Source organism: Streptomyces sp. NPDC043870 (assembly GCF_056435785.1).
In genome coordinates, this window is sequence record NZ_JBWKDT010000001.1 from 1 (window position 1) to 57,671 (window position 57,671).

General features: G+C 72.1%; 44 protein-coding genes and 1 rRNA gene. 19 read left to right on the forward strand and 26 right to left on the reverse strand.

All coding sequences use genetic code 11. The features are described from left to right. Window positions 1-90: ribosomal RNA gene (locus tag AC0699_RS00005) — 16S ribosomal RNA — on the reverse strand; the annotation flags it as partial. A 682-nt stretch (window positions 91-772) separates the two neighbouring features. On the opposite strand from AC0699_RS00005, the gene AC0699_RS00010 reads away from it, so the two are divergent. Together AC0699_RS00010 and ptsP are read left to right on the forward strand one after the other, a co-directional pair. After that, the gene (locus tag AC0699_RS00010; protein ID WP_478653688.1) at window positions 773-1,222 is read left to right on the forward strand and encodes a PTS sugar transporter subunit IIA; all 450 of its coding nucleotides are present in this window, start codon (window positions 773-775) and stop codon (window positions 1,220-1,222) included. A 77-nt stretch (window positions 1,223-1,299) separates the two neighbouring features. After that, entirely contained in the window at window positions 1,300-2,970 is a 1,671-nt protein-coding gene (ptsP, locus tag AC0699_RS00015) for a phosphoenolpyruvate--protein phosphotransferase (protein ID WP_478653691.1), read from the forward strand. 78 nt (window positions 2,971-3,048) lie between these two features. On the opposite strand, the gene AC0699_RS00020 is transcribed toward ptsP, so the two are convergent. Together AC0699_RS00020 and AC0699_RS00025 are read right to left on the reverse strand one after the other, a co-directional pair. After that, a complete protein-coding gene (locus AC0699_RS00020; RefSeq protein ID WP_478654572.1) occupies window positions 3,049-3,891 on the reverse strand; it encodes a hypothetical protein in 843 nt (280 codons plus the stop codon). 191 nt (window positions 3,892-4,082) lie between these two features. After that, window positions 4,083-6,059 (reverse strand): acetoacetate--CoA ligase, encoded by a 1,977-nt coding sequence (locus tag AC0699_RS00025; protein ID WP_478653693.1) that lies wholly within the window; start codon window positions 6,057-6,059, stop codon window positions 4,083-4,085. A 241-nt stretch (window positions 6,060-6,300) separates the two neighbouring features. Between AC0699_RS00025 and AC0699_RS00030 the strand changes: the two genes are divergently transcribed. Next, the gene (locus AC0699_RS00030) at window positions 6,301-8,664 is read left to right on the forward strand and encodes a glycoside hydrolase family 31 protein (protein WP_478653695.1); all 2,364 of its coding nucleotides are present in this window, start codon (window positions 6,301-6,303) and stop codon (window positions 8,662-8,664) included. Window positions 8,665-8,752: 88 nt separating this feature from the next. Here the strand turns inward: AC0699_RS00030 and AC0699_RS00035 are convergent, their stop codons facing one another. Then, window positions 8,753-9,295, reverse strand: coding sequence for an NUDIX domain-containing protein (locus AC0699_RS00035; protein ID WP_478653698.1), 543 nt, complete (start codon window positions 9,293-9,295; stop codon window positions 8,753-8,755). Window positions 9,296-9,371: 76 nt separating this feature from the next. Then, window positions 9,372-10,187 (reverse strand): M15 family metallopeptidase, encoded by an 816-nt coding sequence (locus AC0699_RS00040; protein ID WP_478653701.1) that lies wholly within the window; start codon window positions 10,185-10,187, stop codon window positions 9,372-9,374. Window positions 10,188-10,447: 260 nt separating this feature from the next. Here AC0699_RS00040 and AC0699_RS00045 point away from each other — a divergent pair, with 260 nt between their 5' ends. The 4 genes from AC0699_RS00045 (at window position 10,448) to glpK (ending at window position 14,850) form a co-directional block, all read left to right on the forward strand. Further along, window positions 10,448-10,900 carry a Zn-ribbon domain-containing OB-fold protein gene (locus tag AC0699_RS00045; RefSeq protein WP_478653705.1) on the forward strand — a complete coding sequence of 151 codons (453 nt, stop codon included), beginning with the start codon at window positions 10,448-10,450 and terminating at the stop codon, window positions 10,898-10,900. 180 nt (window positions 10,901-11,080) lie between these two features. Further along, entirely contained in the window at window positions 11,081-12,268 is a 1,188-nt protein-coding gene (locus AC0699_RS00050; protein WP_478653708.1) for a lipid-transfer protein, read from the forward strand. Window positions 12,269-12,523: 255 nt separating this feature from the next. Further along, complete coding sequence (locus tag AC0699_RS00055) at window positions 12,524-13,285, forward strand: MIP/aquaporin family protein (protein WP_478653711.1); 762 nt, start codon at window positions 12,524-12,526, stop codon at window positions 13,283-13,285. Between the two features lie 44 nt (window positions 13,286-13,329). Further along, window positions 13,330-14,850: a glycerol kinase GlpK gene (glpK, locus tag AC0699_RS00060; protein WP_478653713.1), complete on the forward strand. Its 1,521-nt coding sequence runs from the start codon at window positions 13,330-13,332 to the stop codon at window positions 14,848-14,850. Window positions 14,851-14,913: 63 nt separating this feature from the next. Here the strand turns inward: glpK and AC0699_RS00065 are convergent, their stop codons facing one another. The 4 genes from AC0699_RS00065 to AC0699_RS00080 are packed head-to-tail and all read right to left on the reverse strand — an operon-like array spanning window position 14,914 to window position 19,216. Continuing rightward, entirely contained in the window at window positions 14,914-15,519 is a 606-nt protein-coding gene (locus AC0699_RS00065) for a GTP-binding protein (protein ID WP_469771699.1), read from the reverse strand. Beyond that, window positions 15,500-15,904: a DUF742 domain-containing protein gene (locus AC0699_RS00070; protein WP_469771700.1), complete on the reverse strand. Its 405-nt coding sequence runs from the start codon at window positions 15,902-15,904 to the stop codon at window positions 15,500-15,502. The genes AC0699_RS00065 and AC0699_RS00070 overlap by 20 nt, the downstream gene beginning before the upstream one ends. Before the next feature lie 10 nt (window positions 15,905-15,914). Beyond that, on the reverse strand, window positions 15,915-16,349 hold the full coding sequence (locus tag AC0699_RS00075; protein ID WP_469771701.1) for a roadblock/LC7 domain-containing protein: 435 nt from the start codon (window positions 16,347-16,349) through the stop codon (window positions 15,915-15,917). Continuing rightward, window positions 16,346-19,216 carry a sensor histidine kinase gene (locus AC0699_RS00080; RefSeq protein ID WP_478653716.1) on the reverse strand — a complete coding sequence of 957 codons (2,871 nt, stop codon included), beginning with the start codon at window positions 19,214-19,216 and terminating at the stop codon, window positions 16,346-16,348. Before AC0699_RS00080 ends, AC0699_RS00075 begins: the two co-directional genes overlap by 4 nt. 511 nt (window positions 19,217-19,727) lie before the next feature. On the opposite strand from AC0699_RS00080, the gene AC0699_RS00085 reads away from it, so the two are divergent. Continuing rightward, complete coding sequence (locus tag AC0699_RS00085; protein WP_478653719.1) at window positions 19,728-20,144, forward strand: hypothetical protein; 417 nt, start codon at window positions 19,728-19,730, stop codon at window positions 20,142-20,144. Between the two features lie 32 nt (window positions 20,145-20,176). Here the strand turns inward: AC0699_RS00085 and AC0699_RS00090 are convergent, their stop codons facing one another. The 4 genes from AC0699_RS00090 to AC0699_RS00105 form a co-directional block, all read right to left on the reverse strand. Then, complete coding sequence (locus AC0699_RS00090; protein WP_478653721.1) at window positions 20,177-25,330, reverse strand: hypothetical protein; 5,154 nt, start codon at window positions 25,328-25,330, stop codon at window positions 20,177-20,179. An 88-nt stretch (window positions 25,331-25,418) separates the two neighbouring features. Continuing rightward, on the reverse strand, window positions 25,419-26,330 hold the full coding sequence (locus tag AC0699_RS00095) for a hypothetical protein (RefSeq protein WP_478653724.1): 912 nt from the start codon (window positions 26,328-26,330) through the stop codon (window positions 25,419-25,421). 301 nt (window positions 26,331-26,631) lie between these two features. Next, the gene (locus tag AC0699_RS00100) at window positions 26,632-28,176 is read right to left on the reverse strand and encodes a hypothetical protein (RefSeq protein WP_478653727.1); all 1,545 of its coding nucleotides are present in this window, start codon (window positions 28,174-28,176) and stop codon (window positions 26,632-26,634) included. Between the two features lie 304 nt (window positions 28,177-28,480). After that, entirely contained in the window at window positions 28,481-29,230 is a 750-nt protein-coding gene (locus AC0699_RS00105) for a GntR family transcriptional regulator (protein WP_478653729.1), read from the reverse strand. Between the two features lie 176 nt (window positions 29,231-29,406). Between AC0699_RS00105 and AC0699_RS00110 the strand changes: the two genes are divergently transcribed. From AC0699_RS00110 to AC0699_RS00125, 4 genes are read left to right on the forward strand one after another with little or no spacing between them, the layout of a single operon-like run. Then, complete coding sequence (locus AC0699_RS00110) at window positions 29,407-30,687, forward strand: MFS transporter (protein ID WP_478653732.1); 1,281 nt, start codon at window positions 29,407-29,409, stop codon at window positions 30,685-30,687. Between the two features lie 14 nt (window positions 30,688-30,701). Continuing rightward, window positions 30,702-31,466, forward strand: coding sequence for a LamB/YcsF family protein (locus AC0699_RS00115; protein WP_478653735.1), 765 nt, complete (start codon window positions 30,702-30,704; stop codon window positions 31,464-31,466). Beyond that, window positions 31,463-32,089: a 5-oxoprolinase subunit PxpB gene (gene pxpB, locus AC0699_RS00120; RefSeq protein ID WP_478653738.1), complete on the forward strand. Its 627-nt coding sequence runs from the start codon at window positions 31,463-31,465 to the stop codon at window positions 32,087-32,089. The genes AC0699_RS00115 and pxpB overlap by 4 nt, the downstream gene beginning before the upstream one ends. Beyond that, window positions 32,086-32,952 (forward strand): 5-oxoprolinase subunit C family protein, encoded by an 867-nt coding sequence (locus AC0699_RS00125; RefSeq protein WP_478653740.1) that lies wholly within the window; start codon window positions 32,086-32,088, stop codon window positions 32,950-32,952. Before pxpB ends, AC0699_RS00125 begins: the two co-directional genes overlap by 4 nt. A gap of 132 nt (window positions 32,953-33,084) precedes the next feature. On the opposite strand, the gene AC0699_RS00130 is transcribed toward AC0699_RS00125, so the two are convergent. The 6 genes from AC0699_RS00130 to AC0699_RS00155 form a co-directional block, all read right to left on the reverse strand. Next, a complete protein-coding gene (locus tag AC0699_RS00130) occupies window positions 33,085-36,717 on the reverse strand; it encodes a hydantoinase B/oxoprolinase family protein (protein WP_478653742.1) in 3,633 nt (1,210 codons plus the stop codon). Then, window positions 36,714-37,649, reverse strand: coding sequence for an SGNH/GDSL hydrolase family protein (locus tag AC0699_RS00135; protein WP_478654574.1), 936 nt, complete (start codon window positions 37,647-37,649; stop codon window positions 36,714-36,716). Before AC0699_RS00135 ends, AC0699_RS00130 begins: the two co-directional genes overlap by 4 nt. A 347-nt stretch (window positions 37,650-37,996) precedes the next feature. Further along, window positions 37,997-39,151, reverse strand: a complete 1,155-nt coding sequence (locus AC0699_RS00140) for a glycosyltransferase (RefSeq protein ID WP_478653744.1) — start codon at window positions 39,149-39,151, stop codon at window positions 37,997-37,999. Beyond that, the gene (locus AC0699_RS00145) at window positions 39,148-40,263 is read right to left on the reverse strand and encodes a glycosyltransferase family 4 protein (protein ID WP_478653747.1); all 1,116 of its coding nucleotides are present in this window, start codon (window positions 40,261-40,263) and stop codon (window positions 39,148-39,150) included. The genes AC0699_RS00140 and AC0699_RS00145 overlap by 4 nt, the downstream gene beginning before the upstream one ends. Window positions 40,264-40,557: 294 nt before the next feature. Continuing rightward, window positions 40,558-41,976 (reverse strand): HEAT repeat domain-containing protein, encoded by a 1,419-nt coding sequence (locus AC0699_RS00150; protein ID WP_478653749.1) that lies wholly within the window; start codon window positions 41,974-41,976, stop codon window positions 40,558-40,560. A 219-nt stretch (window positions 41,977-42,195) separates the two neighbouring features. Beyond that, window positions 42,196-42,588 carry an ankyrin repeat domain-containing protein gene (locus AC0699_RS00155; protein ID WP_478653752.1) on the reverse strand — a complete coding sequence of 131 codons (393 nt, stop codon included), beginning with the start codon at window positions 42,586-42,588 and terminating at the stop codon, window positions 42,196-42,198. Between the two features lie 290 nt (window positions 42,589-42,878). Here AC0699_RS00155 and AC0699_RS00160 point away from each other — a divergent pair, with 290 nt between their 5' ends. Together AC0699_RS00160 and AC0699_RS00165 are read left to right on the forward strand one after the other, a co-directional pair. Next, window positions 42,879-43,073, forward strand: a complete 195-nt coding sequence (locus AC0699_RS00160) for a hypothetical protein (protein ID WP_351224353.1) — start codon at window positions 42,879-42,881, stop codon at window positions 43,071-43,073. A 46-nt stretch (window positions 43,074-43,119) separates the two neighbouring features. Then, window positions 43,120-44,745 (forward strand): hypothetical protein, encoded by a 1,626-nt coding sequence (locus tag AC0699_RS00165; protein WP_478653755.1) that lies wholly within the window; start codon window positions 43,120-43,122, stop codon window positions 44,743-44,745. A 128-nt stretch (window positions 44,746-44,873) separates the two neighbouring features. On the opposite strand, the gene AC0699_RS00170 is transcribed toward AC0699_RS00165, so the two are convergent. Then, the gene (locus AC0699_RS00170; RefSeq protein WP_478653757.1) at window positions 44,874-46,373 is read right to left on the reverse strand and encodes an SCO1417 family PLP biosynthesis transcription factor; all 1,500 of its coding nucleotides are present in this window, start codon (window positions 46,371-46,373) and stop codon (window positions 44,874-44,876) included. A gap of 101 nt (window positions 46,374-46,474) precedes the next feature. Between AC0699_RS00170 and yczE the strand changes: the two genes are divergently transcribed. From yczE to AC0699_RS00190, 4 genes are all read left to right on the forward strand, one after another. Then, window positions 46,475-47,143 (forward strand): membrane protein YczE, encoded by a 669-nt coding sequence (gene yczE / locus AC0699_RS00175; RefSeq protein WP_478653760.1) that lies wholly within the window; start codon window positions 46,475-46,477, stop codon window positions 47,141-47,143. 5 nt (window positions 47,144-47,148) lie between these two features. After that, a complete protein-coding gene (locus tag AC0699_RS00180) occupies window positions 47,149-47,913 on the forward strand; it encodes a glycerophosphodiester phosphodiesterase family protein (RefSeq protein WP_478654577.1) in 765 nt (254 codons plus the stop codon). 52 nt (window positions 47,914-47,965) lie between these two features. Further along, window positions 47,966-49,333, forward strand: coding sequence for an MFS transporter (locus AC0699_RS00185; RefSeq protein ID WP_478653763.1), 1,368 nt, complete (start codon window positions 47,966-47,968; stop codon window positions 49,331-49,333). 268 nt (window positions 49,334-49,601) lie between these two features. After that, entirely contained in the window at window positions 49,602-49,976 is a 375-nt protein-coding gene (locus tag AC0699_RS00190; protein WP_003959706.1) for an RNA polymerase-binding protein RbpA, read from the forward strand. Between the two features lie 232 nt (window positions 49,977-50,208). On the opposite strand, the gene fxsA is transcribed toward AC0699_RS00190, so the two are convergent. The 4 genes from fxsA to AC0699_RS00210 form a co-directional block, all read right to left on the reverse strand. Continuing rightward, a complete protein-coding gene (fxsA, locus tag AC0699_RS00195; RefSeq protein WP_478653766.1) occupies window positions 50,209-50,790 on the reverse strand; it encodes an FxsA family membrane protein in 582 nt (193 codons plus the stop codon). 78 nt (window positions 50,791-50,868) lie between these two features. Further along, window positions 50,869-51,636, reverse strand: a complete 768-nt coding sequence (locus tag AC0699_RS00200) for a polyprenol monophosphomannose synthase (protein WP_478653769.1) — start codon at window positions 51,634-51,636, stop codon at window positions 50,869-50,871. Window positions 51,637-52,146: 510 nt separating this feature from the next. Then, entirely contained in the window at window positions 52,147-53,769 is a 1,623-nt protein-coding gene (locus tag AC0699_RS00205; protein ID WP_478653771.1) for an amidohydrolase, read from the reverse strand. Between the two features lie 242 nt (window positions 53,770-54,011). Next, the gene (locus AC0699_RS00210) at window positions 54,012-54,452 is read right to left on the reverse strand and encodes an Lrp/AsnC family transcriptional regulator (protein ID WP_453661929.1); all 441 of its coding nucleotides are present in this window, start codon (window positions 54,450-54,452) and stop codon (window positions 54,012-54,014) included. 203 nt (window positions 54,453-54,655) lie between these two features. On the opposite strand from AC0699_RS00210, the gene AC0699_RS00215 reads away from it, so the two are divergent. After that, window positions 54,656-55,069, forward strand: a complete 414-nt coding sequence (locus tag AC0699_RS00215; protein WP_478653773.1) for a hypothetical protein — start codon at window positions 54,656-54,658, stop codon at window positions 55,067-55,069. Between the two features lie 21 nt (window positions 55,070-55,090). Here the strand turns inward: AC0699_RS00215 and AC0699_RS00220 are convergent, their stop codons facing one another. Both AC0699_RS00220 and AC0699_RS00225 read right to left on the reverse strand, forming a co-directional pair. Then, window positions 55,091-56,161 carry a phosphotransferase family protein gene (locus AC0699_RS00220; RefSeq protein WP_478653775.1) on the reverse strand — a complete coding sequence of 357 codons (1,071 nt, stop codon included), beginning with the start codon at window positions 56,159-56,161 and terminating at the stop codon, window positions 55,091-55,093. 42 nt (window positions 56,162-56,203) lie between these two features. Beyond that, the gene (locus AC0699_RS00225) at window positions 56,204-57,322 is read right to left on the reverse strand and encodes an Rv3169 family protein (protein ID WP_478653777.1); all 1,119 of its coding nucleotides are present in this window, start codon (window positions 57,320-57,322) and stop codon (window positions 56,204-56,206) included. Window positions 57,323-57,671 lie beyond the last annotated feature (349 nt).

A 57,671-nucleotide genomic window follows, 5' to 3' on the forward strand; every position in this document is an offset into this window, starting at 1 on the left:
AATCCACCCCGAAGGGCTTCATCGTTCGACTTGCATGTGTTAAGCACGCCGCCAGCGTTCGTCCTGAGCCAGGATCAAACTCTCCGTGAATGTTTTCCCGACTGTGCTTAATTAAAAGCTGCGGGTCAGACACCACGAGAGCGGTGCGACCAGGAGGAATAGTCCCGGTCGCACACAGCGTCCTCGCTGTGTATTGCCACCCCGCGAGCGGGATGGACTTTCAAAGGAACCTCATCTCCGTGATGGAGACGGGGTATCAACATATCTGGCGTTGATTTTTGGCACGCTGTTGAGTTCTCAAGGAACGGACGCTTCCTTCGTACTCACCCTCTCGGGCTTTCCTCCGGGCGCTTCCCTTCGGTGTTTCCAGCTTAGCAGATCCGATTTCCGTTTCCGCCACCCGCTGGAGTGGGCTGCCGGACTGTTTTCTCGCTAATTCGCGATTTCCCTTTCCGGCCTTTCAGACCCTACCAGCCTTTTCCCGGCTTCCTGACCATCCGCCCTGCGGGCATGCAGAGGTTTAGACCAGTTAGGATGGTGGCTTGATAGGTGCTGCCGACCTACGGCTCAGAGTCGCGTCGTGGTCAGGCAGGGGTACGACATTACATGTCGCCGGTAGACGAGGCAAATCGTTTCCGGTGCCCTCCAGGTCCGCCAACTGGCAGCTGTCATGCGGAACCTGGACTTCCTATGACATACGCTCAGAAGAGCGCGCCGTCCGGCGACAGGCAGTGGACGGTGCCACTTGATCTCCGCCCCCTGGGAGGCTCCCATGACAACCGTGACGTCGCCTCTGGCCGGTCGCGCCATCGGGCTCGCGGCAGTGCCCGATCCGGTGTTCTCCGGCGCGATGGTCGGTCCCGGTACCGCCATCGACCCCGAGCGTGAAGCCTCGGAGGCCGTCTCGCCGGTGGACGGCATCGTTGTCTCCCTGCACCCGCACGCGTTTGTCGTCGTCGACGGGCAGGGGCACGGTGTGCTGACCCATCTGGGCATCGACACCGTGCAGCTCAATGGTGAGGGCTTCGAGCTCCTCATCAACAAGGGCGACACCGTCCAGAGCGGCCAGCCGATCGTGCGCTGGGACCCGGCCGCCGTCGAGGCCGCGGGCAAGTCGCCGATCTGCCCCATCGTGGCGCTGGAAGCCACCACCGACTCTCTCGCCGATGTCATCGAGAGCGGCGACGTGAAGGCCGGCGACACGCTGTTCAGCTGGCAGTGACCTCACCGTCCTGTCGACGGGCCAGTTGTACATCCATCGCGGTGGCTCGGACCGCCGCACAATCGGAGACGGGTGAAATGGAGACAACGCTGCAAGGCGTCGGCGTGAGCCACGGTGTGGCGATCGGCGAGGTTCGGCACATGGGGACGGCGGTTCTGGAGCCGCCGGCCAAGCAGATCCCGGCGGAGGAGGCCGAGCGCGAACAGGGGCGCGCTCGCCAGGCCGTCGATGCTGTGGCCGCCGACCTTATTGCGCGCGGCAATCTGGCGGGTGGCGAGGCACAGCACGTGCTCGAGGCGCAGGCCATGATGGCGCAGGACCCGGAGCTCATGGCCGACGTCGAGCGCCGCATCGCTGTCGGCAGCACGGCGGAGCGGGCCGTGTACGACGCGTTCGCCGCGTACCGGGCCCTGCTGGCGGGTGCCGGGGAGTATCTGGCCGGGCGGGTGGCCGACCTCGATGACGTACGGAACCGGATCGTGGCGCGGTTGCTGGGTGTGCCGATGCCGGGTGTTCCGGACAGCGACGAGCCGTATGTACTGATCGCGCGGGATCTGGCTCCGGCGGACACGGCGCTGCTCGACCCGGCGCTCGTTCTCGGCTTCGTGACCGAGGAGGGTGGGCCCACCAGCCACAGTGCGATTCTCGCGCGGGCTCTCGGAGTGCCTGCCGTGGTGGCGCTGCCGGGTGCCGGTGAGCTGGCCGAGGGCACGGTCATCGCGGTCGACGGCAGCACCGGTGAGATCTTCGTCGAGCCGAGCGACGAGCGTCGCGCGCAGATGGAGCAGGCCGCCGCTGAGCGGAAGGCCGCGCTCGCAGCGTCGACCGGGCCCGGTGCGACGTCCGACGGGCACAAGGTGCCGCTGCTGGCGAATGTGGGCGGTCCCGCCGATGTGCCGGCCGCGGTGGAGGCCGGGGCCGAGGGCGTCGGTCTGTTCCGTACCGAGTTCCTCTTCCTGGACGACAGCAAGCAGGCGCCGTCGGAGGCCAAGCAGGTCGAGGCGTACCGCAAGGTCCTGGAGGCGTTCCCGGAGGGCCGGGTGGTGGTGCGGGTGCTGGACGCGGGCGCGGACAAGCCGCTCGACTTCCTGACTCCGGCCGACGAGCCGAACCCGGCGCTGGGCGTGCGGGGCCTGCGGACCCTGCTGGACCACCCCGAGGTGCTGCGCACCCAGCTGACGGCGCTGGCCAAGGCGGCCGAGGGGCTGCCCGTGTACCTCGAGGTCATGGCGCCGATGGTGGCCGACCGTGCCGACGCGAAGGCCTTCGCGGACGCCTGCCGTGAGGCGGGGCTGAGGGCGAAGTTCGGCGCGATGGTCGAGATTCCCTCCGCCGCTCTGCGGGCGCGCTCGGTGCTGCAGGAGGTGGAGTTCCTCTCGCTGGGTACGAACGACCTGGCGCAGTACACCTTCGCGGCCGACCGGCAGGTGGGGGCGGTGTCCCGGCTGCAGGACCCGTGGCAGCCCGCGCTGCTCGACCTGGTCGCGCTGGCGGCGGAGGCGGCCAGGGCCGAGGGCAAGAGTTGTGGTGTGTGCGGCGAGGCCGCCTCGGATCCGCTGCTGGCGTGTGTGCTGACGGGTCTCGGTGTCACCTCTCTCTCGATGGGTGCGGCGTCGATCCCGTATGTGCGGGCGACGCTCTCGAAGTACACGCTCGCCCAGTGCGAGCGTGCGGCCGCGGCGGCGCGTGCCGCGGACAGCGCCGAGGAGGCGCGGGGCGCCGCGCAGGTGGTGCTGTCCGGGGAATGACCTGACGGTTCGCCGGTAAGTCCGGTGTGAGGGGGCTTCCCGCCGGTCCGGCGGGGAGCCCCCTTCTGCTCGTGCACGTCAGTCGCCCAGATCGAACCCCGCGCAGTACTCGACACCCGGCTCGGGGGAGATCGGCTCTCCGGTGTCCGCGTCCGTGCAGTAGGCGCTGAAGACCTCGGCCTCGGTGAGCGGGACGAGGCGGCCGTGGTGGAGGCGCCAGCCGTGGAGCCGGTCGGGTGCGTCGGGTGCGGAGGTGCGGAGCACTACTCCCCCGGGGCTTTCGAGGGCGAGGCCGACGGCGAGGACGGTGGCGAATTCCGCGCCTTCGGACGAGTCGAGCCCGGCCGGTGAGGCGGCGGTGCGCGTCGCGTGGAGGACCGCCAGCAGTTGTTCGTCCCCGGTGGGGACGCTGCAGACGAGGTGGTGCGTGCCCGGGCCGGCGGTGTCGAGGAGTCGTAGCAGCAGCTGTGAGGCGCGGTCGAATGCCGAGCGTCCGAGGTCCTCGCCGCAGTCCGCGCACGTGCCGAAGTCGCTCAGCAGTGATGTCGCGTACTCCCATGTGGCCTGGCGGACCGAGCGGTTGATGAGCAGGGGGACGAGATCGTCGATCGGCTGGCCCGTGTAGGCGACGGTGGCGCCTGCGGCCGCGATCTCCGCGGTGTAGCGGCTGCGGCTCGGGGAGGTGTCCGGGTCCAGTCCGGTCTCGGCGCAGAAGCGGGCGTAGTCCTCCGGGTCGAACAGGGCCACGGTGGTGTGCCCGCCCTGTGCGGACAGTGATCTGAGCAGGCCTTCGACCTGGTGGAGATAGCCGGGATGGTCGTCGAACGTGAAGGTCCGGTACCGGCACATGGCCGCGAAGTCCTGCTCGTCCACCAGCAGGCCGACGGTGGCCGGTACGTCGCGGCGCAGTGCTCGCCGCATGGATCGCTGCCGGTTCTTGGCACGCGTCCGGTTCTTGGTGCGCGCCTGGTCGCTGATGCGTGCCTGGTCGCTGGTGTGCGTGTGGTCGTTGGTGTGCGTCATGAATCCCCCTGGGTCCCCGTGAGCCCTGTTGATCAGTGCTCACTCACCGTAACCGTGAGCACTGACAACGTGACCTCGTGACCCGGGGGTCAGGCGCGCTTGCGCGCCAGCTCTTCGTAGAAGCGCAGCAGATCGAGGTTGTCGACCGAGCCCGGGTTGACCGCCTTCGCCAGTGCCGTGCCCTGGAGGAGACGCTTGACCGGGACCTCGATCCGCTTGCCGGTGAGGGTGTGCGGGATGCCCGGGACCTCGATGATGTCGTCCGGGACATGGCGTGGTGAGAGCTGTTCGCGGATGGTCTGCTTGATGCGGGCGCACAGGGCGTCGTCGAGGGCGGCCCCGGGCGCGAGGTGGACGAAGAGCGGCATCCAGTAGCCGCCGTCCGGTTCTTCGAGGCCGATGACGAGGGACTCGCGGATCTCCGGGAGCCGTTCGACGGCTTCGTAGATGTCGGCCGAGCCCATGCGCACGCCCTGGCGGTTCAGGGTGGAGTCGGAGCGGCCGTGGATGACGACGGAACCGTGGTCGGTGATGGTGATCCAGTCGCCGTGGCGCCAGACGCCCGGGAACATCTCGAAGTAGCTGTCGCGGTAGCGGCTGCCGTCGGGGTCGTTCCAGAAGTGGATCGGCATGGACGGCATGGGGTTGGTGACGACGAGTTCGCCGACCTCGCCGATGACGGGCTTGCCGTGCGGGTCCCAGGCCTGGAGGTCGGTGCCGAGACAGGCCGCCTGCAGTTCGCCGATGTGGACGGGGAGGGTGGGTACGGCGCCGGCGAAGCAGCTGCAGACGTCGGTGCCGCCGCTGACGGAGGCGATCCACAGGTCTTCGCGGACCTCGTCGTGCAGCCAGCGGAAGCCGTCGGGCGGGAGGGGGGAGCCGGTGGTGGCGACGCACTGGATGCGCGAGAGGTCGTAGTCACGGCCGGGGTGCACCTCGGCCTTGCTGCAGGCCATGACGTATGCGGCGGAGGTGCCGAAGAGGGTGGCCTCGGTGCGTTCGGCGATGGCCCACTGGGCGCCGGTCTCCGGGAAGCCGGGGCTGCCGTCGTACAGGATGACCGTGGTGCCGGTGAGCAGGCCGGAGACGAGGAAGTTCCACATCATCCAGCCGGTGGAGGTGTACCAGAAGAAGCGGTCGCCGGGGCCGAGGTCACAGTGCAGGCCGAGCTGCTTGAAGTGTTCGAGGAGGATGCCGCCCTGGGACTGGACGATGGCCTTGGGGAGGCCGGTCGTGCCGGAGGAGTAGAGGACCCAGAGCGGGTGGTCGAAGGGGACCTGCTCGAAGACGGGCTCCGTGCCGGACGAGGTGAGGTCGGACCAGGAGAGGGCGCCTTCGGGGGCGGGTGTGCCGAGCAGGGGGATGTGGACGACGGCGCGCAGGGTGGGCAGTTCGCCACGGAGTTCGGCGACCACGTCGCGGCGGTCGTGTTCCTTGCCGCCGTAGCGGTAGCCGTCGACGGTGAACAGGACGACGGGTTCGACCTGCTGGAACCGGTCTAGCACGCTGCGGGCGCCGAAGTCGGGGGCGCAGGAGGTCCAGACGGCGCCGACGGCGGCGGTGGCGAGAAGCGCGGTCACGGCCTGCGGGATGTTGGGCAGGTAGCCGCTGACGCGGTCGCCGGGGCGTACGCCGAGGGCGCGCAGTTCCGCCGCGAGCGACCCGACCTGGCGGCGCAGCTCGGCCCAGCTGAGGAGCGTGGGGTCATGTGTCTCGTCCACATGGATGAGGGCCGGCTCATGGGCGCGTGCGGGGTCCTCTGCGGTGCGCAGGGCGTGCTCGGCGTAGTTGAGGGTGGCGCCGGGGAACCACTGGGCGCCGGGCATGGTGCGCTCGCCCAGGACGCGCTCGTACGGTGCGGAGAACCGCACGTCGAACCAGTCGGCGATCGCCCGCCAGAAGGTCTCCAGCTCGTCGACCGACCAGCGGTGCAGTGCCGGGTAGCCGCCCTCGGCCGGGGCGCCGTACCGCTCCGCCGCCCAGGCCTGGAAGCGGGTGATCCGGGCGGCGTCGATGCGGTCGGCGTCCGGCTGCCAGAGGGGGGCAGGGTTCGCTGCTGAGGTCATGGGTCGGCTCCCGGGCAACTGTGTGGCTCTGCGCGTGGTCGGCACGTGATCTACGTGCGTGGGTCCCGCGCAGGGGCATGGGTGTGCCTTTAGCGCGGCTGACAGGGACGATGCCATGTGATCCTCTTCCGCACCAGGGCTCGCCACCCATGATGGGGTGGCTGATTGTGTGCTCCCGCCACGGGTGAACGGGAGTTGAACGGACCCCGCCAAGACCCTGCTGGATGGCAGGGTGAGCAGCATGGACGGTCGTGAGCTGGTGCGTTCGGTGAGGGTCTTCGGGACGGTGCAGGGGCTGCGCGCGGCGCGGTCGGCGTGGCGCCGGCGGCGTACGGACGCATGGGGGCTGCAGCCGCGGGGAGCGGAGCGTGCACGGGTGCCGGGCGCGGTGACGGGGGCGGAGCCACTGCCGGGCGGCGGAATCGTCCGGTTCGCCCGTTCTGAGCTGCGGGTGCGGGTCACGGCCGCCGGCACCGTCTTCTGGGGCTGGGACGGCGCCGGGCCCGAGCCGTCGTTCGCGCTGGCCGGGGCGCCGCCGGAGCCCGATCCGCGCGCCGAACTGGAGCCGGACAAGGACGGCGGCTGGCGGATCGTGTCGGAGCGGGTCACGGTCGCGGTGTCGCGGTACGGCGCGGTCGAGATCCGGACACCCGGCGGGGTCGTCCTGCGCAGGGATCTGCCGCCGCGCTGGTGGGAGCCGACGGGCGGCGGCCCCGCGCGCTGGTTGCAGCGCACCGAAGTCGCTGCCGACGCGCGGTTCTTCGGGCTCGGCGGCCGGTCGTCGGGGCCGCGGCTGCGGGACGGGACGTACCGGCTGTGGAACACCGATCCGCGCGGCAGCTTCGGTCCGGGCGACGATCCGCTGTACATCACGATGCCGGTGCAGCTGGTGGTCGCCGACGCCGGTACACATCTCGCGTTCCTCGACAGCTCGTGGGAGGGGCAGGTCATTCTGCGCGAGGGCGAGGAGGGCGCGGGTTCCGGGCATGACCGGCCGGGCACCAGCGAGGTGCGGATGGGGGGCGGGCCACTGCGCTGCTGGGTCGTCGTGGGCACTCCGGCGCGCGTCCTGCGCGGCTGGACGGCGCTCACGGGCGCGCCCGCGCTCCCCCCGTCGTGGGCGCTGGGCCCGCAGCACGCGCGCTGGGGTTTCGGCAGCGAGCGGGAGGTGCGGCGGGTGGTGGCCGGCTACCGGGAGAGGGGGCTTCCGCTGTCGGCGCTGCATCTCGACATCGACCACTACGACGGGTACCGGGTCTTCACCGTCGACCGTGAACGCTTCCCGGATCTGCCGGGGCTGGCGAAGGAGCTGCGTGCGGACGGGGTACGGCTGGTGTCGATCGTCGATCCCGCGGTGAAGGCGGAGCCCGGGAACGCAGTGTACGACAGCGGTTCGGCGGCCGGGGCGTTCGTCCGGGACGCGCGCGGACGCCAGGTGCGCGGGGTGGTGTGGCCGGGTGAGTGCGTGTATCCGGACTTCACCGATCCGCGGGTGCGTGAGTGGTGGGGCGGCCTGTACGAGGAGCGGCTCGCGCAGGGTTTCTCCGGGGTGTGGCACGACATGAACGAGCCGGTGTCGTTCGCGCCGTTCGGCGATATGACGCTGCCGCGTTCTGCCCGGCACGAGCTGGACGGGCGGGGCGGTGACCACCGCGAGGCCCACAACGTCTATGCGCTGGCGATGGCGCGGGCCGGTTACGAGGGGCTGTGCCGGCTGCGGCCCGACGAGCGTCCCTTCCTGTTCTCGCGGTCCGGGTGGGCGGGGATGCAGCGGTACGGAGGGACCTGGTCCGGCGATGTGTCGACGGGCTGGCCGGGGCTGCGGGCGTCGCTCTCGCTGGTGCTGGGTCTCGGTCTGTGCGGAGTGCCGTACTCGGGCCCTGATGTGGGCGGTTTCGACGGCAGTCCGTCGCCCGAGCTGTTTCTGCGCTGGTTCCAGCTGGGTGCGTACCTGCCGTTGTTCCGTACGCATGCGGCGATCGACGCGGGACGCAGGGAGCCGTGGGAGTTCGGTCCGCAGGTCCTCGGTCACGCGAAGGCGGCGCTGCTCGAACGGGAGCGGTTGCGCCCGTACTTCGTGACGCTGGCGCAGCTGGCCCGGCTCACCGGCGCGCCGTATGTGCGGCCCGTGTGGTGGGGTGCGCCGGGCGACCGGGCTCTGCGCGACTGCGAGGACGCCTTTCTGCTGGGCGACGCGCTGCTGGTGGCGCCGGTGCTGGAGCGGGGAACGGACCGGCGGGCGGTGCGGCTGCCGCGCGGGCGGTGGTACGACACGGTGTCCGGGGAGGCGTACGAGGGGCCGGGCCAGGTGCTGCTGGACGCGCCCATGTCGCGGATTCCGGTACTGGCGCGGGCCGGTGCGGTGATTCCGGTGCGCGGTGAGGACGGCGGGACCGAGCTGGAGGTGTGGGCGCCTGTGGCGGGGCGTACCGGGAGCGGTCTGGTGGTCGAGGACTCCGGCGGCGTATCTGCGCGCCCGGAGGTGGAGCGGTACACGTCGCGGCTGGTGGACGGCCGCGTGGTGGTGGAGCGGGTCGCGGCCGACGGGGCGGTGGCAGCGGGGCGTCCGGTACGGGTACGGGGGATGGCACCCGCCAGGGCCTGATCCACCGGGCAGACGCTGGGGAGTGTCTTCGAGGTGGCGTCGTCCGCCCGTAGGGCGGGCCGGGCAGACCCGGCTTCGAAGACACGACCTAGCGGTACCGGCCCGCGAACCAGTTCCGTACGGCCGTGGTGTGCAGCGGGAACGCGAGCTCGGCGGGCTCGTACAGGACGTGCCAGCCCTCGGTCTCCTCGGTCGGGGCGGACGGCGGCAGGGCGGTCGCGGCGCGCTCCGGGAGCAGGCCGAAGAGGAGCAGGTGACCGCCGGGCGAGCTGAGCGCGTCGGCGAGCGTGACGTCCTCGGCGGCGGCCTCGATTCCGGTTTCCTCGAGGAGTTCCCGTACGACCGCCTGCTGCCAGTCCTCGGAGTGGTCGATGAACCCGCCGGGCAGCGCGATCCCGCCGCGCTGCGGTTCGATGGTGCGGGTGATGACGAGGAGTCCGGTGCCGTGTTCGCCGGTGACGGGGAGCAGGGCGACGGCGACGGGCAGCGGATTGCGGTACGTAATGTCGCCGCAGGTGGCACAGGTGCGGGGCCAGCCTGCGGCGATCGGGTAGCGGGCCCCGCAGCTGGAGCAGTGGGAGTCCTTGATGTGCTTCCCGGGAAGGGCCGTGGGTTCACTGGGCTCGGTCACACGCGGACTGTACGCGACGCCGGACCCGCTACGGCGGCCGGTGTCAGGTCCGTGTGCGATCGGTGTGGGGCCGGCGTCAGGTCAGTGACCTCCGCGATACGGGGAAGTCGAAGTAGGTGTCGGGGAACAGTTCCGGCTTGTGGGTGAAGTGCCACCACTCCTCGGGCAGGTTGACGAAGCCGGCGTCGCCGAGTGTGTTCTTGAGGAGTTGGCGGGCGGCACGCTGGCTGCCCTGGATACGCGGGTCGTCGGTGTGCGACAGGGTGTCGAAGCAGTCGAATCCCGTGCCCATGTCGACGGAGTTGTCGGGGAAGCGCTCGGACTGCGGTGCGTAGCAGGGGATGAGCCGCTCGCCGGGCACGTACGGACGGGTCCTCGCGGCCGGGAGCTCGACGAGGGTCAGGTCGACGGTGCTGCCACGGCTGTGGCCGGATTTCTCCGCGATATAGCCGTCCGCGAAGAGCCGGTCCTTCTCGACCTGCGGATAGAACTCCCCTTTCATGCGCTCGTCGTCCAGGTCCTTGGCCCAGCGCACGAAGTGGTCGACGGCGCGCTGCGGCCGGTAGCAGTCATAGACCTTGAGCGAGTAGCCCTGGCGCAGCAGTTTCCGCTGGGCCCGGTGGAGTGCCTGGGCGGCCGGGCGGGTGAGAATACAGACCGGCTGCTGGTAGCCGTCGATCGGCTCGCCCACGAAGTTGTGCGCGGTGGTGTAGCGCATTTCCTGGATGATCGTCGGGTCCACGGAGCGCAGCGCGACGAATTCGTCGGGGGCTTTCGGCTCGGGGGCCGAGCGGGCCGCGGCCGGGGAGACGGCGGTGGCGGCGGTGGCGAGCAGCGCCGCGGTGATGAGGGTCAGAGCGCGGGCGCGGATTGCGGAAGCGAGTCCTCTCATGCGCACCGTCTATCAGGTACGGGTGGCCGGGACCACCCCCGTGGGTTCCGGCCACCCGTTCATTCGTACCGGACGCCGTTCGGGCTTATCCGGTTCTCACTTTCGGCGGATCCGGAGAAAAGGTCCGCCCGGCCGGAGACACAGACGATCGGCGGCGGGCGCACAGGGGGTCGTCGCGCGCGCCGAGGCGTGGCACACTACAGCTGTTCTGACGACCCGTCAGCTATCTTCGGTCATCGGTGGGCTTCCGGGGAGGGACCGTGGCGCGCACGCGCACACCTGTGGTGGACGGATGGTTCACCGAGGGCGACGACCAGCGGGAGTTCCGGCTGCTGGGCACCCGCTGTACCGCCTGTTCCGCGGTCTTCTTCCCGCGCGAGGACGTGCACTGCCGCAACCCCGGCTGTACCGGCGGCGAGCTGGCGGAGGTTCCCCTGTCGAAACGCGGGCGCGTGTGGTCGTACACGGACGGCCGCTACCGGCCGCCGGCGCCGTACGTCAGCGACCCGGACGCCGAGTGGGAGCCGTACACGCTCGTCGCCGTCGAGCTCGCTGCCGAGCGCATGGTGGTCCTCGGGCAGGCGGCACCCGGCGTGACCGTCGCGGACCTGAGCGTCGGTATGGAGGTCGAGGTGGTGCCGGGGATTCTCAACGAGGAGGCGGAGACGGCCTGGACGACCTGGCACTGGCGTCCGGTGGAGGTGGACCGGTGAGCGACGGGCACGCGGCCGCCGGGCCGCACAAGACATCGATGGCCGCACCTCTGCGCCGCGTGGCCGGAGAAGCGAACGGACGGACACAGTGAGCGACGGGCACGCGGCCGCCGGGCCGCACAAGACATCGATCGCCGCACCTCTGCGCCGCGTGGCCGGAGAAGCGAACGGGAAGACACAGTGAGCGACATCGCCGTGCTCGGCGCGGGCATGCACCCGTGGGGCAAATGGGGACGGAGCTTCGTCGAGTACGGGACCGCCGCGGCCCGGGCGGCGCTCGCCGACGCCGGAATCAGCTGGCAGGACGTGCAGTCGGTGGTCGGCGCGGACACGGTCCGCTGCGGCTACCCCGGCTATGTCGCGGGCGCGACCTTCGCGCAGGCGCTGGGCTGGCAGGGCGCACGCGTCGCCAGCGTGTACGCCGCGTGCGCGTCCGGGGCGCAGGCCGTCAACACCGCCAGGGCGCAGATCCTGGCCGGCATGGCCGATGTGGTGCTGGTCGTCGGTGCCGACTCCGCCCCCAAGGGGTTCTTCGCCCCCGCGGGCGGGGACCGGCCGGACGATCCCGACTGGCTGCGCTTCCGGGTGCTGGGTGCCACGAACCCGGCGTACTTCGCCCTGTACGCGCGCCGCCGCATGGCGCTGTACGGCGACACCCTGGAGGACTTCGCGCAGGTCAAGGTGAAGAACGCGGCGGCCGGCGCGCTCAATCCGTATGCCCGCTACCGCGGGACCGTGACCGCCGGACAGGTCGCGGCGTCGGCCGTCGTCGCCGACCCGCTGCGGCTGCTCGACATCTGCGCCACCTCGGACGGCGGGGCGGCGCTCGTCCTGTCGAGCGTGGAGTACGCGCGCCGGCACGGCGTGGCCGACCCGGTCCGCATCCGTGCCGTGTCGACCGTCACCCCGGCCTACCCGAGGACCGTCCTCGATCTGCCGGACATCGCCACGGACTCGGCTGCCGCCGTGCAGCCGTCCCCCCTGGGCTTCCGGGCGTCCATCGCGCGGGCCGCGTACGAGGAGGCCGGGCTCGGACCGGAGGACCTGTCGCTCGCCGAGGTGTACGACCTGTCCACGGCGCTGGAGCTGGAGTGGTACGAGGACATCGGCCTGTGCGGCGCCGGGGAGGGCGCGAAACTGGTGCGGGAAGGCGCGACGGCGCTCGGCGGCCGGGTACCGGTCAATGCGAGCGGCGGGCTCGCGTCGTACGGCGAGGCGGTCCCCGCGCAGGCCATCGCCCAGGTGTGTGAGCTGACCTGGCAGCTGCGCGGCACCGCGGGCGGGCGCCAGGTGGCGGGCGCGCGCGCCGGAATCACCGCGAACCAGGGTCTGTTCGGCCATGGCTCGGCGGTCGTCGCGGTCCGCTGAAGCCGCCGGGCCGGGTCGGCCCTCCCCGCGGACGAGTCGAGCACATGCTGTGAACTGCGGTTGCTGTCGGCGACCTTGACGGTGCAGTAACACCGGGGGAAAACTGCCTCTTCGTCGGCGCCGGTCCCGCTACCGCCGCAGTTCGACACGCTCACCACGCTCGTCACGGACGCCGGGCGGGGCATGGGACACCCCCTGCACTCCCCCGCCTTCGGCTCCGTAGCCATGGGAACCACACCCAGCCCTGGAGCCGCAATGAGCAACGCAGACATCTTCCTCGGTGAGGTCATCGGCACCGCGATACTGATCCTCTTCGGCGCGGGCGTGTGCGCCGCGGTCACCCTCCACCATTCCAAGGCGAGAGCCTCCGGCTGGATCGTCATCACCTTCGGCTGGGGGTTCGGCGTGCTGGCCGGCGCGTACACCTCGGCGCCGCTGTCCGGTGGCCATCTCAACCCGGCCGTGACGGTGGGCGTCGCCGTCGACACCGGCGAGTGGAGCAAGGTGCCGCTGTACATCCTGGCGCAGATGACCGGCGCGATCATCGGTGCCGTACTGGCCTGGCTGGTCTATTACGCGCAGTTCCAGGGGAACGCCGACATCAAGAACGCCCAGCCGACGCTCGGGATCTTCTCGACCGCTCCGGAGATCCGCAATCCGGTCGCCAACCTCGTCACCGAGACCATCGCGACGGTCGGGCTGGTCCTGCCGATCCTGGCCTTCGGGCGGAACGCCGGTATCGGCATCGGCCAGATTCCCGGCCAGCCGGCCGGAATCTACGGCTCCGGAATCTCGGTCCTGCTGGTGTCGCTGCTCGTCGTCGGCATCGGTCTGTCGCTCGGCGGCCCCACCGGCTACGCCATCAATCCGGCGCGCGACCTGGGGCCGCGGATCACCCACGCGCTGCTGCCCATCCCCAACAAGGGGACGTCCGACTGGGGCTACGCCTGGATACCGGTGGCCGGCCCGCTCCTCGGCGGTCTCCTCGCGGGTCTGATCTTCAACGCAGCGTTCTGACCATCAAACCGGGGGCTCGGCCCCCAGACCCACAAGGGGACGTCATGACGGACACCTCCCAGAAGTACGTCGCCGCCATCGACCAGGGCACCACGTCCAGCCGCTGCATCATCTTCGACCAGGACGGCGCGATCGTCGCCGTCGACCAGCGGGAACACCGTCAGATCTTCCCCAAGCCCGGCTGGGTGGAGCACGACGCCACCGAGATCTGGTCCAAGGTCCAGGCGGTGGTGGCGGGGGCGCTCGCCAAGGCAGGGCTGCGCGCCGGACAGCTGAGCGCGCTCGGCATCACCAACCAGCGCGAGACGACGGTCCTGTGGGACCGGGCGACCGGCAAGCCCGTGCACAACGCGATCGTCTGGCAGGACACCCGTACCTCTGCCCTCTGCACCGAACTCGGCGGCCCGGACGGGCAGGACCGTTTCCGTGACGCGACCGGACTGCCGCTCGCCAGTTACTTCTCCGGACCCAAGGCGGGCTGGCTGCTGGACAATGTGCCGGGGCTGCGCGGCCGGGCCGAGCGTGGCCAGATCGCGTTCGGCACCATCGACTCCTGGCTGATCTGGAACCTGACGGGCGGCACGGACGGCGGGGTCCACGTCACGGACGTCACCAACGCCTCCCGCACGATGCTGATGAATCTGGAGACCCTCCAGTGGGACTCCTCGATCCTCGCGGCGATGAATGTGCCGGAAGCGGTCCTTCCGGAGATCAGGTCCTCGGCCGAGGTGTACGGGACGGCCGTCGGCCAGCTCCAGGGCGTGCCGGTCGCCTCGGCCCTCGGCGACCAGCAGGCGGCCGTGTTCGGCCAGGCCTGCTACGACACGGGCACCGCGAAGAACACGTACGGGACGGGAAGTTTCCTCCTGCTCAACACGGGAAACCGGCCGGTTCCGTCGAAGAGCGGGCTGATCACGACCCTCGGCTACAAGATCGGTGACGCCGCCCCCGTCTACTGCCTGGAGGGGTCGATCGCGATCACCGGCGCCCTGGTGCAGTGGTTCCGGGACCAGCTCGGGATCATCCGCAGCGCCGACGAGATCGAGACCCTGGCGGCGAGCGTCGACGACAACGGCGGGGCGTACATCGTGCCTGCCTTCTCCGGTCTGTACGCGCCGTACTGGCGGTCCGACGCCCGCGGTGTCATCACGGGTCTGACCAGGTACGTCACCAAGGCACACCTGGCGCGGGCGGTGCTGGAGGCCACGAGCTGGCAGACGCGTGAGGTCGTCGACGCGATGTACCAGGACTCGGGAGTGCCGATCACCACGCTGAAGGTCGACGGCGGAATGACCGCGAACCAACTGCTGATGCAGCATCAGGCGGATGTGCTGGGCGTACCGGTGATCCGGCCCAAGGTGTCCGAGACGACCTGCCTGGGCGCGGCGTACGCGGCCGGTCTCGCGACCGGGGTCTGGGGCGGTCTGGACGAACTGAAGGCGCACTGGCGGCGCGATGTCGAGTGGTCGCCCCGGATGGCCGCGGAGACCCGCGAGCGGGAGTACGACAACTGGCGCAGGGCGGTGGAGCGCAGCTTCGGCTGGCACAAGGAGGACGGCGCATAGGCCTGCTGTCCCGTATGAGCCACGGCCCGTACCCCTGTCGGTGGGGGTACGGGCCGTGTCAGCTCAGGTGGTCGCGGGCTCACGCTCCCGGGTGGAGCGCACCAGCGCGTGTTCCACGACCGCGACCAGCACCGACTTGACCGACTCACGGTCGCGGGCGTCGCACATCATCAGCGGCACCTCGGGGTCGAGGTCGAGTGCGGCCCGCACGGAGTCGGACGGGAAGCGGTCCGCGCCCTCGAAGCAGTTGACCCCGACGGTGAACGGGATACCCCGGCGTTCGAAGTAGTCGATGGCCGCGAAGGAGTCCTCCAGGCGGCGGGTGTCGGCGAGGACGACCGCGCCGAGGGCGCCCTGGGCCAGCTCGTCCCAGAGGAACCAGAAACGGTCCTGACCCGGTGTACCAAAAAGGTAGAGCACCAGGTCCTCGCGGAGGGTGATCCGGCCGAAGTCCATGGCGACGGTGGTGGTGCTCTTGGACTCGACGCCGTCGAGATCGTCCACGGGCCGGCCGGCCTCGCTCAGGGTCTCCTCGGTCCGCAGCGGTTTGATCTCGCTGACCGCGCCCACCAGGGTCGTCTTTCCGACCCCGAAGCCACCCGCGACCAGGATCTTCAGCGTCACCGGTTCCACCGGCGGCTCCTTGCGGCTAGAGCGCCCGAAGACCATTGATCACCTCGCGGAGAATACTCACGTCCGGCAGCTCGGCCGGCGGAACGGGACGGGTTACGTGGACCAGTGCGTCCTCGACGAGATCGCCCACGAGGACCCGGACCACCCCGACGGGGAGGTCCAGGCCCGCTGCGAGCTCGGCGATCGACTGGGGGATGGTGCTGCAGCGTTCGACGATCTCGACATGTTCGGGCGAGAGCGTCTGGTCGCGGCCGGGGTCGTCGGCGGCCGGCTCCGGGACGACGAGCGCGATGAGATCGAGCTGCTGCCGGGTCGTACTGCTGGTACGGCCGCGTGTCATCGCGTACGGACGGACCACCGGTCCCGCGTCGTCGTCGAACCAGTGGTGCGGCTGCTGGACCTGCTGTCTGACGTCAGTCATGCCGGTCCACTCACCCTCCGGCGGCCAGTCCGGTCCGTGGTGCCGTCGCGAGGTGGACGCCGACGCGCTTGACCATCAGCGTCATCTCGTACGCGACCTGGCCGACGTCGGAGTCGGCGTCGGACAGCACGGCGAGACAGCTGCCGTCGCCCGCCGCGGTGACGAAGAGGAAGGCGTCGTCGAGCTCGACGACGGTCTGCCGTACCCGTCCCGCGTCGAAGTGGCGGCCGACGCCCTTGGCGAGGCTGTGGAACCCGGAGGCGACGGCGGCCAGATGCTCACCGTCCTCCTGGGTGAGGTCCATGGACTTACCCGTCGCGAGGCCGTCGCCGGAGAGCACGAGGGCCTTACGGATGGAGCCGACCCGCTGGACCAGCTCGTCGAGGAGCCAGTTGAGCTCGCCGCTCCTGGTCGTGTCGGGTGCTGCGGCGTTCGGTGCGGTCATCGACCGTTCCCCTCCGGTGTCGTTCCTGGTGCTGTCTCGCCGGGGCCGGTGGCGTCCTCGGCGTTCTGCCGGCGCCCGCGCTGCCAGCCGCGTTGCAGCGAGGCCATGCGGACGCGTACTTCATCCGCGTCACGTTCGATGTCCTGTGCCTCGGCGCCGGCCGCGGCGGGCGTGCCGCTGGTGCGTCCGCCCGATGTGTCACGCAGCTGCGGGGCGAGGCTGGCCTGGCGGACGCGGCGGGGCAGGCCATTCAGCGTCTGCCCGGACGGTGTGCTTCCGGAGGTGGCGGCGGGGCCGGGACCCGAGGGCCAGGCAGGCGCGTCCCCGGGCCGCGCGGGGGCGTCGGCCGCGGGCGCCGGCGTGCTCCTGAGGGGCACGGGGCCGCCGGCCGAGCCGGTCGCCTGAGCGGTCGCACGGCCGGTGGGTGCCTCCCGCCCCGGGCCGGTGGGCACGTCCCCTCCCTGGCCGATGGACGGGTGGGAGCGGCCGGCTTCGTCCACCCTGCGCCCACGGTCGGCGACGAGCGTCGGCGGCTTGCGGCGAGGCAGCGGGATCGGCCCCGCTCCCACCGGGCGCGAGGCGCTCCGCGGCCGCTCCGGCACCTGGTCGGAGGCCTGCTGATGCTGCTCGTCCGCGGGCGTGCGCAGGAAGTCGCGGGCGCGGAACAGCCCGCCCCGCTCGCTCTCGGTGTCCTCGATGTCCGCGACGGTGTTGATCGGTTCGGCCGTGTCGATCGCGTCGGCCGGGCCCGTCGGATCGATGGCGTCGAGAGCGGGACGGTCCCCCGGGCCCAGCGTGCCGACGGGCGCTTCGAGTTCGACCGGGCCGTCGAGCACCGAAGGACCGGTCAGTCCCGTGGGCACCTGGGAGAGCGCCGCGAGCCTGCCGCCGCCCTCGGGGCGGAGCCTTGCGGCGTCCCGGTCGCCCCTGGTGGTCTTGCGGTCGAGGCGGAAGCCGGTGCCCTCGGTCTCGGGGGCGTCGGTGAGCAGCGACGCCGGGATGAAGACGACCGCGGTGGTCCCTCCGTACGGCGAAGGCTGCAGCGAGACACGGACGTTCTGCCGCTGCGCGAGCCGGCTGACCACGAACAGGCCGAGCCGGTCGGTGTCGGAGAGCTCGAACTCGGGGGTCTCGGCGAGCCGGAGGTTCGCGTCGAGCAGCGCATCGGGGGTCATCCCGAGCCCCCGGTCGTGGATCTCCAGCGTGAAGCCGTTCGCGACCCGCTCGCCGTGCACCTGGACGGCGGTGTGCGGGGGCGAGAACACCGTGGCGTTCTCCAGCAGTTCGGCGATGAGGTGGGTGAGGTCGGCGACGGCGGGGCCGCTCACACCGATGCGGGCCAGCCGCCGCACCTCGATGCGTTCGTAGTCCTCGACCTCGGCGACGGCGGCGCGTACGACGTCCATCAGCTGGATCGGCTTGCGCCACTGGCGGGAGGGGGCGGCGCCGGAGAGGATCACCAGACCTTCGGCGTGGCGGCGCATGCGCGTCGTGAGGTGGTCCAGGCGGAACAGGTCCGCGAGTTCCTCGGTGTCCTCCGTCCGGCGCTCCATCGTGTCGAGGAGGGTGAGCTGCCGGTGGAGCAGCACCTGGTTGCGGCGGGCGAGGTTGACGAAGACCTCGGAGACGCCGCGGCGCATGTCGGCCTGCTTGACGGCGGCTTCGACAGCGGCCCGCTGGAGGGTGTTGAGTGCCTGACCGACCTGGCCGATCTCGTCCTTCTCGTACTCGAGGTGCGGCGCCTCGGTGTGGATGTCGACATGCTCGCCCGCTGCGAGCCTGCGCATGACGCTGGGCAGACGGACCCCGGAGACCTCGTGGGCCTCCTTGCGCAGCCGGGAGAGCGCACGGGCCAGATCGCGGCCTATGCGTACGGACACGACGATGGAGACCAGGAGGGCGAGGAAGCCGAGAACACCGGCGATTCCTGCCTTGACGAGGACGCCGTACGCGGCGGGCTCGACGCGGTCCTGGTAGCGGTCGCCCGCCTCGATGGACTGCTTGGCGAGATTCTCCAGAACCGGAGTGGCCAGTTGCTGCCAGCGCTCGACATCGACGACGCGCGGCTTCTTGGTGGCGCCGGCCCCGATCAGCTTCTCCTCGGCCTCGCGCAGCGGCTGGGTGTCGGGGCTGCGCCAGTACTGTTCGAGGATCTCTCGCTCGGACGAGGGCAGTACCTCGAGGTTGATCTCGTACAGGAGCTTGCGGTTGGCGGCGAGATCGGAGATCGCGCGTATCTCCTCGGCGGTGACGTGGCGCGTGATCAGCGCCGAGGTCACGACCGCGTCCTCGCGGGAGAGCAGCTCACGGGCGCGTACCACACCGACGAGGGCGCGGCCCTGCTTCTCCAGCTCCACGCTCTCCAGGGCATGAAGGGAGGTGAGGAAGCTGTAGCAGGGGTCGACGAGCCGGTTGTAGAACTCGAGTGCCTGGGCGCGGGTGATGGCGCTCTGCTCGACGTTGCGGCGCAGCGAGCCGAGTCCGTCGAGCGCGTCGACGAGCAGGTCGAGCCGGCGTGCGACATCAGGATGTACGGAGTCACGGACGCCTGAGTCCTGCGCGTTCGCGCGGATTTCGGCCACGGCCCTGTCGGTGAGAGCCCGTTGGCGGCGCAGCGTGGGCAGGGCGTCGGAGGCGCGTGGGTCGGCCAGATAGACGAGGGTCTGGCGGCGTTCCTTCTGGATGACACGGACGGTGTCCTCGAGGGGATAACCGACCTTCTCGACGATGTACCCGACGTCCAGCAGCTGCTTGGCCTCGCGGCCGGTGAGCGCCGTCGCGAAGCCCCACATCGCGGTGAGGGACACGAGCGGCACAAGCAACAACGCCACGATCTTCCTGCGGATGGACTTCCCGCGAAAGCGCATGGCCTCCCCCAGCTCGACCCGCGTCGGGCGCGGGTGGTGATGTCCGACGGCTTGTGTGTGTCGTACGTGTCTTCGTGGTGCGGTGTTTCCGTGGGCCGTGCTTCGTGGTGCGGTGCTTCGTGATGCGGTGCTTCCGTGGTGCCTGCGTGTCGCTTCTTGCATCCTGCGTCAACAAACGGCGCGAGCCTACTACTGACGCAGTGACAACTCGAAGGCACGTCCGGGACGATTTTCAGCCGCAGCCAGTTAGGTTGATCATGAGTTGTCCTGGTATTCGGGGAGATGGAACTCCGCACTGTGGCTCAGGACACCTGCCAGGACGTCACATTCAGTTCGTGAACGTATGGCTGGAATTCTTCGTTCCGCGGGAATCTTCCTTGCAGGCCGTTCGTCCTTCTGTGCGGGGAGCAGGAGTTGCGGGGGCAGGGTGAGACCCGGCCCGTCGGCGTGAACGGGCCAAAGCCGGGCAGCCACCCTGCAGTCGGACAGCGGTGGGGAGTGAACGCAGACCATGGGGACGGCGGACGAGACGGGTGTGCCGCGGCAAATCTGGGTGGAGGACCCGGTGGCACGGCGGCGGATGCCGGATCCGGTGCGCACGGCGGCCGTGCGCGCCGTGATCGTGACGGCGGTGACGCTGATTCAGGCGATGGTGGCCTTCTTCTGCTCGGTGACGGGGTCCTGGCTTGCGTTCCCGATGGTGCTGAGCAGCGTGGGCAGCACAGTGCTGGCGACCTGGGCGGTGCTGGACGTGTGGGTGACCCGCCAGGTGTGGAACCAGCGGCACGGGGTGGTGTCGGTGCCGAGCAGCACGGCGCGGCAGCTCCGGCGTGAGCGGCGGCGTGCCCGGCGGACGGCCCGCGCCGCGGCCCGCGAGGCCGCGCGGATACGGAGGCGGGGCACGGGCAGCAGGCTGTCCGAAGCCTGAAGTCCCGTGCCCCGGGGCGGACCTGGGGACTCCTAGGGGGCGGTGACGTCGTCCGAGCGCGGTGCGCTCTGCGCCGGAAGTGCCGGCTGCCCGGCCGGGGCCGGCCCGGCCGCGGGTGCCGACTGGTCCTGGGACGTGTGTACGGAGGCGGGTGCCTGCTGGTCCGCGGACGTGGGTGCGGCGGCCGTTGCCGACTGGTCCGCGCCTCGCTTGAACATCCGGGTCGCGGTGATCTCTCCGTGCACGGTCTCGCCGTCGGTGCGCTGCTGAGGCAGGCCGGGACGCAGATGCTCCTCGACGCTGATGTACTTCAGTCCCGCCCGCAGGTCCGCGTCGTTGCGCAGCCTGATGACCAGGGGGAACTCGGCGAGGGCGGTCGTGTCGAACAGCCCTGTGGTGTACAGCAACTGGACCCCGAGAGCGTCCGAGACCGCGCGCTGCAGCTCCAGCAGATACGTCGCGTTGGCGCGGCCGATGGGGTTGTCGAGGAACAGCGTGCCGGCGTGCCGGTGCTTGTCCCGGCCGCGGTCGTTGCTGCGCAGGGCCGCCATGGTGCAGTACAGCGCGATGGCGGCGGTGAGCAGCTGGCCGCCGGAGAAGACGTCGCCCATCTGCCCGACCGGGACGCGCTCGGCCCGCAGCACCGCGTCCGGCTTCAGGATCTCGACGGCGACGCCCTTCGGCTGGAGCGCCGCCTGGACGCCGCGCAGCAGCAGTGACATGCCGTCGCGGCGCAGATCGGAGTTCTTCTTCACGGCGGCGCGGGTCGCCTCGTCGATGACTTCGCCGAGCCGTTCGGCGAGGCTCGCCTGGTCCGGCTCCTCGAAGCGGATGCGGAGGAACTCCTGGCCGGACCATTCGCCGAGCCCCTCGGGCAGTCGGGAGAGCCGCTGTGCCGAGCGGAGCGTGGCGAGCGCGGACTCCACGAGTCCGCGGAGCCGGTCCACGATGGAGTCACGGTTGCGCTCCAGCTGGGCGAGCTCGTCGGTGAGGACACGCAGCCTGGGCGCGAAGGCCTCGGCCCACTTCGCCGCGTGCTCGGGCAGCGCGGCCGAGGGGAGCTCCCGGATCTGCTGGCGGGCGGGGGTGCGTACCGCCTCGTAGCGGGTGGAGTTGGCATGGCGTACGAGCACGTCGCTCGCCTCACGCACGGCCGATTCGGCGGCGGACAGGTCGGCCGCGCAGCCGCGCAGCGAGCGGCGGGTCTCGGCCGCGGAGTGCCGGGCCTCCTCCAGCGTGCCCGGGTACGGCTCGGGTGTCTCCTGCTCGTCCTCCGCGTGGTCCCGGAGCAGGTCGCGCAGGAGCGCAGCGGTCTCGTCGAAGCCGCCCGCGGCGTCCTCCGCGCCGCGGTGGGCGCGCAGCAGCTCGGCGTGGGTGGCGCGGGCGGTGTCCAGCGCCTCGGAGCGGGCGGCGAGTTCGGCGGTTGCCGTACGCAGCAGGGTCTGGGCCTGCTCGGCGTCCACGGGGACGAGCTCGTCGGGAAGTTCGGTGTGCGCCTCACCGTCCACGGGTGCCAGGCGCTCCGCCTCGCCGCGCAGCCGGCCGAGCTTCTCGCTCGCCTCGGAGGCGCGGGACTCCAGCATCTGGACGAGTGACTCGGCGCGGGCGGCCGCGGCCTGCCGGGACGGGCCGTCGGCGCCGTCGGTGCCCTCCAGCAACTGGGCGGCGCGGGTGCGGACCTTGTTGGTGAGCCGGTCGAGCTCGCCCAGCGCGGCGCTCTCGTCGCTCTCGGCGCGGGCCTGTTCGGCACGCAGATCGGCGCCGACGCCGACCTTCTCGTACAGCTGGGAGGCTGCCCGGTACGCCTCGCGCAGCGCAGGCAGTGCGGCGCGCGGTACGTCGGGGTGTCCGGCGTCCGGCTCCGGCAGTTGTTCCGGGGCTCCGGCGATCTCGGCGCGCTCGGCCCGGAGCGCGCGTGCGGTGCGACGGGCGTCGTCGGCGGCGCGCTGGGCGGCGCGGCGGTCCTCGTCGGCGGCCCGCGCCCGCTCCAGACAGGTCGTCGCCCGGGCCTCCGACTCGGCCGCGTCGTCGGCGAGTTCACGGAGCTTCGCCTGCCAGCCGGCGCGCTCCCGGAGCCGGAACGCGAGCCCGGCGAGCGCGTCCGCCGCGCGGCGGGCGCGCTGGGCGGTGTCCTGCCGCTCGTCGCGTACGCGGGCGGCATCGCCGGCGGCCTCGTCCGCCTCCGTGCGTACGGTGCGGGCCTCGGCGAGTGCCTCCTCCGCGGCTTCGACGGCCTCCTTGGCGGTGCGCGCGGCCTCGGCGAGCTCGGCGAGCATGCCGGGCGGGCAGTCGGCGCGCCACGACCCGATGCGGGCGGCGAGCGCACGGTCACCCGCCAGCCGGGCCGCCAGGGTCCTGATCTCCTCGTCCCGCGCAGCCGCCCTGGCGCGGAGCGCCTGCCGTTCCTCGTCGGCGGCGTGCTCGTCGTGCATGGCCGGGTTCGGCGGAACGAGGAACACCTCGGACGAGCTGCCCTCGCCCCCGGCACCCGGGCCGGGTACCGGCGCGAGGAGCGCGGCGGCGGTGCCGACGGCCACCGCGGAACGCGGCAGCAGCGCGGCCCCGGCCAGTGCCTCGCGTGCCCTCGCGTACGAGACGGGGTCGGTGATCACGACGCCGTCGACCAGCTCCGGCCGCGCGGCCAGAACCGCGGCGTGATCGGCGGGATCGACGGCCTGCGCGAGGTAACGCCACCCGGGCAGCGCGGGAATGCCGTGCTCGCCGAGGAACTCGACGGTGGCCAGCACATCGGGCCCCGGCGGCAGCAGTCCGCCGTCACCGAGCGCTCCAAGAATGCGGGCGTCGTCGGCAGCGGCGGTCCGCAGATCGAACAGCTGCCGCTCCGCGGCAGCGACTCCCTGGTCGAGCAGCTCGCGGAGTTCGTCGGCGTAGCGGTCCAACTCGTCGGCGGTGAGGGGGCCTTCGGTGCTCCGCACGGGACCGTGCCGGCCGTCACCGGCGCCGGACGCGGTGTGTCCGGTCGCCGTGGTGCTCCCAACGGCCGCGTTCCCGGCGGCGGGAGCGGAGCCCGTCGCAGCGGGGGCGTTGCCTTCGCGTTGCTGCCCGGCTCCGCGGGGAGCGGGCCCGGACGTGTCGCCCGGGGCGGAGTCGCCGCCCGCGGAGGGTCCGGCGTCCGCCCGTGCCGGTACGGAACCGGCGGCCGGGGCGGAGTGCCCCGGCGCCGCCTGCGCGTGGGCGCCCGGGGTCCCGGCGGCGCCGTCGCCGGACGTGGCCGGGGCGGCCGACGCAGGGCCGTCGGCCGGGCCGGCAACCGCTGTGCCGTCGGCAGGCTTGGCGCCGGCCGTCGCGCCCGGCAGCCGGGGTGCGCCGGGCGCGGGGACCGCGGGCAGGCTCAGCAGTTCCGCGAGGCGCTCCGATCCGGCGATCGAGGCGGCGGCACGGAGCTCCGCCTCGTACGCGTGCTCCGCGGCCTGGGCCGCGTCCGACGCGCGGGCCGCGGTCAGTTCGGCACGGGTCTCCGCGGCGGCGGCCTCGCGGGCGCGGTCCGCGGCCGTGCGGGCGGCGTCACGGGCGGCGTCCCACGCGGCGACCGCGGTCTTCTCGGCGTCGCTCGCGGCGAGGGCGGCCCGGGCCGGGTCGGCGTCGGGGGCGGTGTCGTCGAGCCAGCCGGCACGGACCGCTTCGGCGGTCTCCTGCTCGACCTCGGCGAGGCGCTGGCGCAGATGACCGGCCTCGCTGCGGGCGCGCTGGGCATCGGTCGCGGCGGCGGTGGCGTCACGGTGGGCGGACTCGCCGGCCTCCTGGAGCGCGGCGGAGCGCTCCTCCTCCTCGTTGGCGACGCGCTCGCCGTCCTCGGCGGCGGAGTGCAGCGCGCGCACGAGATCGGCGGCGGCCCTGGCACGGGCGGCCAGTGCCGGCGCGGCGTCCCGCTCGGCCTCGCGAATGGCCGCGGCGACCCGCGCCGCGCGGTCGGCGGCGGCGCGGTGCCTGAGGACCGCTTCGGCCGCCTGCCAGGCGGAGTGCAGTGTGCGTGCGTCGATCAGCTCGCGGCGCTGCGCCGCGGCCCCCTTCTCGGCGACGGTGAGTGCCAGCGACGCGTGCCGGTAGGCCAGTTCGGCCGCGATCAGCGAGCTGCGGCTGCGGGACTGTTCGGCCTCGGTCACGGTATGGGCGGCTGCGGTGACCTGCTGGGCGAGGTCGGCGGCGCGACCGCGCTCCTCGCCTGCGCGGACGGAGAGCCTGCGGGCGAGCGTGCGGGTGCGTCGCTCGGCGCCCGCGTGGATGTCGCGGGCCCGGGTGCGCGCCCCGGCCGCCTCCACGATGCGGCCGAGCAGATCGACGGAGCCCGCCGTGAAGTCGCGCTCGGCGGTGAGCTCGGCCCGGCGGCCCAGCTTGTTCCCGAAGCCGCTGACGAGGTCGGCGAGTCCGTCGGTGTCACGGGTGTCGGTGACGGCACGGAGCAGCAGGTCGGTGAAGTCGGAGTCCTTCTTCACCGCGAAGAGGCCCGCGGCCTCACCCTCGTCCGCGTTCATCTCCCGCTGGTAGCGGAAGAGTTCGGGGTCGAGGCCGACGTCGCCGAGGTGCTCGTTCCAGCGGTCGTGGATCTCCTCCCAGTACACCTCGAGATGCGGGTAGGCCTTGCCCGCCTCGGTGATCGCGTCCCGGAAGCCCTTCATCGTGCGGCGCCGCCCCTGCGCGCCGGACGCGCCTTCGACGGGCGGGCGGACGGCGGTGGACTCGGCGACCGGCAGGGAGTCGAGGCTGAGCCCGGGCCCGGGCCGGAAGGAGTACCAGGCCTCGGCGAACTTCCGGGGGTCGTTGGAGACCTGCCGGCCCCGCCACTCGCTGACCTTGCCGACGACGACCAGTTCCCCGGTGAGGGTGTGCTGCCACTCCAGGGCGACGTGGCCGCAGTCGTCGGCGAGCAGGAACTTGCGCAGTACGCCGGAGCTGGCGCCGCCCAGCGTGTTGCGGTGGCCGGGAAGCATCACCGAGAAGATCAGCTTGAGCAGGACGGACTTGCCGCCGCCGTTCTCCAGGAAGAGCACGCCCGCGGGAGCCGGGCGGCGCGGCGGGCCGACGGGCTCCTCCTCGAAGAACTCGGCCTGCATCGGGGCCGGGTTGGGCACGGGCTCGCCGACTCCGCGCAGGTCCAGCACGGTGTCGGCGTAGCGCGCACCGGCAGGTCCGATGGAGTAGAGGCGGACCCGGGACAGCTCGTACATGGCGGCGGACTCTCGTCGTTCTCAGCAGGGTTCGGCAGGGTTCAGCAGGGTCAGCAGGGTCAGCAGGGTCGGCAGGAATTCAGCAGGATCAGGCGTGGAAGGGGAGACCGGCGTCGGCCGCCAGCTCCAGATCGTCAGCATCGGGCGGCGGCACGAGCGTGGCGGTGCCGTCGGTGACCGGCACGACGCCGAGCTCCAGCAGTTCGGCCATGGCGGCGCTGCCCGCCATGTCGCGGACCTGCAGCTGGTAGCGGGCGGTGGTGCGGTACGCGCCGCCTGCGTCGTCGCCGGTGCGCTGCAGGAAACCGGAGTCGGTGAGGAAGGCGACGGCCTTGCCGACGATGCCGGTGGTGGAGCCGGCGAGGCGCCGGGCGTCCTTGGTGGCGCCGGTCGCGCTGCGGCGGGCGTAGACCCGCCAGGCCGCTTCCAGCCCGGGGGCGTCGGAGGCCGGGTCGGTGTTCTCCCCCTGCTCCTCGGCACGCTCCTCCAGGCGGCGGCAGGCCTGGCGTACGAACGCGTCGACTCCGTTGACCGTGATCCGGCCGATGTAGCCGTCGTCGGCGAGGTCTTCGGGACGCGGGAACGCCATGGCGGCGACGGCGAGATGGGCGAGACCGTGCAGGAAGCGGTCGGCGGAGTCGGTGGACGCACGACGCGCGTAGTCACCCATGCGAACGGCGAAGACCGAGTCCTCGCCGGCGGTCACGGCCATGCCGGCGCGCGGCGACACTTCGAGGACGACGAGGCCGAGTCCGGTGGCGACGGCATCGGCGAGCCGCGCGAACGCGGGCTCTTCCCGGTAGCGCCGCAGCAGGTCGGCGTACTCGGCGTCACGCGCGGGCAGCAGCTTGGGCTGGAGCCCGAAGGAGACGAGCCGCGCGGCGTCGGCGGCGTCCGCGGGCGTGACGCCGGCGGACGCGGACATCGGGCCCGACGGGGGCCCGAGCGGCACGTCCGCCTCACGCCGGGGCCCGGCGTGCTCTGCGTGCTGGTCGCTCACGGCTGCTGCTCCTCTGTGGGGTGGTGCGGTGTTACGCGGTGGTGCGGTGGCACGGGGTGGTGCGGGGGCACGGGTCGGGCGGGGGCGACTGCGGCGGGCCCACGCGGCGGAGCCGCATATCGACGCTGCCCCGCCCCGCCCCTCCCCGCGGTGTCGCCATGAGGCTCGGCCGCGTGGGGGCCCCGACCCGGACCCCACGCCGCGAACGCCGGCGGGGCTGGAATCTCCAGCCCGTCCGGCGTTCGAGGACGCGCCCGTAGGGCGTGCGGGGGCTTGGGGGCGCCGGCCCCCAAGAAGAAGCTCACGCCGCCTCCGTACGGTCGGCCGCCATGCCCGCCGCGTCCAGCAGGGCCGTGCCGACGATCAGGTCGGCTCCGCCGAACTCGGGGTCGTCCAGTTCCGTGCCGTCGTCGACGGCGAACAGCAGGCGCTGTTCGCCCTGGCGGTACGCCGTGCCGACCGGGGGGCTCGCCGCGTGGATCGCGAGGAGGGCGACCAGGTAGGGGAGATCCGGGTCGCGGCGGCGGGCCTCGGCGAGGAGGCCGGAGAGGCGGCGCGGGGCGTCGTGCTCGAGGTCGAGCAGCTCCATCGCGCTCGCGAGCTGCTCCTCGCTGAAGCGGCTGTCGTCCGGAGTCGCGATCAGGTCGGGCTCGGGCATCTCCGCGCCCAGGTGCTCGCGCTCGACGGGCGGCGTCAGCAGCATGTCCACGAGGTCACCGACACGGACCGAGGCAGGCGTGCGCAGTCCGGTGCCACGGGCGAAGAAGGCGTCGGTGACGCGTATGGCCCGCTCTACCGGGAGCGGCAGCAGCGGGGCGACGAGCTGCCCGTACAGATCCAGCCCGGAGCGGACGGCAGGTGCGGCGAAGGCCTGGCGGTCCTGCTCGGCGCGGAAGAGCGGGCCGGCCTCCAGCAGCCGGGACTGGAGCTGGGTGTGGCGGCGGATGCAGTCCTTGACTATGTCGACGAGCTCGGCGGCGCGACGCTTGTGCTCGCCCGTCTTCGGATCGGAACCGGTCTCGGCCTCGTCGCGTACCTTGCGGATGTTGGTCAGGATCGCGTTCTCGTGGCGATAGCGGTCGGCGACATGGTCGAGCGCCTCGGCGATCATGTCGGGCACGGCATTGAGCCAGTCGACGGCGCGCACGTTGCGGCGGGTCGCTTCGAGCGTCCGGCGGAGGGTCTCCGCGTACTGCACGGTCCGGTAGCGGGCCTGCTCGGCGGCGAGCTGCGCGTCGGCGAGCCGGCCGCGGGCGATCAGGACCTCGAGCTTCACCTCGGCGGCGATCTGCGCGCTGGTGACGTCCGTGTCGAGGGCGCCGACGAGGACGTTGACCGCTTCGTCGGTCGTCCGGAGATACACGCTGCCGCCGTATCCGGGGACTTCCTCGATGAGTTTGAAGTCGTAGTCCCGACGGACATACACCCCATCAGCCCCGAAAGTGCCGTAGACCGCGCGGAAACCCCGGTCGACACTGCCGACGTTGATCAGGTTCTCCAGCACCCAGCGGGCCACCCGCTCATGCTCCGCGGCAGGGCGCTGCGGGGCCTGCGCCGCGACGCGAGGGAGGAGTCTCGCCACTATCTGCTCATGGTCGGCGCCGGTGTCGAAGTCCATGTTGAGCGTGACGAGATCGATGGCGGCGAGGGCGACTTCGGCCATCGCGTAGATCGAGTACTCCCCGGCCAGATTCGCCTTGCGGGTGTCCAGGTCGTGCAGTGGCGCGGTGCACGCGAGCGCGCGGAGCCGCCGCGCGAGCCCTTCGTCGGCGGCCGGGCCCTGCGCGGGGCGCGGCCCCGCGCTGAGCTGGGGCGGAACGAATTCCGTCGAGGCAGGCGAAGTCACGGTGCACAGACTAGGTCCTCGCACTGACAACGGTCGAAACGGCGCAGAAACCCCGCGCCCGGCACACGAGCGGCCTCCGCCCGAGCACGCCAGGCCCTCCGACGCACGACCGGCGCCGGCACACGACCGGCATCCGCCGGACACCCGCCTGGTGTCCGTCCGGCGCCTGCCCGGCCGCCGAGGCACGAACGGCGGCGCACGTCCGAGGCACGCCCGGCGGCGCATGTCCGACGCACGCCCGGCGACGCGTGTCCGACGCACACCCGGCGGTGCATGTCCGACGCACGCCCGGCATCTGCGCGTCTCAGCGCTCCGCCGCGTCCCCGTCCGGCACCAGCCCCGCGTACACCCGCACCAGCTGGGTGCGGGAGTCGTCGAGGTAGTCGGCGAGCAGCTGCTCCGCGCCGTCCCGCTCCCCCGCCTTGAGAGCGTCCAGAATCTGCCGGTTCCGTACGAGATAGGGCTCGTGCAGCCCCCGGGGGTCGTCCACGACGTGGAAGGCGAGGCGGAGTTCGGCGAGGACGCCCCGCATCAGTTCGTCGGTGCGCACGCTGTGCGCGAGCGCGACGAGCTCCCGGTGGAAATGGATGTTGGCGGTGGAGACGCCTTTCCAGTTCTCCTCGCGTGCCGCTTGTTCGCCGCCGATGACCGCGTCGCGCAGACCGTCCAGCGTGAACGGCGGCTCGCCGAGCCCGCGGACGACGGCGCACTCGACCAGCCGGCGGGTGCGGTAGATGTCCTCGACGTCCTCGACGGCGAGAACCCGGACGAACACGCCGCGGTTGAGCTGATGGACCAGCAACCGCTCGTGGGTCAGCAGCCGGAACGCCTCGCGCAGCGTGTTGCGCGAAACGCCCAGCGCGCCACCGATGCTGTCCTCCGAGAGCCGCGCCCCGGGAAGGAAGAAGCCCTCCGCGATCCGGGTGCGCAGGATGTCCGCGACCCGCTCCGCCGTGCTCGTACGGCCCAGCAACTGGCGGTCGTCAGCCAGCTCGCCGAGCCCGGCCCCCGTCATCCCCGCAGCCCCCACAGCGTCCTCTATTCCGCTCACCATGACCGCCGGCCCCGCCGGCGCCGTCCGATTCCATCGTAGAAGCAAGAACGAGACAACGTGACTCTTGTCGGATCGTTCAACAATCCTCTACGGTGTGGTGAGCGTCACTCAGCAGAACCACCGCATCACTCAGCAGCACCACTCAGCCGCGCCCTCTCCCCCTCTGCGAGGTGCAGATGAGCACGACCCAGCAGACCCAGCCGAAGCAGGGCGAGCGCCCCGAGGACACGGGTGCGTTCGCCTGGCTCCGGGCGCTCGGCCCACGCGGCCGCCGGGCTTTCGGTGGCGCGTTCGGCGGCTACGCCCTGGACTCCTACGACTTCTTCACGCTGCCGCTGAGCATGGTGGCGATCGCCGCGTTCTTCAGTCTCGACAGCGGCCAGACCGGACTGCTCACCACCGTCACCCTGGTCGTCTCGGCCGTCGGCGGTGCGCTCGCCGGGATACTCGCCGACCGCATCGGCCGGGTCCGGGCACTGATGATCACGGTGATCACCTATGCGCTGTTCACCGTTCTCTGCGGCTTCGCGCCCAACTACGAGACGCTGCTGGTGTTCCGGGCCCTCCAGGGCCTCGGTTTCGGCGGCGAATGGGCGGTCGGTGCGATCCTCGTCGCCGAGTACGCCACGGCCAGGCACCGCGGCCGCACGCTCGGCGCGGTCCAGAGCGCCTGGGCCGCCGGCTGGGCCCTCGCCGTCATCGTCTACACCCTGGTGTTCCAGTTCGTCGACACCGACACAGCATGGCGCGCCATGTTCTGGACCGGTGCGCTGCCCGCCCTGCTCGTCGTCTACGTCCGGCGCAATGTGACGGACGCGCCGGAGGCGGCGGAGCGGCGCCGCGCGAGCAGCGAACGGGGTTCGTTCTCCGTCATATTCCGGAAGGATCTGGCGCGCACGACGCTCTTCGCGGTCCTGCTCTCCACGGGTGTCCAGGGCGGCTATTACACCCTCGCCACCTGGGTGCCGACCTTCCTCAAGTCCGAGCGGGGACTCACGGTCGTCGGTACCGGCGGCTATCTGACGCTCCTCATATCCGGGGCCTTCATCGGCTATCTCACGGGCGGTTATCTCACCGATGTGCTGGGCCGCAAGCGGAACATCGCGCTGTTCGCCGTGCTCTCGGCCGCCTGCATCCTGGCGTACACGAACATTCCGTCAGGGGCGGACGGGCTGCTGCTCGTGCTCGGATTCCCGCTCGGCTTCTGCATGTCGGCCATCTTCAGCGGCTTCGGCTCGTTCCTCGCCGAGCTGTATCCGACGGCGGTGCGCGGTACGGGGCAGGGCTTCACGTACAACACCGGCCGCGCGGTGGGGGCCTTCTTCCCCACCCTCGTCGGATTCCTGGCCGACAGCTGGGGCGTCGGCGGCGCTCTCGTCTTCGGCGCCGTCGGCTACGGTCTCGCCGTCGTGGCACTGCTCGGGCTGCCGGAGACACGCGGCCGCGAGCTCGCGTGAAAGGAACCTCCACCATGACCTGGGCTTCGATCGACCTCAACGCCGACCTCGGCGAGGGCTTCGGCCGCTGGCGGCTGACCGACGACGAGCAACTGCTCTCCGTCGTCACCAGCGCCAATGTGGCCTGCGGCTTCCACGCCGGGGACGCGGCCACCATGCGGCGGGTCTGCGCTCTGGCGGCCGAGCGCAAGGTACGGATCGGCGCCCAGGTCTCCTACCGCGATCTGGCCGGTTTCGGCCGCCGCTCGATGGACGTCCCGCCCGCCGAGCTGGCCGCCGAAGTCGCTTACCAGATCGGTGCGCTGGAAGTCTTCGCCCGTGCGGCCGGTACGCGCGTCTCGTACGTCAAGCCGCACGGAGCGCTGTACAACCGCGTCGTCCACGACGAGGAGCAGGCGGAAGCCGTCGCCGAGGGCGTCATGCTCACGGGCGAGCGGCTGCCGCTGCTCTGCCTCCCCGGCTCCGAACTGCACACCAGGGCGGAAAAGGCCGGACTCCCCGTCGTCACCGAGGCGTTCGCGGACCGGGCCTACACGGCGGACGGCACCCTCGTGCCACGGGGGCAGGAGGGTGCCGTCGTCACCGACCCGGACGCAGTGGTCGAGCGCTCGGTCTCCATGGCCAGGTTCGGCGTCGTCACCTCGCTCTGCGGCCGGTCGGTCGGCGTCCGCGCCCGCTCGCTCTGTCTGCACGGTGACACGCCCGGAGCCGTCGAGCTGGCCCGCCGGGTGCGGTCGCGTCTGGAGGAGGCGGGTGTCCGCGTGGAGGGCTTCGTATGAGGCTGCTGCCCGTCGGTGACCGGGCTCTGCTGGTGGAGCTGGGCAGTGGCGAGGAGGCCGAGTCGCTCCATGCCGAGCTGCTGCGCCGCCGAGCCGCCGGCACTCTCCCCCCGGTTCGGGAGATCGTGCCGGCGGCTCGGACGGTGCTGCTCGACGGCGTCGACGAGCCCGGGCGACTGGCGTCCGAGCTGCCCGGATGGGACATACCGCCGCTCGCGGCGGACGCCCGGGACGTGATCGGGATTCCGGTGCGCTACGACGGGCCCGATCTGGCGGAGGTCGCGGCACTGTGGGGAGTCGCGCGGGAGGACGTGCCGGCGATCCACTCGGCGGCCGAATTCCACGTCGCCTTCTGCGGCTTCGCGCCCGGCTTCGGCTATCTCACCGGGCTCGGCGAGCGGTTCGCGGTACCCCGCAGGGCCACGCCCCGGACGGCCGTTCCCGCGGGCTCGGTCGCGCTGGCCGGACCGTACACGGGCGTGTACCCCCGCTCGTCCCCCGGCGGCTGGCAGCTGATCGGGACGACGGACCTGACGCTGTGGGACCCGGCGCGCGAGCCCGCCGCGCTGCTGTCCCCGGGAGCCAGGGTCCGCTTCGTACCGGCGACGCGGGAGAGCCGATGACCGACCGTGCTCTCGCGGTCGTGCGGGCCGGGGCGCTGACCACCGTGCAGGACCTGGGCAGGCCCGGGCACGCGCACCTCGGCGTACCCCGCTCGGGCGCCCTGGATCCGTACGCTCTGCGCCTGGTCAACCGGCTCGTCGGCAATCCGGAGCCGGCCGCGGTGCTGGAGACCACGGTCACCGGGTGTGCGGTGCGGCCGCGCTGTGCCGTGACCGTGGCGGTCGGCGGGGCCCCCTGCCCGGTGCATGTGGACGGCCGGGCCGTTGCCTGGGGCGCACCGGTACGGGTGGCGGCGGGGGCGCTGCTGGAGGTGGGCGCGGCGCAGCGCGGCGTACGGAGCTATGTGGCGATCGGCGGGGGAATCGCGGCCGATGCGGTGCTGGGCAGCCGGTCGACGGACCTGCTCTCCGGTCTCGGGCCGTCGCCGCTCGCCGACGGAACGGTGCTTCCGCTGGGCCCGCCCGCCGGTCCGGCCGGGCGGGTGGACGGCTCGCCATGGCCCGGTCCGCCGTCCGAGCTGGTGCTGCGGGTACGGCTGGGTCCGCGAGACGACTGGTTCACGGAAGCAGCGCTGCGGGCGCTGGCCACTGGCGCCTACCGGGTGTCGGTGGCGAGCAACCGCATAGGACTGCGCACCGAGGGCCCGCCGCTGGAGCGGGCCGTGCGAACCGAACTGCCCAGCGAGGGCATGGTCCTGGGCGCGGTGCAGGTGCCGCCCGACGGGCTGCCCGTCGTGTTCCTCGCCGATCACCCGACGACCGGCGGCTATCCGGTGATCGCGGTCGTCCGGGAGGCGGACCTCGCGGGGGCGGCGCAGGCGGTGCCGGGGACGCCGGTGCGGTTTGTTGTGGTGCGGCGGTAGCGCGCCGCGGCCGTCACGGTGGACCGTGTGTCCGTCCTCGAACGCCGGACGGGCTCGGTGTGCGCGACCGCCCTCGACCAGGCGCCCGGTGTGGCCGTCCTCGAACGCCGGACGGGCCTGGCAGCTCAGCCGTCAGGTCTCGGACCGCCCGTACCCGCCTCCGCCGGGCGTCCGGACCACCAGGACGTCGCCGGGGCCGACCTCGACCGAGTCCACGCCCTGCAGTTCCTCGACCGTGCCGTCCGCCCGCTCCACCGAGTTCGCGCCGAGCGCGCCCGCCTCGCCGCCGGCCATCCCGTACGGCTCCACCCGCCGGTGACCGGTGAGCAGGGCCACCGTCATCGGCTCCAGGAAGCGGATCCGCCGCACGACACCGCGCCCGCCCTGCCACTTACCCGCTCCCCCGCTGCCGTCGCGCACCGAGAAGGCGTCCACCCGCACCGGGTAGCGCCACTCCAGCACCTCCGGGTCGGTCAGCCGCGAGTTGGTCATATGGGTCTGTACGGCATCCGCGCCGTCGAAGCCGTCGCCGGCGCCGGAACCGCTCGCCACCGTCTCGTAGTACTGCACCCGGTCGTTGCCGAAGGTGACGTTGTTCATCGTGCCGGAGCCCTCCGCCTGCACCCCGAGTGCCGCGTACAGCGCCCCGGTGACGGCCTGCGAGGTCTCGACATTGCCCGCGACCGTCGCGGCGGGGTAGGCGGGGGCCAGCATCGAACCGTCCGGCACGCGCACCTCCAGCGGCTTCAGGCAGCCGCTGTTGAGCGGGATGTCGTCGGCGACCAGCGTCCGGAAGACGTACAGCACGGCCGCCATCACCACCGACTTCGGCGCGTTGAAGTTGCCGGGCTGCTGCGGCGACGTACCGGTGAAGTCGAGGACGGCGCTGCGGGCCTGCCTGTCCACACTGATCGCGACCTCGATGACCGCGCCGCCGTCGGTCTCGTAGCGGTACGAGCCGTCGCTCAGCTCGGCGACGATGCGGCGCACGGACTCCTCGGCGTTGTTCCGTACGTGCTGCATATAAGCCTGAACGACATCGAGTCCGAACTCCTCCACCATGCGGCCGAGTTCGGAGATGCCTTTCTCGTTGGCGGCGATCTGCGCACGCAGGTCGGCGAGATTGGTGTCGGGGTCCCGGGACGGGTGCGCGGCTCCGGTGAGCAGGTCACGCGTCTCGGCCTCGCGCAGCCGCCCGTCCCGTACGAGGAGCCAGTTGTCGAAGAGGACGCCCTCCTCGTCGATCGTGCGGCTGAAAGCGGGCATCGAGCCCGGCGTGATGCCGCCGATCTCGGCGTGATGACCGCGCGAGGCCACCAGGAAGCGCAGCTCACCGCCGTCGCTGTCGCCGCCGCCCCCGCTGTCGCCGTCGTCGTCGAAGACCGGCGTCACCACGGTCACATCGGGCAGATGGGTGCCACCGTGGTACGGGTCGTTGATGGCGTACACATCGCCAGGGCGCAGCTTTCCCTCGTTGCGGCGCAGCACCTCCTTGATGGACTCGCCCATCGAACCGAGATGGACGGGGATGTGGGGGGCGTTGGCGATGAGATTGCCTTCGGCGTCGAAGAGGGCGCAGGAGAAGTCGAGCCGCTCCTTGATGTTGACGGAGTGGGCGGTGTTCTCCAGGCGCACGCCCATCTGCTCGGCGATCGCCATGAAGAGGTTGTTGAAGACCTCCAACAGCACGGGGTCGACATCGGTGCCGACGGCGGAACGGCCGGGCCTGGGCCGTACGCGTGTGAGCAGCAGATGCCCGCCGTCCCCCACGGCCGCCTGCCAGCCCGGGTCGACGACGGTCGTCGCGTCCGCCTCGGCGATGATCGCGGGGCCTTCGACGGTGTCGCCCGGGGACAGATCCTCGCGACGGTAGAGCGGTGTGTCCGTGCGGCTGCCGTCGACGAACATCCCCACGGTCGCCCGCACCCGGGCCCCACCGCCCTCAGTGGCCTCTTCGACGACAACCGATCCGTGGGGTCCCGCCGTCCCCACCGCCTCGATCGAGACCGCCTCCACGACGAGCGGCTTGTCCATGGTGAACGCGTATCGCGTCCGGTGCGCCGATTCGAACGCCTCCCGCATCGCGTCGAGTGTGCCGAGGGGTACGGGCACGCCCGCGTCCGTACCGGCGTAGCGGATGATCACGCGTGCGTGGGTGGTGATGGCGTCGTCGGGGACGGCGTCGTCACGGAGCTCCGCGCGGGTGCGTTCGGCCAGTTCGCCGCACAGGTCCTCCACGCGGCGCACGGTGGCGTCGTTCAGCTCGGCCTCGACCGACTGCTCACGCATGGCGGTCGCGTCGGCAAGGCCGATGCCGTACGCGGAGAGCACGCCGGCGAGCGGCGGCACGATGACGGTGTTGACGCCGAGTGCGTCGGCGACGGCGCAGGCGTGCTGGCCGCCGGCGCCGCCGAAGCTGGTCAGGGCGTAGCGGGTGACGTCGTGGCCGCGCTGCACGGAGATCTTCTTGACGGCGTTCGCCATGTTGAGGACGGCGATCTCCAGGAAGCCGGCCGCGACTTCCTCCGGGCTGCGGGCGGTGCCGGTGGCGTCCCGTACCTCCCCCGCGAGCCGCTCGAACCGCTCCCGTACGACGTCGGCGTCGAGCGGCTGGTCGCCGTCCGGCCCGAAGACGGCGGGGAAGTGCGCGGGCTGGACCCGGCCGAGCATGACATTGGCGTCGGTGACGGTGAGCGGGCCGCCACGCCGGTAGCAGGCCGGGCCCGGTACGGCGCCCGCCGAGTCCGGTCCGACGCGGTAGCGCTGGCCGTCGAAGTGGAGGATCGAGCCGCCCCCGGCGGCGACGGTGTGGATGTTCATCATCGGCGCGCGCATCCGTACGCCGGCGACCTGGGTGCCGAGCTCCCGCTCGAACTCCCCCGCGTAGTGCGACACATCGGTGGAGGTGCCGCCCATGTCGAAGCCGATGATCCGGCCGAAGCCGGCCTGCTCCGAGGTGCGGGCCATGCCGACGACCCCGCCGGCCGGGCCGGAGAGCACGGCGTCCTTGCCCCGGAAGTGGGCGGCTTCGCGCAGTCCGCCGTTGGACTGCATGAACATGAGCCGGATGGAGCGGAGTTCCCCGGCGACCTCGTCGACGTACCGGCGCAGAATCGGTGAGAGGTACGCGTCCACGACGGTGGTGTCGCCGCGCGGCACCAGCTTGATCAGCGGGCTGACCTCGTGCGAGCAGCTCACCTGGGTGAAGCCGAGGGAGCGGGCGGCGTCGGCGACGGCGGACTCGTGGGCGGGGTGGCGGTAGCCGTGCATGAGGACGACGGCGACGCTGTGGAAGCCGTCTTCGCGGGCCGCCTTCAACTGTTCCGTGACCGGCGCCAGTTCCAGCGGCCTGACGATCTCGCCGTGGGCGTCGGTCCGCTCGGGGACCTCGATGACCCGGTCGTACACGGCCTCGGGGAGGACGATGCGGCGGTCGAAGAGACGGGGGCGGTTCTGGTACGCGATGCGCAGCGCGTCCCGGAAGCCTTCGGTGATGACGAGGACGGTCGGCTCGCCGTGGCGCTCGAGCAGAGCGTTGGTGGCGACGGTCGTGCCCATTTTGACGACGTCGATCCGGTCCGCCGGCACGGTGTCCTCGAGTCCGAGCCCGAGCAGCAGCCGGATGCCGGCGACGGCCGCGTCGCGGTAGTGCTCGGGATTGTGGGAGAGCAGCTTTCGGGTGACGAGATGTCCGTCGGGGCGTCTGCCGACGACGTCGGTGAACGTCCCGCCACGGTCGATCCAGAACTCCCAGCGCCCGCTCATTCCCCCATTCTGGCAAGGGGCGGGTCGAGAGAGAGCGAGGCGAGCGCGGAGGAGAGGGCGTTTTCGGCGACGAGGTCGAGGCAGGCGCCGGTACCGCGGGCCCAGTGGCGCACCTCCGCACCGGCGAGGCACACGAGCTGGGGCAGGAGGTCCGTGCATCGGCGGGCCACCCAGCCGGTGCCGGCCGTGGCCAGCCAGAGCGCCTTCGCGATACGGCTGGGCGCGGGCTGCGTCGGTTCGACCCCGGGCGCCGGGCCGAGGGCGAGCCCGTCGGCGGTGAGCAGCTCGTGGAAGCGTGCGGCGATCATGCGGTGGCCGCGCTCACCGGGGTGGAGCCGGTCCGCGCTCCACATGGTCCGGTCCTCGACCCAGGTGGCGTCGGCGATGTGCAGGTGGAGGGCTCCGTACCGCTCGGACAGGGCGTGTACGACGGCGTTGACGCCCCGCTGCCGACGGGCGAGCGGCCGGGCGAGCGGTGCGGGCAGCCCGAGCATCGCGCCCGGGTCGGGCAGGCATGCCGTGAGCAGCCGGGTGCCGCGTTCGCTGAGGGCGGCGCAGACCTTGTTGAGCCGGACGGCGAGGTCGTGGATGTCGAAGGTGTGCCGGAGCGTGTCGTTCACCCCGACGACGACCGCGGCGATGTCGGGACCGTACGCGACAGCATCGGGGGTCTGCTTCTCGTCGACGTCGCGGGTGAGCGCGCCGCTGACGGCGAAGTTCCGGAACTCCGCGGGTCTGCCGGCCTCGCCGACACCCAGGGCGAGCAGCGCGGCCCAGCCCCGCCAGGCGCCGTCGACCCGGTCGCCGACACCTTCCGTGAGGGAGTCACCGAGCGCGGCGAACCGCAACGGCCGTGCGGGGGCGACGCCACGCGCCGCCGGCCTCGCCGGTGCACAGGCCCTGGCGGACCGCGGCTCCGGCACACCCGCCATGGTCGGCTCGACCGGCGTCGCGGCACTCACGGCCCCGGCCCCTGCTCTCGCGCAGGGCAGCATCGCCACGGCCGCGCCGTGCCCAGCCGCCGCGGGCGCCTTTGCCGGTACGCCGACGAGCTCGGCCACGGGCCGGACCGGCGCCGAATCGTTCACCGACCCGCCACCGGCCGGGATCGCGGCACCGGCGGGCACGGAACCGAGCGCGGCACCGGCGGGCACGGAGCCGAGCGCGGCCGGCGACCGGGGCGGCGCGGAGTCGTTCCGCGACCCGCCGCCGGCCGGGAACGCGGGAGCGAGCGCGGCAATGGAGTCGGGCGCGGGGCCCGGGGGGCTCAGAGGCGTGCTCATGCCGCTACCTCCGGGTGGCCCGGAACGCGGATGGGGGCGTCGTGGGCGGAGAGGAAGGCCGCTACCGCGCGGTCCCAGCTGAAGAGCTCCGCGCGGGCGCGGGCCGCGGCGCGGCGGGCCGCTTCGGGGCGGGCGACGAGTTCCCGCACCGCGTCGGCGAACGCCTCCGGGGTGTCGAGCGCCGCGATGCCCGCGTCGCCGATGACCTCCGGGAGCGCCGAGGAGGCACTGGCCACGACCGGGGTGCCGCAGGCGAGGGCCTCCAGGGCGGACAGCCCGAAGGTCTCCGCGGGCCCGGGCGCCAGGCAGATGTCCGCGGCCGCCTGCAGGTCCGCGAGGGCTTCGCGGTCGGCGACATGACCGAGGAAGTGGACCGGCAGCCTCGCGTCCTGCGCCCGCCGGGTCAGCCCGCTCCGCATCGGGCCCTCTCCTGCGACGACCAGCGTCGCCCGCACCCCGCTCTCGCGCAGCGTGGCGAGCGCGTCGAGCGCCATGCCCGGACGCTTCTCCACGGACAGCCGGGAGCAGAGCAGCAGCAGGACCTCGGCGCCTTCGGCGTAGCGGGCGCGCAGCACCTTGCTGCGCCGGCCGGGGCGGCAGCGTTCGAGCTCGACGCCGAGCGGCGCCCGGAGCACATTGCTCGCGCCGATGCGTATGAACTCCCGTTCCGCCCACTCCGTCGTGCACACGATCCGCGAGTACGACCAGGCGCTCCGCCGGTTGAGCCGGTCCGCGGTGCGCTCGGCGAGTGCGCCCGGTACGCCCCAGGTGCGCAGCACGCCGTCCGCCGTCTCGTGGGACACCATCACCGAGGGGATCCGGCGGCGGCGCGCCCACTCTCCGGTCCACCGCAGCGTGGTGCGGTCGGAGACCTCCAAGCGGTCGGGTGCGATCTCCTCGAGGAGCTCCTGCAGCCGGGTGCGGCCGGCCAGGACGCGGTAGCCGCCGGTGCCCGGCAGGACCGGCCCGGGGATGGTGACGACCCGCCCCTGGGAGGTCATCTCGTCGCTTTCCACGTCACCGGGCACGATGAGTACCGGCTCGTGCCCGGCCGCCAGATAGCCGCGGCCCAGCTCTCTCAGGGCCGTGCGCAGGCCCCCGGACGCGGGCGTCACGAAGTTCGCCAGCCGGACGATCCGCAGCCCGCTCATGCCGCCACCGCCGTACGGTCCCGGAGCACCTCGGCGTAGTGGCCGAGCAGCTGATCGCCGACGGCCGCCCAGGTCCGGCCCTCCACCGTGGCCCGCCCGGCCTGCCCGTACGCCTCCCGGCGCGCCGGGTCCGCCACGAGCGCCGCCACCGCGTCCCGCACCTCGCGCACGTCGTGCGGCGGGACGAGCAGCCCGGTGCGGCCGTGGTCGACGAGGTCCAGGGGCCCGCCGGCCGCGGGCGCGATGACCGGCAGACCGCTGGCCATGGCCTCCTGCACGGTCTGGCAGAACGTCTCGTACGGCCCGGTGTGCGCGAAGACGTCGAGCGAGGCGAAGATCCGGGCGAGGTCGTCGCCGGTGCGGCGGCCGAGGAACACGGCGCCGGGGAGTGCGCCCCGCAGCGACGTGCCGCTCGGACCGTCGCCGACGACCACGACCCGTACGCCCGGGAGCTCGCACGCCCCGGCGAGCAGCTCGACGCACTTCTCGGGCGCCAGCCGGCCGACGTATCCGACGATCGTCTCGCCGTTCGGGGCGAGCTCGCGGCGGAGCGCCTCGTCCCTCAGCTCGGGCCGGAACCGTTCGGTGTCGACCCCACGCGGCCACAGCCGCACCCGGGGCACCCCGTGCTCCTCGAGATCCCGCACGGCGGCGCTGGACGGCGCGAGGGTCCGATCGGCGGCGGTGTGCACGGTACGGATGCGTCGCCACGCCGTGCCCTCGCCCGCGCCCATGTACGTACGGGCGTAACCGGCGAGGTCGGTCTGGTAGACGGCGACGGCGGGGAGTCCGAGCTTCGCCGCGGCTCCCATCCCGCGCACCCCGAGCACGAACGGGCTGGCGAGGTGGACGACATCGGCCCGGTGGGCGGTGAGCGCCGCGGCCAGCCGCCGGCTGGGCAGGGCCACGCGGACCTGTGGATAGCCGGGCAGCGGCAGGGACGGCACGCGTACGACGGGGCACGGTGCTTCGATGTCGGGCCCGGCCACGGTCGGGGCGATGACGAGCGGATCATGACCGCGCGCGGCGAGGTGCCGGGCGGTCTGCAGGGCGCAGTGCGCCACACCATTGACGTCTGGCGGGAAGGATTCGGTGACGATGACGACACGCATATGGGTGTTCTCGTCGCGCCGGGGGTGGTCCGGCCAACGTGGATCTTTCCGCCCGTGAAACGTCCCATGAGCGTTTGGACCACGCCCCGCCGACAGCCGTACGGACCTGCCCCGCGATGCCCCGACGTGCCCCTTTCGGCCACTCGGCGACGACGATTCGGGCCACGTGTGCGGGGCGGCCCCGGTGCTCGGTCGTCACAGCGCGCGCCGGGGCCGTGCGCGCGTCGGGGCAGGGCGCATGCGTCAGTGCGGCAGCACATGCCGGAGCGGGGGCGGGTCAGGGCAGGGGATGCGTCAGACCGGAGGCCCGTCCGGCACTATGCGGCTGCGGACCGCCGTCTGGACCTCGGCCTCCTCGGCCGGGTCGGCGGCGAGGCGGCGCAGTCGTTCCGCCACACGCGCGTCGCCGGTCTCGGCGTGCAGAGCGGCGACTTCTCTCGTGGTCTCCTCGCAGTCCCAGAGACATTCGACGGCGAAGCCGGTGGCGAAGGAGGGGTCGGTCGTGGCGAGCGCGCGGGCCGTGCGGCCGCGCAGTTGCGAGGACGTAGTCTCGCGGTAGACGTGGCGCAGAACGGGGGCCGCGCAGGCGATGCCGAGCCGGCCGGTGCCGTCGACGAGCGTCCACAGCAACGGTGCGTCGGGCCCTTCGGCGCGGACGGTCTCGCGCAGGGCGCCGAGGACCAGCTCGGCGTCCTCGGCGCCGCCGCGGCAGGCGAGGACGCCGGCCGCGGAGGCACCGAGCGCGTCGGGGCGGTGGACCCAGCCGCGCGCCCGGTCGACGGCGGCGTCGCCGCACATCCGCTCGAACGCGCAGACGGCGGCCTCGGCGACCGCACGGGACGGGTCGAGCGCCGCGGCCTCGATGAGGTCGAGCACGACGGGATCCCGCGCTTCGGCCAGATAGTGCAGAGCGGCGCAGCGCGCGCCGTCGGGACCGCTGCGCGCCGCCTCGATGATCGTCTGACGGTCGCCTGGTCCGGCAACCGCGCCGAGGCAGCGCGCGGCCGGCACATGCAGTGCGTTGCCGCGCTCCAGTCCGTGCTGGGCCCACTCGAGGACGGCCTGGACGCTCCAGCCGGGACGGGGCCCGCTCGGGCTCAGCTGTCGCTGCCAGCGGTCGAAGGAGCCGCGCTCCTGGGCGGCGCGCACGCGGGCTCCGACCGCGTCCCGCCGGTCCTCGGCCCACAGCCGCCAGGGCCTGGGCTCGAACGCGTCCCGTACGGCGGCGGCCAGCTCGGCATCGCCCTCCGGGGTGGCCGGGAAGCGGCCGAGGACGGGTCCCGCGAGCGAGCGCAGCCCTGAGTCGTCGTCGCGCAGCGCGAGCTCGTCGAGGGCCCAGGCCCAGTTCGAGCCCGCCGCGGCGTACCGGCGCAGCAGATTGAGGGCGTCGTCGCGTCCGTACGAGGCGAGGTGGCCGAGCACGGAGAGCGCGAGCCCGGTCCGTGCGTCGTCGGAGTCGAAGTGGTCCTCGGCGCTGAAGAGGTGGGCCTCGATCTCTTCAAGGCCGCCGCCCAGATCCAGGTAGAGGCGTGCGTAGTAGAGGGAGCGGTTCTCGACCTGCCAGTCGTGGCGGGGGTCGCTCAGCACGCAGTGGTTGAGGGCCGCGAGGGCTTCGGCGCGGGGTGCGGCGAGCGCGTGCAGCGTGCCGTCGCCGCGTCCCCTCTGCAGCAGGCCGAGCAGGGTGCCGCTCGGCGCTATGAGTGGTTCGAACATGGAAAGTGCCTCACATCAAGCTGTCGACGCAACCGGGGGTGTGTTCGCCTAGGCCGCGCAGCAACATGATCGGCTGCCCGTCGTCTTCCGCCTGATGAAGTCCATCTTCCTCTGCCTCTCGTCGGTGGCCCCTTGCGGGCCCGACGTCATGATGACCCAGCCATTTCGTCACCGCGACCACATTTACGGCGCCGCTCTCACCTGGTGTTCAACACCCGTTCACTGGGCGCCGAACAGCTCCAGGAGGTCTGCCTTCCCAAACATCCGCGCAGTATCCACGGCGGACGGAGTTCCTGCTTCCGGATCGGCTCCGCCGTCCAGCAGGGCGCGGATCACCGCACCCTCGCCCTTGAAGACGGCCCCGGCGAGCGGGGTCTGGCCGCGGTCGTTGGCGCGGTCCGCGTCGGCTCCGCGGGCGAGGAGGGCCGTCACGGCCGGGGCGTGGCCGTGGTAGGCGGCGAGCATCACGAGGGAGTCGCCCTTGTCATTGGTGAGGTTTGCCGGAACCCCGCCGTCCACGTAGGCGGCGAGGGTCTCGGCGTCTCCCTGACGCGCCAGATCGAAGATCTTGGACGCCAGCTCGACCACCTCAGGATCCGGGGTTTCACTCATGGGGCGGACCGCCTTTCACTGCGTTGACCTGGTGCTGAGTACGGGTGGAGCGGCCCCGTACGAGTGAACCGACAGGGTACTGCCCGGTCGCGGACATGACCCCGCCCGGCCGTGGCAAAGATCGTGGACGAAGCACGGCCAAGATCAACGCGCCCGGGGCAACGATCCGGCATCCGCCAGTCAAGTGAAAAGACCAATTTTTCACCTGAATGCACCTTTTATCGCATAGATACCTCCTGTGAGCATGGAAGAACTCATGGTGACTGTCCCCTCAACCAGGAGAACTCCTCATGATCCTGTCCATGTCAGGCGTCGTGCTGCTCGGAATCATCGTCTTTCTGTTCTTCAAGAAGGACGGGCTGAAGGCGTCGCACGCGCTGGTCTCCGCACTCTTCGGCTTCTATCTCGCGGGCACAGCCATCGCCCCGAGCATCACAGCGGGAGGCGCGAGCCTCGCCAGCCTCTTGGGCGGGATCAAGTTCTGACCTCCCCGCGCGCCCCCTTCAACAACTCCAGGAGCAGGAGAACCACGTGGCCCGGCGACCACTCCCCCGCATTCCGAGCAGCGGCACCGACCGGATCGCACGCAGCCGAGAGCTCGCGCGGACAGCCGCCGACAGCGCCACCGACGTCCTCCATCCGCTCATCACGATCAGCCGCGGTCTGCGGCGGCTGACCGCCGCAGGACGGCGCAAATGGGCCGACACACCCAAGGAACGGCGTGGCCCCACGCTGTTCCTGGCGGCAGCCGGTGTGCTGCTGGTCACCCTCGTCCCGTACGGGCCACTGCTCGGCCTGATCACGGTGATGGGGCTGGCGGCGTGGACGGGGCGCGAACGTACGCCGGTGCGGACCGGGCCCGACGAGGCGGAGCTGAAGCGGCTGCGGGCGCTCTACGAGGCGCTCGTCCCGTACTTCTCCGTCCCGGAGGACCCGAGTCCGCTGTTCACCCACGGCGGGGAGTGGGCCAAGGCGTTCAGTGACCACGAGTTCGACGGCGACGGCCGGCTGACCCGGCTGCGGGTGAGCTACCCGGCCTACTTCACCGACAGCGAGGCGGAGGCGCGCGCCCGCATCGAGCAGCTGCTGCACACCAAGTCCGGCCGGGGGCGCGAGTACCACTTCGAGTGGGACGAGGAGGGCAACCAGCTCCTGATGAGCGTGCTCCCCGCCCTGCCCACCACCATCGCCGCCCAGCGCTTCGTCACCACTCCCGGTGAGGTGGTGCTGGGCTTCACCGATCCGGGCGCCGTCCAGCGCACCGTGCCGGTCGTCGACGGCGGCCGTGTGCAGGACGCGCCGCCCGTGATGTGGCGCACCGGACCCCGCTCGACGGAGCCGCATCTGCTGGCCGTCGGCCACCCGGGCAGCGGGACGACGACGCTGCTGCGCTCGATCGCCCTGCAGGCGCTTCCGTACGGGGATGTGCTGATCGTGGAGGGCAGCGGGACGGGTGAGTACGCCTGTCTGACGGGGCGGGCCGGCGTGCTCGCCGTGGAATGCGGGCTGGCCGGAGCGCTGGCGAGCCTGGAGTGGGCGGCGCACGAGACGGAGCGGCGGCTCATCGCCGCGAACCGGGCCCGGCAGGCCGGTCACCCCGCCCCCGACGACACCAAGCGCCCGCTGTGGATCCTGCTCGACCGGCCCAGCGTGTTCAGCCATCTCGCGGCCGCCGACGGGCGGACCGACCCTCAGCAGCTGCTCCAGGTGCCGTTGCGGCACGGAAGGGCGGCGCAGGTCACGGTGATCGTGGCCGATCAGTTCGACTGCATGGACTTCCTGAGCGAGACGGTACGGACCCACACCCGCGCCCGCGTCGTGCTGGGCCCGGCCACGCCCGACCAGGTGGAGACGGTGCTCGGCGCTCCGCCGCACACCACGCCCGCGCCCCACGTCCCGGCCGGGCGGGGCTACGCACGGCTGGGGACGGGCGGGGTCCTCCGGCTCCAGGTGCCGGCGACGCCCGACCCGTACGACGACGCGACGAGCGAGGCCCACCGGCAGGCGGTGACGGAGCTGCTCCCGGAGCGCCAGACCACGCCCGACGAGCGCGCGGCCGCGGACGCACTGCCGGAGCCCGTCCCCGAGCCGATCCCGGAGCCGGCCTCTGGCCCCCACCCGCGACCGGCCACGGCACCGGTACCGGCCGAGGGCTGACGCACCCTCGGCCGGTACCGGCCCCGGCGTGAGCACGCCGCCGCCCCGCCCCACCGAGCCGGGCCGCGGAACGCGGCGCCCGGCCCAAGCAGGCCGCAGAGGGTGCCCGGCAGGAGTGGGTGCGGCCGTCAGGCCACGAACGTCCGGGGGGCCTCCGTGCCCGTGGTCACTCCCGTCTCCACCAGCCGGGCCGCCGCCGCCAGGCGGGACGCCGCCTCCTCCGCGACCGGTCCGCCGACGGTGAACGGCAGGCGTACGTATCCCTCGAACGCCCCGTCCACGCCGAACCGAGGGCCCGAGGGGACGCGCACACCGACACGTTCGCCGACCTCCGCGAGGCGCGAACCGGAGAGGCCGCCCGCGCGAACCCAGAGGGTCAGACCGCCTCCCGGTACCTCGAACTCCCAGGTGGGCAGTTCCTTGCGCAGCGCCGCGACGAGTTCGTCACGGTTCTGGCGCGCCTGGGTGCGGCGCAGCGCCACCGCCTCGTCCCAGCCGCCGGTCCGCATCAGCCAGTTGACGCCGAGCTGCTCCAGGACGGGGGTGCCCAGGTCTGCGTAGGCCCGGGCGGCGACGAGGGAGCGGATCACGTCCGGTGCCGCCCGGACCCAGCCGATGCGCATACCCGCCCAGAAGGCCTTGCTGGCCGAGCCGACCGTGAGGACCGTGGAACCGGCCGGGTCGAAGGCACAGACGGGCCGCGGCATCTCCACGTCGTCGTCGAGACAGAGCTCGGACATCGTCTCGTCCACGACGAGGACCGTGCCGGCGGACCGGGCGGCATCGACGAGCTGCCGCCGCTGGTCCTCGTCGGCCAGCGCCCCGGTGGGGTTGTGGAAGTCGGCGACGACATAGGCGAGCCGGGGCGCGGCGTCGCGCAGCACCTGCCGCCAGCGGGCCATGTCCCAGCCCTTCAGCCCGTGCGCCATCGCCACGGGCACGAGCCGCGCCCCGGCCTCCCGCATCAGCTGCAGGATGTTGGCGTACGAGGGCGACTCGACGGCGATGCGCTCACCGCGGCCGGCGAACAGATGGCAGATCGCGTCGATGGCACCCATCGCACCCGTGGTCACCATGATCTGCTCGGGCATCGTGGGGATGCCCCGCTCGGTGTACCGGTCGGCGAGCATCTGACGCAGCGCGGGCAGGCCCGCCGGGTAGTCGCCATGGGTGTGTGCGTACGGTGTCAGCTCCTCCAGGGCTCCATGGAAACCCCGGCTGAGCCAGGGCTCGGGGGCAGGGAGTGCGGCGCAGCCGAGGTCGATCATCGAGCCGAGGGACTCCGGCGGGAGGGGCTCGAGACCGCGCGCGGGCAGCGGGTTCCCGGCGGGCACGGCGGTCCAGCTGCCGGCGCCCCGGCGGGACTCGAGGAACCCCTCGGAGCGCAGGGCTTCGTACGCCGCGGCGACGGTCGTGCGGCTGACGGCGAGGGAGAGCGCGAGCTCTCGCTCGGCGGGGAGCCGCGCGGCGACGGGCACACGGCCTTCGAGGACGAGCAGCCGGACACCGTCGGCCAGCGCGCGGTAGGCGGGCGGCTTGCGCGTGCCGGGGCCGGCCGGGCGGGGCTGCTGAGCGTTGAGCTGCCGGGCGAGCTGAGCCGCTCCGACCGCTGAAGTCCACTCGGCCATAGAAGTCAGTCCACCTTCCTCGAATTGGCCATGGTTGGCAACGGATTCCCCGCCACAGAGTGTCATGAGTCAGTCCACTCTCACCACTGGGGGGCAGAATTTTGTCCATCGCCACCGGCGCCTCCGGCCGCCGTCTCGTCCGCCGGCTGCTGCAGCTCTACGTCGGACTGACGCTGTACGGAGTGAGTTCCGCGGTGCTCGTGCGCGGCGGACTGGGACTCGAGCCCTGGGGTGTGCTGCACCAGGGCATCGCCGAGCGGACCGGGCTGACCATCGGCGTGGTCTCGATCATCGTCGGCGCCGTCGTCCTGCTGTTGTGGATCCCTGTCCGGCAGAAGCCGGGGCTCGGCACCGTCTCCAACGTCTTCGTCGTCGGTGTCGCGATGGACGGCACGCTCGCCGTCGTGCCGGACGTGCACGGGCCCGCCGCACAGATCCCGGTGATGATCACCGGGATCGTCCTCAACGGTGTCGCGACCGGCCTCTACATCTCGGCCCGCTTCGGCCCGGGGCCGCGCGACGGGCTCATGACGGGTCTGCACCGGCTCACGGGCCGCTCGATCCGGCTGGTCCGTACGGCGATCGAGGTGGCGGTCGTGGCCACCGGGTTCGTGCTCGGCGGCGCGGTCGGCGTGGGCACCATCGCCTACGCCCTCGCCATCGGCCCGCTGGCACAGCTGTTCCTGCGCGTGTTCGCCATCCCGGCTGCGGACGAAGGAAGCACGGTGGTCGCCGGGGCGACACCGAAGCAGGCGATACTGCGTCCGTGACTCGTGTGACGCGCCCCCGGCACCCCTATCTCGACCACCCCACCCCGATACCGTTCGCCCATCGCGGCGGCACGGCCGACGGGCTGGAGAACACCGCGGCCGCCTTCCGGCGGGCGGCCGCGACCGGCTACCGCTACTTCGAGACCGATGTGCACACCACCGCCGACGGGAAGCTCGTCGCGTTCCACGACTCCACGCTGGACCGGGTGACGGACGCCGGCGGCCGGATCGCGGAGCTGCCCTGGAGCGAGGTGAGCCAGGCCCGGGTGGCGGGCAAGGAGCCGCTCCCCCTCTTCGAGGACCTGCTGGAGGAGTTCCCCGAGGTCCGCTGGAACGTGGACATCAAGGCCGAGGGTGCGCTGGAGCCGCTGGTGGATCTGGTGCGGCGGACGGCCGCCTGGGACCGGGTGTGCATCGGCTCGTTCTCGGAGAGCCGGGTCGCCCGGGCGCACCGGCTGGCCGGCCCGCGGCTGGCGACCTCGTACGGCGTGCGCGGGGTGCTGGCGCTGCGGCTGCGCTCCCTCGGCATCCCCGCGGCGTTGCGCGCGGGTGCGGTGTGTGTGCAGGTCCCGGAGTCCCAGAGCGGGATCAGGGTGGTGGACCGGCGCTTCGTCCGTGCGGCGCACGCACGCGGGCTTCAGGTGCACGTGTGGACCGTGAACGACGCGGATCGCATGGCCGCTCTCCTGGACCTCGGGGTGGATGGCATCATGACCGATCATCTGGAGATGCTGCGCACGGTGATGACCGACCGGGGAGTCTGGGTCTGAGCGGTCTGAGCGTCGCGCGTCTCTCCACGGGGACGAACAAGGGGGGCGCGGCGTGACCGCTGAAACCGCGGACCGGGCCACCGGGACGGACGACGCCGATCGCCGGCGCGAGCAACGCGGCTGGTATTTCTACGATTTCGCCTGCTCGGTCTATTCGACGAGCGTGCTGACGGTCTTCCTGGGCCCCTATCTCACCGCGGTGGCGAAGGCCGCGGCGGACGCGGACGGCTTCGTCCATCCGCTCGGCATTCCGGTCCGTGCCGGGTCGGTGTTCCCGTACGCGGTCTCCGTCTCGGTGGTGCTGGCGGTGCTGGTGATGCCGCTCGCCGGCGCCGTGGCGGACCGCACGGGCCGCAAGAAGCCGCTCCTCGCCGTCTCGGCGTATCTGGGGGCGGGCGCCACGGCGGCGATGTTCCTCCTCGACGGCGACCGCTATCTGCTCGGGGCGTTCCTGCTGATCGTCGCCAATGCGTCGCTGTCGGTGTCGATGGTCCTCTACAACGCGTATCTGCCGCAGATCGCCGAGCCCGAGGAACGGGACGCGGTGTCCTCGCGCGGCTGGGCCTTCGGCTACACGTCGGGCGCGCTCGTCCTCGTGCTCGATCTGGTGCTCTACACCGGCCACGACTCCTTCGGGCTCTCCGAGTCGGAGGCGGTCCGCATCTGCCTGGCCTCGGCCGGACTGTGGTGGGGCGCCTTCACGCTCGTGCCCCTGCGCCGGCTGCGCGACCGGCGGGTGCCTGCGAGCCAGGGCACGCAGCCGGCCGAGGGCGGGGTCGGTGCGGGCTGGCGGCAGTTGGTGGCGACCCTGCGGGACATGCGCCGGCATCCGTTGACGCTGTCGTTCCTGCTGGCTTATCTCGTCTACAACGACGGCGTCCAGACGGTGATCTCGCAGGCGTCGGTGTACGGCTCGGAGGAGCTGGATCTGGATCAGACCACGCTGATCACGGCGGTGCTGCTGGTGCAGGTGCTGGCTGTGGCGGGGGCGCTGGGGATGGGGCGGCTGGCCAGGTCGCACGGGGCGAAGCGGACGATCCTCGGTTCGCTCGCCGTGTGGACGCTGATCCTCATGGCCGGTTTCCTGCTGCCGGCCGGGGAGCCGGTCTGGTTCTACGCGCTGGCCGCCGCGATCGGGCTGGTGCTGGGCGGCAGCCAGGCCCTGTCGCGGTCGCTGTTCTCGCATCTGGTGCCGCGCGGCAAGGAGGCGGAGTACTTCTCGGCGTACGAGATGAGCGACCGCGGGCTGAGCTGGCTGGGACCGCTGGTGTTCGGTCTGGCGTTCCAGCTGACGGGCAGCTACCGGGATGCGATCATCTCGTTGGTGATCTTCTTCGGGCTAGGGTTCGTGCTGCTCGCGAGGGTTCCGGTGCGGCGTGCGGTGGCCGCTGCGGGGAACCCCGTCCCGGAACGGATTTAGACGTTGAAGTGAAAGGCCGGTAGTGTACGCCTTTGGCCTGCCAGGCGGACCGTTACTGCGCGCTGAGGAACTCAGAACGCTGGGTGACACTTTCTGCCAGATGTGACAAACCGGGCACTGGTGGGTACCCAAACCCTGGAAAAGCAGCGGCACGACGGGCGACGACGCATGACCGGCAACGGGAATCTTTACCGCCGACCGGACGTTGACCGGATGACGACGACAGCGACACCTGTCCTGTGGGCGACAAGCCCGGGAGGCACGATTCATGAGTGAGCGAGCTCTTCGCGGCACGCGCCTCGTGGTGACCAGCTACGAGACCGACCGCGGCATCGATCTGGCCCCGCGCCAGGCGGTGGAGTACGCATGCCAGAACGGACATCGTTTCGAGATGCCGTTCTCGGTAGAGGCGGAGATTCCGCCGGAGTGGGAGTGCAAGGCGTGCGGCGCCCAGGCACTCCTGGTGGACGGGGATGGCCCCGAGGAGAAGAAGGGCAAGCCTGCGCGTACGCACTGGGACATGCTCATGGAGAGGCGCACTCGCGAGGAGCTCGAGGAGGTGCTGGCCGAGCGGCTGGCGGTCCTGCGCTCCGGAGCCATGAACATCGCGGTGCACCCGCGCGACAGCCGGAAGTCCGCGTAACGACGCACCACCACATCGCATAGAGCGCAGAAGCCGCGGGCTGCCGCACACCTCATGTGTGCCGCAGCCCGCGGCTCTTTGTCTGCTGCGGGGTCTGCCGCGGGCAGGCGCCCGACCACCGGCCCGCAGTCCGCTCACGCGGCTACGCGGACGACGGGGACCCGGACGACGCGGACCCGGAATACGCGGACGACCGGAACCCCGACGACGGCGACTACCCCGACAACGGGGACTACGAGGTCAGCGGAGGGCGCGGGCTCTCATCCGCACGGGGCGGTGCCGGCACGTCCTCGCGGATGACCTCACCCTGCACGACCTTTCCGTCCGGCCGGTGAATGCGGGCCTGCCGAAATGCGTCGCCGAGGGAACCGGGAGCGGCCTGCCGCATCCGCCGGTCCAGGGACTTCTCCGTGTACCGGCCGGCCGCCGTGCGGACCGGCGGGAGGAGCAGCAGGAGGCCCGCCGCGTCGGAGATCAGGCCCGGCAGCATGAGCAGCAGCCCGGCGAGCATGAGGAAGCCGTTGCCGGTGCTGGAACGGTCGGCGGCGGCAGCCGTGGACGCGAAGCCCGACTGCTGCTGCTGGAGGGTCTCGCTGAGGCTGCGGAACGCCCGGCGGCCGGCCCGCTTGATGACCACGGCGCCGAGCACGCCACCGCCGACGAGCAGGGCGAGGACGGTGAGTCCGCCGGCCGCACCGGCCACAACGGTCAGCAGCCAGATCTCCAGCACCAGCCAGGCGGCGACGCCAAGGGGAAGGAAGGTGCGGGCGCGTGAGCGCCTCGGGGCGGTCGGTGTCGTTGCGCCGGTCGTCATGCCCCCAGTGTGCCTGGGCGTCCGCCGGAGTGTCGTAAAGGCGGGATCAGTAAGAACGCGGGACCGGGAGAAGGCCGGTCAGGAGCGCTTGCGCCCGAGGATCTTGCCGGCCCGGCCGGCGATGCCCCAGGCGGTGACCCGCCACAGTGCCTCGACGAGGATGTCCCGGCTCATCTTGGAGTCGCCCCGCACGCGCTCGACGAAGGTGATCGGGACCTCCACGACATGGAAGCCGGCACCGACGGCGCGGCGGGCCAGGTCGACCTGGAAGCAGTAGCCGGCGGAAGCCACGTCGTCCAGGCCGAGTCCTTCCAGGGTCTCCTTGCGGAAGGCCCGGAAGCCGCCGGTGACGTCGCGGATCGGGACGTCGAGCAGCACGCGCGAGTAGAGGCTGCCACCGCGGGAGATGAACTCCCGGGACTTGGGCCAGTTCACGATCCGGCCGCCGGGGACCCACCGGGAGCCGAGCACGAGGTCCGCGCCCTTGAGCGCGGTGAGCAGCCGGGGCAGTTCCTCGGGCTGGTGGGAGCCGTCGGCGTCCATCTCGACGAGGACTCCGTAGCCGTTCTCGATCCCCCAGCGGAAGCCCGCGAGATAGGCCGCGCCGAGGCCCTCCTTGCCCTTGCGGTGCAGGACGTGGACCTGACTGTCCTCGGAGGCGAGCTCGTCGGCGATCTTGCCGGTGCCGTCGGGGCTGTTGTCGTCGGCGACCAGAATGTCCGCCTCCGGTACGGCGGAGCGCACCCGGGAGACGATCGGCTTGATGTTCTCCGCCTCGTTGTAGGTCGGGATGATCACCAAGGCTCTGCCGAGCGGGCCGTATCGCCTCTGACCGCCGTCGTTCACTGCTGCCCCTTAACGTCCGTACGCAGAGACCCACCATAGCGAGCGCTGTTCGCGGAGCTGCGGCGGCACGGACTGTGGGCACGGCATGTGCGCTCAACGGCGGCAGAACGGATCAGGGCCCGGCGTCCTTCGGGCCGGCCCGGGATCCGCTGGCTGCGAGTCGACCGAAAGCCGTTGTCTACTGAACGCCGGGCCCCACCCGGGTCACACCTGCCACCCGGCCGAAACCTTCCCTCGCCCCCGAGGCGCGGGCGCTGAACCTGGCTCCCAGTGGTGATGCGCCGGTGCGGCGCACCACCCCATGACCCAGCGGCGTTCGACGACTGCGTGGAGGTTCGACCGGCCGGACGTCCCGTGGTGGACTCGGCCGAACCTACCGGCCTGCGGGCGCACTCTGTCAACAGTCGTGCGATCTGCGGCGATTGACCGAATCGGCTGGTCACCGACGAAGATCCGCAGGTCGCGACGGAGCACATGGAGCAGTCGCTGACGGTGCGAATTGTCCCGATGTCACTCGTTCGGTCGAACGTAGACCGTTTGTCCGAAGACCACCGTCCGCAGGCACACCGGGAGCGCCCTGCCGGGGGTGAGATCGGGCAGGCCAGGGGTGCCGGAGCGGGGGTCGGTCGACCAGCGGGCGACCCGGTCGTCGGGGGCCTGGACGACGAGTTCGTCGGTGCGCCAGATCGCGTAGTCGGCGGGTGCGCCGGGTAGCAGGGTGCCCGCGTCGTCCCGTCCGGTCGCCCGCCAGCCGCCCCGGGTGTGGGCGGTGAAGGCGGCGCGCACCGACACCCGGTGCTCGGGGGTGCGGTGGAAGGCGGCGGCGCGGACGGTGCCCCAGGGGTCCAGCGGGGTGACCGGGCTGTCCGAACCGAAGGCCAGCGGGACCCCGGCGCGCAGCAGCGCGGCGTACGGATTGAGAGTGCGGGCGCGCTCGATGCCCAGGCGCTGGGCGTACATGCCGGTGTCGCCGCCCCAGGCCGCGTCGAAGGCGGGCTGGACGGAGGCGGTGAGGCCGTACTCGGCGAAGGCGGCGACGGTCTCCGGGGTGAGCATCTCGGCGTGCTCGACGCGGTGGCGGGCGGCCCGGACGCGGGCGAGACCCAGGGCGGACGCGGCGGCTCTCATGCCTTCGACGACGTTGGTGATCGCGTGGTCGCCGATGGCGTGGAAGCCGGCCTGGAGTCCGGCCTCCGTGCAGGCCGTGACGTGCGCGGCGACGGCGGCCGCGTCGAGATGGGCGACACCGGAGTGCGCGGCGTCCGCGTACGGCTCGTGGAGGCAGGCCGTGTGCGAGCCGAGCGAGCCGTCGGCGAAGAGATCCCCGGCGGCGCCGGCGGCGCCGAGGGCCCGCGCCCGCTCCACGTCCGTGTCGGCCCAGTAGCCGACGACACGCGGGCCGGGCTCGTCGGCCGCGGTCTTGAGCAGGCCCGTGAAGTCGTCCTCGGAGGAGATGTCGGGGCCACCGCACTCGTGGACGGTGCCGATGCCCAGGGAGGCGGCGTGGCGCAGCGCGGCGCGCTGGGCCCCGGTCCGCTGCTCCGGCGACACGGCGGCGTACGCCGCGGACCGCACCGCGTGGTGGGCGTCCCCGGTGAGCGGCTCACCGTCGCGGAAACCGGACATGCCGCGGATGCCGGGCACCTGGTCGAGCAGGGCGGTGGTGACGACGGCCGAGTGGACGTCGATCCGGGTGAGATAGAGCGGGCGGCCGCCGGTGAGCTCGTCCAGTTCGTCCCGGCTCATCGGCCGCCGCTCGGGCCAGCGGGACGCGTCCCAGCCGTGGCCGATCAGGATCCGGTCGGCGGGCCGGGCCGCCGCATACGCCCGGACGCGCTCGGCCGCCTCGGCGAGCGAGGCGGCGCCGGACAGATCGAGGCCGGTGAGGGCGAGCCCGGTCGCGGTGGTGTGCACATGCGCGTCGACGAACGCGGGGGTGACCAGTGCGCCGTCCAGGTCGATGACCTCGTCCACCCCGGAGGCGAAGGCGTCCGCAGCCCCCTCGGAGCCGACCCAGGCGACATGCCCGCGCTCGACGACCATGGCGGTCGCGAACGGGTCGGCAGGACTGTGGACGTCTCCACCACGCAGCAGCACGGTGCGGTGTTGGGCCTGAGGCACGCTCTCACTCATGGAGACAGCCTAGGGAGTGTCTTCGAAGGAGCGTCGTCCGCCCGACGGGCGGGCGGACGGGACTTCGACATGACGACCTAGTGCTGTGACCGGAAAGGTTTGCCGGGTAGCTCGCGGCGTCCGGTGCGGTGCGTCGCAAGGCGGAGGATCGCCCTCGTACTGGGCGTACTCGGGTGACTCCGACACCGCAGCGAGGTGCCGTGCCGGGCGTCGCGAGCCGGTGAACCTTTCCGGTCGCAGCACTAGATACGCGGAGGCCTCGCCTCGTACGGCGTGGAGAGGACCACGGTGGTACGCGTCGAGACACCGGCCAGCGAGCGGATCTGGCTCAGTAGTTCCTCCAGCTCCAGGGGAGTGCCGACACGGACCTTGAGGATGTAGTTCTCGTCGCCGGCGACGCTGTGACAGGCCTCGATCTCGGACACGCCGGACAGCCGCTCGGCGATGTCGTCCGGGGCGCTGGGGTCGAAGGGTTTCACCGAGATGAACGCGGTGAGAGGCAGGCCGACCTCTTCGGGGTCCACGACGGCGGCGTATCCCCGGATGACGCCGCGCTGCTCGAGCCGTCGCACGCGCTGATGCACCGCCGAGGTGGACAGGCCGGTGGCCTTGCCCAGGTCGGTGTAGCTCATGCGCCCGTCCTTGACGAGCAACTCGACGATCTGACGATCCAGCTCCTCCATGCGGTCAACCTATTGCCCCAGGTCACTTCCGGCACAGTCGGCCACCCTCCGGACAGGCATCTGCGGCGGGCATGTGACGAACGCCACAGCGCTGTCGCCGTGTCCGTCGAGACCTCACGGTTACCTTCGGAGCCCGCAGGGAAGTGCTTGGTGTGGTCGAGGCCGTAAGTGCCTGGTCGGCCCAACCGAGGGGGAGAATCTCCATGCAGATTGTGAAGCACACCGGACATACCGAACCCGCGCCCGCTGAGGGCACGGCTTCCGTCAGTCCCCAGGAGGACGACGAGCAGGACTTCTACGACACATTCGAGATGTACCGGGTGATCTGCCCGGACTGCGCGCAGCCGATCGCGCTGCTCGCCGACGAGGACAGCCTGCCGGAGCACGCGCTGTGCCCCACGCCGTGGAACCCGTTCGTCCTCTCGGTCTGCGCGGGGACCGGCCGGCCGGCCGCTGAGGCGCGCCCCGCCGACGAATCGCTTGATGTCCAGGAACAGGACACCGCACTGCTGTTGACGCTCCCTCAGGGGCTCGACTGGCGGACGCAGCCCTTCTCGCACGTCGGCGGTCCGGGCTCGCAGCCCATCAAGGTGCCCCCGATGCGACGGGCGGCCTGAGCCGCTCCGAACGGCCGGGTCCTACCAGTACGTTCCCTGCACCATGGCGGCGAGGCTGTCGTGGTGCAGGATCATCCGGTCCGGGTTCTCCGGTACCTCCACCTCTTTGAAGTGCACCTGGCGGTATGCCACGCGCAGCATCACCACGGCGTGCCGCAGGGCCGCGTAGAGGGTGTGGAATTCCATGTCGCGCGGTGTGTGCCCGGTCAGTTCGGCGTACCGGCGCTCGATGCGGTCCCGGCGCAGGAAGTCCGGCAGTCCCGGCTGCCCGAAGCTGACGGTCAGGTCCTGGAAGAACCGGTGCAGGTAGACCGCCCAGCCGAGGTCGACCTCACGCGGCGCGAGTGCCGCCATCTCCCAGTCGAGTACGGCGGCGGGTTCGAAGCCGTCGTAGATGATGTTGCCGATGCGGGCGTCGCCCCAGTTGAGTACGGCGGGGCCCTCGTCGGCGGGCCAGTGCGCCTCCAGCCAGTCGAAGGCGCTCTCGATGAGCGGTGAGCGCGGCAGTCCGTCCACCACCCAGGCGTAGTAGTCGCGTTGGGCCTCCACATGGCGCCGCAGCGCGCTGCCCCCGGCGGCTTCGGCCGGGTACTGGTCGTGGAGACGGGCGATGAGGGAGACCGTGGACTCCTCCAGCGCGGCGCGCTCGGCGTCGGTCGCGGAGTGCAGCCAATTCCCCTCGTACGTATAGGGCATGACGTCCGGCGGGACGCGGCCCTCGACGCGCTCCATGACGAAGAAGGGCGCGCCCAGGTGCGCCGGGTCCTCCTCCAGCCAGAGCACGCGCGGCACGGGAAGGTCGGTGTGCCGGGCGACGTCGCGCATCGTCTCGTACTGCCGGCGGAGATCGTAGACGGGGAAGACCGTGTACGCGTCGGGGTCCGCGGCGAGGCGCAACGCACAGGCGCGCAGGGGCGGTTCGGGGTGGTCGATGTCGAAGAGCAGCGTCTCGCTGGACATGCCGTTGGACTCGGGGACGCGTACGCCGGTGACCTGCGCGCCGGGCAGCCGGGTGCCCAGCCAGGCGGTCAGCCGTTGCGCGAGCGCGCCGGGCTCGCGGGTGGTGGTGCGGGGGCGCGGTGCGGTGGCCATGGCGGTGCTCCTCGCGGGTGGGCGGGCTCTGGACGGCGCCGGTCAGGCAACGGAGTCGTAGCCGGTGAAGCCGCTGGGGTCGTGGCGGCCGAAGCTGCCGTGCTCGAAGATCCCGTAGCCGGTCCGGCCTTCGAGGGTGAAGCGGGCGGCGTGGTCGGTGACGCCGAAGGCCGCCATGGGGTGGGCGGCCGGGTCGGACAGGTCGTAACTGCGCCGGTCGGTCCAGCCGCGGCCCTGCCAGCTGCCGTGCTGCCAGTCGGTGGCGGGCGGATAGCCGGCGCCGACGGCGAGCGGGGACGAGCAGAGGATGTCGACGCCGAGTTCGAGGGGCTTGCGGTCCGGGCCGGTGAGGTGGACGACCGCGCGTTCGGGGTGGCGGGTGCCGCGGCGGTAGGTGATGTCGGTCCGGGGCCAGCCCAGTTGTACGTCGCGTTCGCCGTCGCGCACGAGGACCGCCTCGTTGAGCGTGCGGTAGCCGTCGGCGTCCTCCTGGGCGATGACCATCAGGAACCGGTCGTCGAAGCGGACGGGAATCCAGAGCCAGTGGAAGCCCTCCGGGCGGAGTTCGGCCGCGCGGCCGGCTTCCTCCCCCGGTATGGGCCGCACTCCCCAGCTGCGGTCACGGGTGCCGGTCCACTCCCCTGCCGTGACGGCTGTCTCCTCGCCGGCGGCCCGGATGATGCCCGTGCAGTGACCGGCCTGGACGAAGCGCCGCCCTTCGAGCGTGAGCCGCTCCCCGCGGCGCTGCACATGGTGGGGTTCCCAGACGGCGGGAAAGCCGGCCTGCCACACGACGTCGAACGAGAGCGCCTCCGGGTCCGCCGGATCGGCCTCGCAGCTCAGCCGGATCCGGCGCAGCGGCTCCTCGACGGTGATGCGCAGCGGCCCGACGGCGAGGCGCATCCGGTCGTCCCCGAGCGCGTCGGAGGCGCGCACGGCGTGCAGCCGGTCGCCGATCCGGAGAGTGGCGTACGCGTCGATGACGCCGGCGTTGGGATAGACCCCGAGCCCGGCGATGAGCAGAGCGCGGCCCTGGTGGTCGAGCACATGGAAGATGCAGCGGTCGTAGGCGTTCCGGTCGCCGGTGACGACGTGCTTCATCGAGAGCGGGGCCTGATGGATCGGGTACTCGTCGAGCGCGACGGGACGGTCCTGGGACACGGCGGCCTCCTGGTCGACAGGGGATATGACGGTACGTCAGAAACCCTGTGGAGGGCCATACTCGTGTCACCGCGGCGACGCCCGGCGGCCGGTTCGGCCAGGGCGGCCGGCCGGTCCCACGACACGCCGGACCACCCGCTCGACGCGCCGGAGACGGGCGGGACCCGGCCGAGGTCATCGGCGCACCCGGACGCGTCGACGGGTACGGTGCGAACAGGGGCCCGAATCGGACCGGCGGTGACCCCGCGCGGCCGACGGGCGTTTGGACGGGCATGACCCCGCAGTACCCCCCGGGCGGCTCGGGCCGCCGCCGGCTGACGATGTCACGCCAAGAAGAATCGGTTCCCCA

Excerpts from the sequence above, each read along its gene's own strand:
- AC0699_RS00010 (WP_478653688.1), top strand. The coding sequence starts at position 773 with ATGACAACCGTGACGTCGCCTCTGGCCGGTCGCGCCATCGGGCTCGCG.
- ptsP (WP_478653691.1), top strand. The coding sequence starts at position 1,300 with ATGGAGACAACGCTGCAAGGCGTCGGCGTGAGCCACGGTGTGGCGATC.
- AC0699_RS00020 (WP_478654572.1), bottom strand. The coding sequence starts at position 3,891 with ATGCGGCGAGCACTGCGCCGCGACGTACCGGCCACCGTCGGCCTGCTG.
- AC0699_RS00025 (WP_478653693.1), bottom strand. The coding sequence starts at position 6,059 with ATGACCTCAGCAGCGAACCCTGCCCCCCTCTGGCAGCCGGACGCCGAC.
- AC0699_RS00030 (WP_478653695.1), top strand. The coding sequence starts at position 6,301 with ATGGACGGTCGTGAGCTGGTGCGTTCGGTGAGGGTCTTCGGGACGGTG.
- AC0699_RS00040 (WP_478653701.1), bottom strand. The coding sequence starts at position 10,187 with ATGAGAGGACTCGCTTCCGCAATCCGCGCCCGCGCTCTGACCCTCATC.
- AC0699_RS00055 (WP_478653711.1), top strand. The coding sequence starts at position 12,524 with ATGAGCAACGCAGACATCTTCCTCGGTGAGGTCATCGGCACCGCGATA.
- glpK (WP_478653713.1), top strand. The coding sequence starts at position 13,330 with ATGACGGACACCTCCCAGAAGTACGTCGCCGCCATCGACCAGGGCACC.
- AC0699_RS00065 (WP_469771699.1), bottom strand. The coding sequence starts at position 15,519 with ATGGTCTTCGGGCGCTCTAGCCGCAAGGAGCCGCCGGTGGAACCGGTG.
- AC0699_RS00070 (WP_469771700.1), bottom strand. The coding sequence starts at position 15,904 with ATGACTGACGTCAGACAGCAGGTCCAGCAGCCGCACCACTGGTTCGAC.
- AC0699_RS00075 (WP_469771701.1), bottom strand. The coding sequence starts at position 16,349 with ATGACCGCACCGAACGCCGCAGCACCCGACACGACCAGGAGCGGCGAG.
- AC0699_RS00080 (WP_478653716.1), bottom strand. The coding sequence starts at position 19,216 with ATGCGCTTTCGCGGGAAGTCCATCCGCAGGAAGATCGTGGCGTTGTTG.
- AC0699_RS00085 (WP_478653719.1), top strand. The coding sequence starts at position 19,728 with ATGGGGACGGCGGACGAGACGGGTGTGCCGCGGCAAATCTGGGTGGAG.
- AC0699_RS00090 (WP_478653721.1), bottom strand. The coding sequence starts at position 25,330 with ATGTACGAGCTGTCCCGGGTCCGCCTCTACTCCATCGGACCTGCCGGT.
- AC0699_RS00105 (WP_478653729.1), bottom strand. The coding sequence starts at position 29,230 with ATGGTGAGCGGAATAGAGGACGCTGTGGGGGCTGCGGGGATGACGGGG.
- AC0699_RS00110 (WP_478653732.1), top strand. The coding sequence starts at position 29,407 with ATGAGCACGACCCAGCAGACCCAGCCGAAGCAGGGCGAGCGCCCCGAG.
- AC0699_RS00115 (WP_478653735.1), top strand. The coding sequence starts at position 30,702 with ATGACCTGGGCTTCGATCGACCTCAACGCCGACCTCGGCGAGGGCTTC.
- pxpB (WP_478653738.1), top strand. The coding sequence starts at position 31,463 with ATGAGGCTGCTGCCCGTCGGTGACCGGGCTCTGCTGGTGGAGCTGGGC.
- AC0699_RS00125 (WP_478653740.1), top strand. The coding sequence starts at position 32,086 with ATGACCGACCGTGCTCTCGCGGTCGTGCGGGCCGGGGCGCTGACCACC.
- AC0699_RS00130 (WP_478653742.1), bottom strand. The coding sequence starts at position 36,717 with ATGAGCGGGCGCTGGGAGTTCTGGATCGACCGTGGCGGGACGTTCACC.
- AC0699_RS00135 (WP_478654574.1), bottom strand. The coding sequence starts at position 37,649 with ATGGCGGGTGTGCCGGAGCCGCGGTCCGCCAGGGCCTGTGCACCGGCG.
- AC0699_RS00140 (WP_478653744.1), bottom strand. The coding sequence starts at position 39,151 with ATGAGCGGGCTGCGGATCGTCCGGCTGGCGAACTTCGTGACGCCCGCG.
- AC0699_RS00145 (WP_478653747.1), bottom strand. The coding sequence starts at position 40,263 with ATGCGTGTCGTCATCGTCACCGAATCCTTCCCGCCAGACGTCAATGGT.
- AC0699_RS00150 (WP_478653749.1), bottom strand. The coding sequence starts at position 41,976 with ATGTTCGAACCACTCATAGCGCCGAGCGGCACCCTGCTCGGCCTGCTG.
- AC0699_RS00155 (WP_478653752.1), bottom strand. The coding sequence starts at position 42,588 with ATGAGTGAAACCCCGGATCCTGAGGTGGTCGAGCTGGCGTCCAAGATC.
- AC0699_RS00160 (WP_351224353.1), top strand. The coding sequence starts at position 42,879 with ATGATCCTGTCCATGTCAGGCGTCGTGCTGCTCGGAATCATCGTCTTT.
- AC0699_RS00170 (WP_478653757.1), bottom strand. The coding sequence starts at position 46,373 with ATGGCCGAGTGGACTTCAGCGGTCGGAGCGGCTCAGCTCGCCCGGCAG.
- AC0699_RS00190 (WP_003959706.1), top strand. The coding sequence starts at position 49,602 with ATGAGTGAGCGAGCTCTTCGCGGCACGCGCCTCGTGGTGACCAGCTAC.
- fxsA (WP_478653766.1), bottom strand. The coding sequence starts at position 50,790 with ATGACGACCGGCGCAACGACACCGACCGCCCCGAGGCGCTCACGCGCC.
- AC0699_RS00205 (WP_478653771.1), bottom strand. The coding sequence starts at position 53,769 with ATGAGTGAGAGCGTGCCTCAGGCCCAACACCGCACCGTGCTGCTGCGT.
- AC0699_RS00210 (WP_453661929.1), bottom strand. The coding sequence starts at position 54,452 with ATGGAGGAGCTGGATCGTCAGATCGTCGAGTTGCTCGTCAAGGACGGG.
- AC0699_RS00215 (WP_478653773.1), top strand. The coding sequence starts at position 54,656 with ATGCAGATTGTGAAGCACACCGGACATACCGAACCCGCGCCCGCTGAG.
- AC0699_RS00220 (WP_478653775.1), bottom strand. The coding sequence starts at position 56,161 with ATGGCCACCGCACCGCGCCCCCGCACCACCACCCGCGAGCCCGGCGCG.